Source organism: Oscillibacter sp. MSJ-31, assembly GCF_018918025.1.
Classification (GTDB): domain Bacteria; phylum Bacillota; class Clostridia; order Oscillospirales; family Oscillospiraceae; genus Hominicoprocola.
Window position 1 is genome coordinate 1 of record NZ_JAHLPT010000011.1, and the last position, 55,908, is coordinate 55,908.

53 protein-coding genes and 1 riboswitch (1 of these 54 only partly in view) are annotated in these 55,908 nt (G+C 60.7%); of the genes, 20 read left to right on the plus strand and 33 right to left on the minus strand.

Annotated elements, in window-relative coordinates; all coding sequences use genetic code 11:
• Window positions 1-133: 133 nt before the first annotated feature.
• The 3 genes from asnS to KQI17_RS08540 are packed head-to-tail and all read right to left on the minus strand — an operon-like array spanning window position 134 to window position 3,228.
• The gene (gene asnS, locus KQI17_RS08530; RefSeq protein WP_216495758.1) at window positions 134-1,531 is read right to left on the minus strand and encodes an asparagine--tRNA ligase; all 1,398 of its coding nucleotides are present in this window, start codon (window positions 1,529-1,531) and stop codon (window positions 134-136) included.
• 31 nt (window positions 1,532-1,562) lie between these two features.
• Window positions 1,563-1,952, minus strand: coding sequence for a cytidine deaminase (locus KQI17_RS08535; RefSeq protein ID WP_216495759.1), 390 nt, complete (start codon window positions 1,950-1,952; stop codon window positions 1,563-1,565).
• Window positions 1,953-1,962: 10 nt separating this feature from the next.
• Window positions 1,963-3,228: a polysaccharide deacetylase family protein gene (locus KQI17_RS08540; protein WP_216495760.1), complete on the minus strand. Its 1,266-nt coding sequence runs from the start codon at window positions 3,226-3,228 to the stop codon at window positions 1,963-1,965.
• A 495-nt stretch (window positions 3,229-3,723) separates the two neighbouring features.
• Here KQI17_RS08540 and KQI17_RS08545 point away from each other — a divergent pair, with 495 nt between their 5' ends.
• Together KQI17_RS08545 and KQI17_RS08550 are read left to right on the plus strand one after the other, a co-directional pair.
• Complete coding sequence (locus KQI17_RS08545; protein ID WP_216495761.1) at window positions 3,724-6,681, plus strand: S-layer homology domain-containing protein; 2,958 nt, start codon at window positions 3,724-3,726, stop codon at window positions 6,679-6,681.
• A 69-nt stretch (window positions 6,682-6,750) separates the two neighbouring features.
• Complete coding sequence (locus KQI17_RS08550; RefSeq protein ID WP_216495762.1) at window positions 6,751-6,915, plus strand: hypothetical protein; 165 nt, start codon at window positions 6,751-6,753, stop codon at window positions 6,913-6,915.
• Between the two features lie 63 nt (window positions 6,916-6,978).
• On the opposite strand, the gene KQI17_RS08555 is transcribed toward KQI17_RS08550, so the two are convergent.
• From KQI17_RS08555 to KQI17_RS08560, 3 genes are all read right to left on the minus strand, one after another.
• Window positions 6,979-7,362 (minus strand): hypothetical protein, encoded by a 384-nt coding sequence (locus KQI17_RS08555; protein WP_216495763.1) that lies wholly within the window; start codon window positions 7,360-7,362, stop codon window positions 6,979-6,981.
• A gap of 535 nt (window positions 7,363-7,897) precedes the next feature.
• Window positions 7,898-8,011 (minus strand): sodium pump decarboxylase gamma subunit, encoded by a 114-nt coding sequence (locus KQI17_RS13890; protein WP_371821980.1) that lies wholly within the window; start codon window positions 8,009-8,011, stop codon window positions 7,898-7,900.
• Between the two features lie 13 nt (window positions 8,012-8,024).
• A complete protein-coding gene (locus KQI17_RS08560) occupies window positions 8,025-9,164 on the minus strand; it encodes a sodium ion-translocating decarboxylase subunit beta (protein ID WP_216495764.1) in 1,140 nt (379 codons plus the stop codon).
• 314 nt (window positions 9,165-9,478) lie between these two features.
• Here KQI17_RS08560 and KQI17_RS08565 point away from each other — a divergent pair, with 314 nt between their 5' ends.
• Window positions 9,479-9,901: a hypothetical protein gene (locus KQI17_RS08565; RefSeq protein WP_216495765.1), complete on the plus strand. Its 423-nt coding sequence runs from the start codon at window positions 9,479-9,481 to the stop codon at window positions 9,899-9,901.
• A 296-nt stretch (window positions 9,902-10,197) separates the two neighbouring features.
• Window positions 10,198-10,398 (plus strand): hypothetical protein, encoded by a 201-nt coding sequence (locus KQI17_RS08570; RefSeq protein ID WP_216495766.1) that lies wholly within the window; start codon window positions 10,198-10,200, stop codon window positions 10,396-10,398.
• Window positions 10,399-10,873: 475 nt separating this feature from the next.
• Here KQI17_RS08570 and purB read toward each other — a convergent pair whose 3' ends face one another.
• The 9 genes from purB to KQI17_RS08615 form a co-directional block, all read right to left on the minus strand.
• Window positions 10,874-12,292, minus strand: coding sequence for an adenylosuccinate lyase (gene purB, locus KQI17_RS08575; RefSeq protein ID WP_216495767.1), 1,419 nt, complete (start codon window positions 12,290-12,292; stop codon window positions 10,874-10,876).
• A gap of 96 nt (window positions 12,293-12,388) precedes the next feature.
• Window positions 12,389-13,663 carry an adenylosuccinate synthase gene (locus KQI17_RS08580; RefSeq protein ID WP_216495768.1) on the minus strand — a complete coding sequence of 425 codons (1,275 nt, stop codon included), beginning with the start codon at window positions 13,661-13,663 and terminating at the stop codon, window positions 12,389-12,391.
• Window positions 13,664-13,951: 288 nt separating this feature from the next.
• Entirely contained in the window at window positions 13,952-14,386 is a 435-nt protein-coding gene (locus tag KQI17_RS08585) for a hypothetical protein (RefSeq protein ID WP_022018563.1), read from the minus strand.
• Window positions 14,387-14,408: 22 nt separating this feature from the next.
• Window positions 14,409-16,235, minus strand: coding sequence for a V-type ATP synthase subunit I (locus KQI17_RS08590; RefSeq protein WP_216495769.1), 1,827 nt, complete (start codon window positions 16,233-16,235; stop codon window positions 14,409-14,411).
• Window positions 16,232-16,846 (minus strand): V-type ATP synthase subunit D, encoded by a 615-nt coding sequence (locus tag KQI17_RS08595; protein WP_216495770.1) that lies wholly within the window; start codon window positions 16,844-16,846, stop codon window positions 16,232-16,234. Before KQI17_RS08595 ends, KQI17_RS08590 begins: the two co-directional genes overlap by 4 nt.
• 10 nt (window positions 16,847-16,856) lie before the next feature.
• Window positions 16,857-18,152 carry a V-type ATP synthase subunit B gene (locus tag KQI17_RS08600; protein ID WP_216495771.1) on the minus strand — a complete coding sequence of 432 codons (1,296 nt, stop codon included), beginning with the start codon at window positions 18,150-18,152 and terminating at the stop codon, window positions 16,857-16,859.
• A gap of 13 nt (window positions 18,153-18,165) precedes the next feature.
• On the minus strand, window positions 18,166-19,896 hold the full coding sequence (locus tag KQI17_RS08605; RefSeq protein ID WP_216495772.1) for a V-type ATP synthase subunit A: 1,731 nt from the start codon (window positions 19,894-19,896) through the stop codon (window positions 18,166-18,168).
• Between the two features lie 18 nt (window positions 19,897-19,914).
• Window positions 19,915-20,436: a hypothetical protein gene (locus KQI17_RS08610; RefSeq protein WP_216495773.1), complete on the minus strand. Its 522-nt coding sequence runs from the start codon at window positions 20,434-20,436 to the stop codon at window positions 19,915-19,917.
• 12 nt (window positions 20,437-20,448) lie between these two features.
• Complete coding sequence (locus KQI17_RS08615; protein ID WP_216495774.1) at window positions 20,449-21,009, minus strand: hypothetical protein; 561 nt, start codon at window positions 21,007-21,009, stop codon at window positions 20,449-20,451.
• A gap of 249 nt (window positions 21,010-21,258) precedes the next feature.
• On the opposite strand from KQI17_RS08615, the gene KQI17_RS08620 reads away from it, so the two are divergent.
• Entirely contained in the window at window positions 21,259-22,887 is a 1,629-nt protein-coding gene (locus tag KQI17_RS08620; RefSeq protein WP_216495775.1) for a gamma-glutamyltransferase family protein, read from the plus strand.
• Between the two features lie 96 nt (window positions 22,888-22,983).
• Here the strand turns inward: KQI17_RS08620 and KQI17_RS08625 are convergent, their stop codons facing one another.
• The 4 genes from KQI17_RS08625 to KQI17_RS08640 are packed head-to-tail and all read right to left on the minus strand — an operon-like array spanning window position 22,984 to window position 27,237.
• Complete coding sequence (locus KQI17_RS08625) at window positions 22,984-24,384, minus strand: M20/M25/M40 family metallo-hydrolase (protein WP_216495776.1); 1,401 nt, start codon at window positions 24,382-24,384, stop codon at window positions 22,984-22,986.
• Window positions 24,381-25,133, minus strand: a complete 753-nt coding sequence (locus KQI17_RS08630; RefSeq protein ID WP_253285745.1) for an amino acid ABC transporter ATP-binding protein — start codon at window positions 25,131-25,133, stop codon at window positions 24,381-24,383. The genes KQI17_RS08625 and KQI17_RS08630 overlap by 4 nt, the downstream gene beginning before the upstream one ends.
• 12 nt (window positions 25,134-25,145) lie before the next feature.
• The gene (locus KQI17_RS08635) at window positions 25,146-26,330 is read right to left on the minus strand and encodes an amino acid ABC transporter permease (protein WP_216495777.1); all 1,185 of its coding nucleotides are present in this window, start codon (window positions 26,328-26,330) and stop codon (window positions 25,146-25,148) included.
• Window positions 26,331-26,364: 34 nt separating this feature from the next.
• Complete coding sequence (locus tag KQI17_RS08640) at window positions 26,365-27,237, minus strand: transporter substrate-binding domain-containing protein (protein ID WP_216495778.1); 873 nt, start codon at window positions 27,235-27,237, stop codon at window positions 26,365-26,367.
• A gap of 161 nt (window positions 27,238-27,398) precedes the next feature.
• Window positions 27,399-27,570, minus strand: a riboswitch (Lysine riboswitch).
• Between the two features lie 521 nt (window positions 27,571-28,091).
• Between KQI17_RS08640 and KQI17_RS08645 the strand changes: the two genes are divergently transcribed.
• Complete coding sequence (locus KQI17_RS08645; RefSeq protein WP_216495779.1) at window positions 28,092-32,324, plus strand: S-layer homology domain-containing protein; 4,233 nt, start codon at window positions 28,092-28,094, stop codon at window positions 32,322-32,324.
• Between the two features lie 125 nt (window positions 32,325-32,449).
• Here KQI17_RS08645 and KQI17_RS08650 read toward each other — a convergent pair whose 3' ends face one another.
• The 5 genes from KQI17_RS08650 to KQI17_RS08670 all read right to left on the minus strand — a co-directional run bounded on the left by KQI17_RS08650 (window position 32,450) and on the right by KQI17_RS08670 (window position 37,635).
• Window positions 32,450-32,590 (minus strand): hypothetical protein, encoded by a 141-nt coding sequence (locus KQI17_RS08650; protein WP_253285746.1) that lies wholly within the window; start codon window positions 32,588-32,590, stop codon window positions 32,450-32,452.
• A 145-nt stretch (window positions 32,591-32,735) separates the two neighbouring features.
• Complete coding sequence (locus KQI17_RS08655; protein WP_216495781.1) at window positions 32,736-34,727, minus strand: SpoIIE family protein phosphatase; 1,992 nt, start codon at window positions 34,725-34,727, stop codon at window positions 32,736-32,738.
• A complete protein-coding gene (locus KQI17_RS08660; protein WP_216495782.1) occupies window positions 34,724-35,551 on the minus strand; it encodes a formyltransferase family protein in 828 nt (275 codons plus the stop codon). The genes KQI17_RS08655 and KQI17_RS08660 overlap by 4 nt, the downstream gene beginning before the upstream one ends.
• A gap of 19 nt (window positions 35,552-35,570) precedes the next feature.
• Window positions 35,571-37,346 (minus strand): MATE family efflux transporter, encoded by a 1,776-nt coding sequence (locus KQI17_RS08665; protein ID WP_253285747.1) that lies wholly within the window; start codon window positions 37,344-37,346, stop codon window positions 35,571-35,573.
• Window positions 37,339-37,635: an STAS domain-containing protein gene (locus KQI17_RS08670; protein WP_216495783.1), complete on the minus strand. Its 297-nt coding sequence runs from the start codon at window positions 37,633-37,635 to the stop codon at window positions 37,339-37,341. The genes KQI17_RS08665 and KQI17_RS08670 overlap by 8 nt, the downstream gene beginning before the upstream one ends.
• Window positions 37,636-37,887: 252 nt before the next feature.
• Here KQI17_RS08670 and KQI17_RS08675 point away from each other — a divergent pair, with 252 nt between their 5' ends.
• A complete protein-coding gene (locus tag KQI17_RS08675) occupies window positions 37,888-38,709 on the plus strand; it encodes a polysaccharide deacetylase family protein (RefSeq protein ID WP_216495784.1) in 822 nt (273 codons plus the stop codon).
• Between the two features lie 266 nt (window positions 38,710-38,975).
• Here KQI17_RS08675 and KQI17_RS08680 read toward each other — a convergent pair whose 3' ends face one another.
• Window positions 38,976-39,248 (minus strand): hypothetical protein, encoded by a 273-nt coding sequence (locus KQI17_RS08680; protein WP_216495785.1) that lies wholly within the window; start codon window positions 39,246-39,248, stop codon window positions 38,976-38,978.
• Between the two features lie 221 nt (window positions 39,249-39,469).
• Between KQI17_RS08680 and KQI17_RS08685 the strand changes: the two genes are divergently transcribed.
• The 4 genes from KQI17_RS08685 (at window position 39,470) to KQI17_RS08700 (ending at window position 42,102) form a co-directional block, all read left to right on the plus strand.
• Window positions 39,470-39,706 (plus strand): hypothetical protein, encoded by a 237-nt coding sequence (locus tag KQI17_RS08685; RefSeq protein ID WP_371821981.1) that lies wholly within the window; start codon window positions 39,470-39,472, stop codon window positions 39,704-39,706.
• A 245-nt stretch (window positions 39,707-39,951) separates the two neighbouring features.
• Window positions 39,952-40,377 (plus strand): RNHCP domain-containing protein, encoded by a 426-nt coding sequence (locus KQI17_RS08690; RefSeq protein WP_216495787.1) that lies wholly within the window; start codon window positions 39,952-39,954, stop codon window positions 40,375-40,377.
• Between the two features lie 161 nt (window positions 40,378-40,538).
• Window positions 40,539-40,757, plus strand: coding sequence for a hypothetical protein (locus KQI17_RS08695; protein WP_216495788.1), 219 nt, complete (start codon window positions 40,539-40,541; stop codon window positions 40,755-40,757).
• A 178-nt stretch (window positions 40,758-40,935) separates the two neighbouring features.
• Window positions 40,936-42,102, plus strand: coding sequence for a pyridoxal phosphate-dependent aminotransferase (locus KQI17_RS08700; protein WP_216495789.1), 1,167 nt, complete (start codon window positions 40,936-40,938; stop codon window positions 42,100-42,102).
• A gap of 64 nt (window positions 42,103-42,166) precedes the next feature.
• Here the strand turns inward: KQI17_RS08700 and KQI17_RS08705 are convergent, their stop codons facing one another.
• The 5 genes from KQI17_RS08705 to KQI17_RS08725 all read right to left on the minus strand — a co-directional run bounded on the left by KQI17_RS08705 (window position 42,167) and on the right by KQI17_RS08725 (window position 47,545).
• Complete coding sequence (locus KQI17_RS08705; RefSeq protein ID WP_216495790.1) at window positions 42,167-43,525, minus strand: PFL family protein; 1,359 nt, start codon at window positions 43,523-43,525, stop codon at window positions 42,167-42,169.
• Window positions 43,526-43,540: 15 nt separating this feature from the next.
• On the minus strand, window positions 43,541-43,813 hold the full coding sequence (locus KQI17_RS08710) for an ACT domain-containing protein (RefSeq protein WP_216495791.1): 273 nt from the start codon (window positions 43,811-43,813) through the stop codon (window positions 43,541-43,543).
• 115 nt (window positions 43,814-43,928) lie between these two features.
• Window positions 43,929-44,993 (minus strand): branched-chain amino acid aminotransferase, encoded by a 1,065-nt coding sequence (locus KQI17_RS08715; RefSeq protein WP_216495792.1) that lies wholly within the window; start codon window positions 44,991-44,993, stop codon window positions 43,929-43,931.
• 24 nt (window positions 44,994-45,017) lie between these two features.
• Window positions 45,018-45,968 (minus strand): L-lactate dehydrogenase, encoded by a 951-nt coding sequence (locus tag KQI17_RS08720; protein ID WP_216495793.1) that lies wholly within the window; start codon window positions 45,966-45,968, stop codon window positions 45,018-45,020.
• Between the two features lie 38 nt (window positions 45,969-46,006).
• Complete coding sequence (locus KQI17_RS08725) at window positions 46,007-47,545, minus strand: L-lactate permease (protein ID WP_216495794.1); 1,539 nt, start codon at window positions 47,543-47,545, stop codon at window positions 46,007-46,009.
• A gap of 194 nt (window positions 47,546-47,739) precedes the next feature.
• Between KQI17_RS08725 and KQI17_RS08730 the strand changes: the two genes are divergently transcribed.
• Window positions 47,740-48,048 carry a hypothetical protein gene (locus tag KQI17_RS08730; RefSeq protein ID WP_216495795.1) on the plus strand — a complete coding sequence of 103 codons (309 nt, stop codon included), beginning with the start codon at window positions 47,740-47,742 and terminating at the stop codon, window positions 48,046-48,048.
• Window positions 48,049-48,057: 9 nt separating this feature from the next.
• Here KQI17_RS08730 and KQI17_RS08735 read toward each other — a convergent pair whose 3' ends face one another.
• Window positions 48,058-48,645, minus strand: a complete 588-nt coding sequence (locus KQI17_RS08735; protein WP_216495796.1) for a hypothetical protein — start codon at window positions 48,643-48,645, stop codon at window positions 48,058-48,060.
• A 240-nt stretch (window positions 48,646-48,885) separates the two neighbouring features.
• On the opposite strand from KQI17_RS08735, the gene argS reads away from it, so the two are divergent.
• On the plus strand, window positions 48,886-50,628 hold the full coding sequence (argS, locus tag KQI17_RS08740; protein WP_216495797.1) for an arginine--tRNA ligase: 1,743 nt from the start codon (window positions 48,886-48,888) through the stop codon (window positions 50,626-50,628).
• Window positions 50,629-50,691: 63 nt separating this feature from the next.
• Here the strand turns inward: argS and KQI17_RS08745 are convergent, their stop codons facing one another.
• Window positions 50,692-51,210 carry a spore maturation protein gene (locus KQI17_RS08745; protein WP_022018357.1) on the minus strand — a complete coding sequence of 173 codons (519 nt, stop codon included), beginning with the start codon at window positions 51,208-51,210 and terminating at the stop codon, window positions 50,692-50,694.
• A gap of 4 nt (window positions 51,211-51,214) precedes the next feature.
• Window positions 51,215-51,793 (minus strand): spore maturation protein A, encoded by a 579-nt coding sequence (locus tag KQI17_RS08750; protein ID WP_216495798.1) that lies wholly within the window; start codon window positions 51,791-51,793, stop codon window positions 51,215-51,217.
• A 448-nt stretch (window positions 51,794-52,241) separates the two neighbouring features.
• Here KQI17_RS08750 and rpsJ point away from each other — a divergent pair, with 448 nt between their 5' ends.
• The 7 genes from rpsJ to rplV form a co-directional block, all read left to right on the plus strand.
• Window positions 52,242-52,550 (plus strand): 30S ribosomal protein S10, encoded by a 309-nt coding sequence (gene rpsJ / locus KQI17_RS08755; protein WP_216495799.1) that lies wholly within the window; start codon window positions 52,242-52,244, stop codon window positions 52,548-52,550.
• Window positions 52,551-52,832: 282 nt separating this feature from the next.
• Complete coding sequence (gene rplC, locus KQI17_RS08760) at window positions 52,833-53,552, plus strand: 50S ribosomal protein L3 (RefSeq protein ID WP_216495800.1); 720 nt, start codon at window positions 52,833-52,835, stop codon at window positions 53,550-53,552.
• A 19-nt stretch (window positions 53,553-53,571) separates the two neighbouring features.
• A complete protein-coding gene (gene rplD / locus KQI17_RS08765; protein WP_216495801.1) occupies window positions 53,572-54,195 on the plus strand; it encodes a 50S ribosomal protein L4 in 624 nt (207 codons plus the stop codon).
• On the plus strand, window positions 54,195-54,491 hold the full coding sequence (gene rplW / locus KQI17_RS08770; protein WP_216495802.1) for a 50S ribosomal protein L23: 297 nt from the start codon (window positions 54,195-54,197) through the stop codon (window positions 54,489-54,491). The genes rplD and rplW overlap by 1 nt, the downstream gene beginning before the upstream one ends.
• 15 nt (window positions 54,492-54,506) lie before the next feature.
• The gene (rplB, locus tag KQI17_RS08775; protein ID WP_216495803.1) at window positions 54,507-55,343 is read left to right on the plus strand and encodes a 50S ribosomal protein L2; all 837 of its coding nucleotides are present in this window, start codon (window positions 54,507-54,509) and stop codon (window positions 55,341-55,343) included.
• Between the two features lie 15 nt (window positions 55,344-55,358).
• Window positions 55,359-55,622: a 30S ribosomal protein S19 gene (gene rpsS, locus KQI17_RS08780; RefSeq protein WP_022019218.1), complete on the plus strand. Its 264-nt coding sequence runs from the start codon at window positions 55,359-55,361 to the stop codon at window positions 55,620-55,622.
• A 17-nt stretch (window positions 55,623-55,639) separates the two neighbouring features.
• A protein-coding gene (gene rplV / locus KQI17_RS08785; RefSeq protein WP_022019217.1) for a 50S ribosomal protein L22 crosses the window boundary here: on the plus strand, window positions 55,640-55,908 show its 5' portion. 67 nt of this gene lie beyond the right edge of the window; 269 of the gene's 336 nt are visible here — the first part of the coding sequence; its start codon is at window positions 55,640-55,642; its stop codon lies beyond the right edge, outside the window.

The following is a 55,908-nucleotide window of genomic DNA, read 5'->3' on the forward strand; positions in this document are numbered from 1 at the left end:
GCGGCAAGTAACAATCCTGCGCAGCTGGCAGACCGTACTTACGCGTTTGACGCGTGCGCGAGGAACATAGGGCTTTGCCCGCATAAGCAAAACCACCCGCTTGGCGGGTGGATGCTTATTCATATTCCGGTTCTTAGAACTCCGCGTTGCCGACGGTACGGGGATGCAGCTCCACGTCGCGGATGTTGCCCACGCCCGTGAGGTACATCACCATGCGCTCGAAGCCGAGTCCGAAGCCCGCGTGGCGGCAGGAGCCGTAGCGGCGCAGGTCGCAGTACCACCAGTAGTCGGCGGGATTCATGCCAAGCTCCTTGATGCGGCTCTCGAGCACGTCGAGACGCTCCTCGCGCTGGCTGCCGCCGATGATCTCACCGATGCCGGGCACAAGGCAGTCCGCAGCGGCGACGGTTTTGCCGTCGTCGTTCAGGCGCATATAGAACGCCTTGATCTCCTTGGGATAATCGGTGACGAACACGGGACGCTTGAAGATCTGCTCGGTGAGGAAGCGCTCGTGCTCGGTCTGGAGGTCGGTGCCCCAGTCGACCTTGTAGTCGAACCGGTCGTTGTGCTGTTTGAGCAGCTCGACGGCGTCGGTGTAGGTGATGCGGCCGAAGTCGCTGGCGGCGACGTGCTGCAATCTCTCGATGAGGCCCTTATCGACAAAGCTGTTGAAGAACGCAAGGTCGTCGGGGCAGCGCTCCATGACAGCGGTGATGATATATTTCACCATCGCCTCCATGACCTCAAGGTCGCCGTCGAGGTCGCAGAACGCCATCTCCGGCTCGATCATCCAGAATTCGGCGGCGTGGCGCGCGGTGTTGGAATTCTCGGCGCGGAAGGTGGGGCCGAAGGTGTAGACGTTGCCGAAGGCCATGGCGAAGTTCTCGGCGTTGAGCTGGCCGGAGACGGTCAGGCTGGTCTTCTTGCCGAAGAAATCCTGAGAATAATCGACCTTGCCGTCCTCGGTCTTGGGGACGTTTTCAAGATCGAGCGTCGTGACCTGGAACATCTCGCCCGCGCCCTCGCAGTCGGAGCCGGTGATGATGGGGGTGTTGACGTAGGTGAAGCCGCGGCTCTGGAAGAACTCATGCACCGCGAAAGCCGCAGCGGAGCGCACGCGGAAGGTCGCGTTGAAAAGGTTCGTGCGCGGGCGGAGATGCTGGATGGTGCGCAGGAACTCGACGCTGTGGCGCTTCTTCTGCAGGGGATAGTCCGGCGTGGACGGGCCCTCGACCGCGATCTCAGTCGCCTTAAGCTCAAGCGGCTGCTTGGCCTCGGGCGTGAGCACGACCTCGCCGATGACGATGAGCGCCGCGCCGACGTTCTGGGCGGCGATCTCCTTATAGTTGGCGAGAATGTTCGCGTCCATGACGACCTGCAGGTTGCGAAAGCAGGAGCCGTCGTTGAGCTCGATGAAGCCGAAGGTCTTGAGGTCGCGGATGGTCTTGGCCCAGCCGCCGACGGTCACGGTCATGCCGCCGTAGCGCTCGGCGTCAGCGTAGATCGCTGCGATTTTCGTAATGTCTACCATGTTGATCACCTGTTATATCAAAGATTTTTTCTTAGAGAAACGTGCTGTCAAAGCCGCAGGGCATCAGCTCGCGGAGCGTCATCCGCTTTGCCTCGCGTGCGCGGTTGAGACAGATGACCTCCATATCGGGGGAAAACTCATAAAGGAACTGGCGGCACGCGCCGCAGGGATAGCAGAAATCCTTGCTGTTGCCGGCGATGACGATGCGGCGGAATTTGGAATGCCCCTCGCTGATCGCCTTGACGGCGGCGGTGCGCTCGGCGCAGATGGTGAGGCCAAAGCTCGAATTTTCGATGTTGCAGCCGGTATATACCGTGCCGTCCTCGCATTCCAGCGCCGCGCCGACGGGGAAGTGAGAATAGGGGATATACGCGCGGTCGAGCATTTCGATCGCCTTTCGCATCAGCTCATGTTCGCTCATTCGTTCCTCCTTACCAGTCCACGCCGAGGTCGGGACGGACCGAAAGATCGATGATGTCCTCGGCATTGTAGAATTGCAGATAGCGGCTGCGGGAGTGGCGCAGCGTCGTGCCGTCCGGATGCAGACGGTCGCAGATGACGGCGGAGATGTCCGGCTTGATGTAGCTGAACGAATTGACGCCGACGCTCGCGAAGATGCGGAAGCCCTGACTCTGGAGATAGTGGAAGCGTTCACCGGTCTTGTGCCAGTCGTCGCCGTCGGGACGCCCGCCGTGCGGGTAGAAGAGCACATTGGTAGGTCCGACCAGACTGCCGACCTCGTCCGCCCAGCGCTCGGTGTCGTTGATGACGGTCTGCAGCGGCTTGTCCGCCAGACGGATGTGACCCCAGGTGTGACTGCCGAAGGTCCAGCCGGTCTCCTTGAGCCGCGCGATCACGGGCTTGACCGCTTCGATCTCCGCCGCGCGGTTGGCCTCGAACGCTGCGCGCTCGGGGCTGTCCTTGGCGATGTCGCGGTCATCCTGCGTGCGGTAGCCGAGGATGCCATAGTAGCCGGTCAGTGAGAAAATGGCTTTCGCGCCGTTGAGCGAGAAGTCGGGGTGCTCGTAAACGAACTCGTCGAGCATCGTGGTGGCGTCGCCCTCCTTGGTCAGGAAGGTCTCCTTCGTGTAGGGATCGGTGCACTCGGCCCAGATCTCACCGTCCTCGCCGACCACGAGCTTGCTCGTGAAGCCCTGCTCGAGCATATAGGGGTAGTAGTTCACATCGTCAAAGCTGATGATGAGCGGCTTTTTGCCCTCGGGCAGCTTGAGTGTGTTGCGCACCATGTGCGTGCCGCTCTCGTCCGTGACCTCGCTCCACACGTCCTCGATGGCGACAAGAATGTAGCCCTTTTCATACACGGACTGTAAGATCTTCGCGTACTCGTCCGCGGTCACCATCCAGTCATCGAGACCGTAGCGTTCGCTCTGGCTCGCGCCACAGTCGTGAAATGCCCACTGGGGATAGGCGATGACGGGATGGAAGAAAAGGTGCTCCACGATCTGGTCGGGGCCCCAGGACTGTGTGAGCTGGTCCTCGCTCCAATAGGTCCTGACCGCCTCGTAGGGATCAACGTAGGGCTCCGGCTCGGGCGTCACATCGGGCGTTTCGCCGCCCTGCTCCGATGGATTTTCGGGGACCTCCGGAGCGTCGCCGCCCGGGTCCTTTTTGCCGCAGCCGGGCAGCAGCGTCAAGATCAGCATTGCCGTAAGCAGCAACGCAAGCATTCGTTTCATGGCGTTTCCTCCTCGAGAGATACTGTAAATTGCAGTATACCACGCCCGCGACAAAAAGGCTATAGAAATCTGAAAAGTTTCATGGCTTCTTCAAAAACTGCATTTTTCTCCGTTTTGCACAAACGGTTTTTGAACAAAACAAGGATGTCTACCCGATGTCTACCCGCCGAAACGCCTGGGGCGCAAGGGCTTGCGGGTTTTCCGAGAGGGTCGCCGTCTACCCTTCCGTCTACCCATTTTTTCACGCCGCTCCCTGAAACGCCTGCTATTTCTGCGAAAATTTTTGAAATTTCCGAAAATGTATGGGGGTACGATATCGCCTATTTTAATCGTTTTTGCAACATTTTCTCCGTTTTGCACAAAGGCAGGATTTTGACGGACGCCCTCCTCAACGAGCCGACGTGCATAAACAAAAGAAAATCGCGCCGAAACGCGGAAAAATATACGATGCCGCAGAACCGGAAACGGAAATTTCAGAAAGGAGAGTAACACTATATGAAAAAGTTACTCGCTCTGGTGCTGGCGCTGGTCATGACCATGTCCCTCGTCACCATCAGCAACGCAGCTTTCAAGGATGCCGACAAGATCGAGCACACCGAGGCTGTTGAAGTGATGAGCGCCCTCGGCGTCATCAATGGTATGCCCGACGGCAGCTTCGCTCCCGCCGGCAACGTCACCCGTGCGGAGATGGCGAAGATGATCACCATCATCATGCTCGGCGACATCGACGCGGCTGCCTTCAAGGGCACCGCCACCGACCTGACCGACATCAACGGTCACTGGGCGGAAGGCTTCATCAAGTATTGCTACAGCCAGGGCGTCATCGCCGGTCGTGGCGACGGCACCTTCGCTCCCAACGCGAACGTCACCGCCGTTGAGGCTGCCAAGATGCTGCTCGTCGCCATCGGCTACAATGCCGACGTTCAGGGCTACGTTGGCTCTCAGTGGTCCATCAACATCATCCGCGATGCTCAGCTGAGCAAGTTCTTCGACAAGCTCTCTGTCACCTCTAACAAGGTCCTCACCCGTGACGAGGCTGCTCAGATGATCTGGAACGCTGTTCAGGCTCAGATGATCGAGAAGACCTCCTCCGTCGGCCGTAACGACGGCAGCATCCGCGACAGCTATGCTCCTTATGGCGATGCGGGCCACAACCTGCTGCGTGAGACCTTCGGCGCTGCGAAGAAGTACGGTTACCTCGATGGCGGCATCTCCTATGATTCCGTCAAGAAGAACTACACCTATCATGTCAACAACGACGGCTCCACTTTCGGCAGCCTCATCAACACTACTAATGACGACGGCATTACCGACAATACCGTCCTGACCACCAGCAAGGACTACTCCTCCCTGTATGGCCAGAAGGTCGCTGTTGTCTACAAGGACAGCAAGACCGTTTACGGCATCTACTCCGATGCTAAGGTTCTCGCCACCGGCACCATCGGCAAGGTCACCGATACCGACGGCACCGCTATTGCTGCCGGCGATACCGACACGACTGTGAAGTTCGGCGATACCAAGGTCAAGCTGAACAGCGCTGCCAATGTCATCGACTACTTCACTTTCAATGCGACCTCTTCCGCTGCCGAGCTGGACGACCTGATCGCTGGCGCTACCAATGCGAACAAGTTCAGCGAGCTTGCTGCCATCGACAACAATGACGACGGCAAGGCTGACCTGATCGTTTACTATCCCGCTACCGCTGCCAAGGTCACCTACGTTGGTACCTCCAGCATCACTGCCGGCAGCAACTATGCTTATGACAAGGACGAGAAGACCTACTCCGCCGACAGCGGCACGACCAACTATGTCTTCCCCGCCGGCATTGCCAAGAACGACTACGTCCTGATCCCGGGTTACGGTGTTTCCGGTGCTACCCGCGAGATGAGCAAGATCGAGATCGTTGAGGGCAAGGTCACTGCGGAGAAGTCCACCTCCGCGCAGATCGGCGGTACTTGGTACACCAAGCTCGCTCAGACTCTGAGCCTTGGCGATACCTACCAGATCGCCGTCGTCAACGGCTATGCTGTTGGCTCTAAGGTCGTCAGCGCTTCCTCCAAGGATGTTGCTATGGTCATCGCCGAAGAGGCTGCCACCGCTCTGAGCGGCATCAAGGCCAAGGTCATGTTCCCCGATGGCAAGACCGAGATCATCACCATCAGCAAGATCAACGGCACCGATGTTGCTAATAGCGATACCCTTGCTACCACCGCAAGTCTGACTGACCTGGACAACTCCGCTGACAGCGACCGTCTGATCACCTACAAGAAGCTGGCCGACGGCACCTATGATGTCACGAAGGCTTCCGGTTCCAACAAGGCCGGCTATGATGTCTATGTGAACAACACCGACGGCAACTACACCAAGGCTGTCTCTTCTTCCAACACCCCCGCCTATCTGGACAGCAAGCTGATCGCCGATGACGCTATCATCTTCGTCCAGTACAACCATGGAACTTACGCCAACGCAAAGTACACCGTCATTACCGGTGCCGCGCTCAAGACCTACACCGACACCACTACGGTCAACGTTGAGAGCCTGAGCAGCACCACCAACGGCGTTGACACGATCAAGGTCGCGTTCATGTCCACCGCCGCTACCAACTTTGGTACTTCCAGCAGCTACGGCTATGTCCTTACCGCTCCTTATGCCACCAAGGACAGCGACGATGTCACCGTTTACGCTTATGACATCTGGACCACCAACGGCAAGCTCAGCGTTCAGGATACCAAGAACACAGTTTCCGGTGTCCATGCTCTGACCAAGGGCGACCTGATCACTTACGTTCAGAACACCGATGGCACTGTCACCAGCACCAAGCTGGCCGAGGATACCGACTATCAGTTCACCGCTGTTACCGCTTACAGCGAGGGCGACAAGCTCATCGCTCTGGCGAGCGACGAGGGCGCTGATTACACCAGCGGTCTGACCGCTATCAAGGATAAGACCGAGATCCTCTATGTCGACACCAAGAACCACACCGGTTCCGAGGGCGGCGCGATCGAGCTGGCTCAGGCCACTCCCAACGGCGGTTACTATCTGAACAGCATGGCGATCTATGATAGCGAGCTGAAGCTTCTCGTCGTTGACACGAGCAACGAGCTCAACGGTGCCCAGACTGCCACCGGCTACGCCGTTGCCGGTTTGGCTTCCACTACCTACAACACCGGTGCTACTGCCGTGATCGCCGTTGATAAGATCAAGGCTGTTGCCGGCGAGACCGTCACCTTCACGCTGACTCTGGGCGGTACCTCCAATGCCGCCACCACCAAGGCATTCACCGTGACCGGCGCTACCCTGACCAACGCTACTCTGACCGGTACCGGCGTTGCGGGTGTGACCAGTGTTGTGATTTCCGGCACGAACACTGTTACCATCACTCCCACCGCTGCTGCCACCACCGGCACCTACACCTTCACCGGTGTTGTGACCGGCGCTGTTAGCATCGCCTAATCCCACAAGAAATGCGCGCCCTTCGGGGCGCGCATTTCCCCCTATATTTTTCAGAAAGGAGACCGCACCATGTCTGAACCGAAAGCCCCCTACTACTACAACAAAAACAGCGACACCTACCATTGGGAGACCTCCTGCTCGAAAAACGACTACAGCGCGAGCGACCCGAACTGGGTAAAGACCAGCAGTGTTCCGACGGGCAAGGAACAGTGCAACGAATGCAAATCGAAGTGATCGCCGCAGGACAAAAGGGGAAGGCTCCTTTCGAAGCCTTCCCCTTTTTGTGTCCGCATCCGATCACTTGAATGCGATGTAGTTGTAAACGGTGTTTTTTTGGTTGACGTATTCCGCCTTGAGTGTAAAGCCGTTTGACGCGACCTCGGCGCAGCCGCTCAGCGGCATCCCGACGCCGAACACGCCGCCGAAGGGTGAGCCGCTGTTGTTGGTGTAGCCGGTGTAGGTGGTGAGGACCACTGCCTTCGGCTGAAAGCCGAGGTCGATCGTGCGCGGATAAGAGCCGGTGCCGGTGTACCTTCCCGTGACATAGCCGACCGCCGCGATGGCGTCGGCGTTGGCCTTGAGCGCGGCGTCGAGGGCCGCGGTCATGTCGTTGAAATCGGACATTTGGATGCGGTCGGTTTTCTCCCACTTGGGGAGCTGATAGTTGGTGGTTTTTGTCATGCTTCCTCCTGTTTTTTACGCCCTGCGATCAGGGCGAGGTTTGTTTTCAAGCCGCCCTGCCGGGGGCGGCCGATGGTGTATGATTCAGTTTTTCGTGTAAAATTCCGAGGTTTCCGCCGGTTTTATGATTTTTTCTTACGGCGAAAATATCTCGAATCACCTGTAGGAGTGATTCGCCGGTTTGGTGTCCGTCCGCGTGCAACGAAAGCGAAAAAATTTCCGGCTTGACATTTTCGCCCGCCGGATTATAATGAAGATAGAAAGGGACGCTGCGACAAGCGGTCGACCCAGTTCAGGTTTTTGCTAAAGAATCTTTAGAAAACCGTCACTTGGCAGAGTGGCGGTTTTCGCGTTTCTTTATCATAATCGTTACCGTAAAGGATCCGATATGTAAAGTGATCCGCATGGTCTCACCCCCTTTCGGGTGGTGTGGCCGACCGCCTGCCGTCTGTGCAGCGTCCCTCAAAACGATTGTACCATACCGCACAAAAAAGTCAAGCCCTCCCGACCGGGAGGGCTTGCTGCGTTTACGCAGTTACTTGCTGAACTTGGTGAAGAGCATGACGATCAGCGTGATGAGCGCCATGACGGCGAAGATGCCGAGCATCCCCTGCCACAGGATCGTGAGGGCGGCTTCGAGAGCAGTCATATTCTCTTCCTCCTTACTTCAAGAGCTGCGGCACGAGGTTGAGGATCATGCCGCCCGCGAGGACACTTGCGATCTGCCCGGCGACGTTCGCACCCACCGCGTGCATCAGAAGATGGTTCTGCGGATCGGCCTCAAGCCCCATCTTCTGGATGACGCGCGCGGACATCGGGAACGCCGAAATGCCTGCCGCGCCGACCATCGGGTTGACCTTCTTCCTGCTGAACAGGTTGAGGAGCTTCGCGAACATCACGCCCGCGATGGAGTCGAACACAAAGGCGACAAGACCGAGCAGCATGATTTTCAGCGTGTCGGGATTGACAAACTGCTCGGCGCGCATGGAGAACGAGATCGTGATGCCGAGCAGCAGCGTGATGAGGTTCGCCAGCGTGTTCTGCGCCGTTTCGGAGAGACGGTCAAGGCAGCCGCACTCGCGCAGCAGGTTGCCGAACATCAGGAAGCCGACGAGCGAGACGGACATCGGCGCAATGAAGCCCGCGATGATGGTCACAAGGATCGGGAAGCAGATGCGCAGCGTGCGCGAAACGTTCTTGGGGTTGTAGGGCATCCGGATGCGGCGCTCTTTTTTCGTCGTCACGAGCTTGATGGCGAAGGGCTGGATGATCGGCACGAGCGCCATGTAAGAGTACGCCGCGACGGCGATGGGGCCGACGTAGCTCGAGTGCAGCACCTGCGAGACGAGGATGGAGGTCGGGCCGTCCGCCGCGCCGATGATGCCGATGGAAGCGGCGTCCGCGAGGTCGAAGCCGAGCAGGACGGCAGCGACCATGGTGAAGAAGATGCCAAACTGCGCCGCCGCGCCGAAGAGCAGCATCTTGGGATTTGAGAGCAGCGGGCCGAAGTCGATCATCGCGCCGATGCCGATGAACAGCAGCAGCGGCAGCGCTTCGCTGGCCTCGATGGTGGTCTCGAAGAGCCATTGGATAATGCCCTGGCTCTCGCCGATGCCCTCGACCATCTGGTTGAGGACGCCGGAGCTCGGCAGGTTGACGAGGATGGCGCCGAAGCCCATCGGCAGCAGCAGCGCCGGCTCATAGTCCTTTTGGATGGCGAGGTAGATGAGCGCGAAGCCCACGAGGTACATCACGCCCTGCTGCCACGTCACGGCTCGAAAGCCGTCAAGCAGAAAGCTCATAAATGCAACACACTCCTGTATCATAGAATTGTTTTGGGAAAAGAAAAAGACTCTTACCGTCGGACGGCTGCAAAGACGTCTTCGGTAAAAGTCTCGCCATTTCATGAGCGGACCGGGGGCGCAGCCCCGTGATGACGACCCGCCCGACGCCGCAGCGGCGTTGGCTACTCCCTTATTCCTTTCGGTATCATAGCATACGAAGCGTCCTGTGTCAAACCAATTATTGCCGTTTCGTAAACTTTTTTGCACCCTCTTTACTATTTAGGCGAAATCATATAGAATAAAAGCAATTTTGATAGAAAGTGTGATGGACCTTGCAGAATTTCATTTATAAGCTTCGCTGCGCGATGGCGCGCTTCATGTACGGTCGAAACGGCGTCGACCAGCTCTGCTGGGCCTTGTTTATCGCTGAGTTGGTGCTCAGCCTGCTGCCCGCCTTGGTGCCGGGGCAGGCATTTGCCGCCTTCATCCACTATACCACGCTCTTTTTGTGCGTATATCTGCTGTTCCGTATGTTCTCGCGCAACCTCGAAAAGCGCCGTGCGGAAAACGCAAAATTCATGCAGTGGTGGGGGCCGAAGCAGAGCGCCCTGCGCGGAGCGAAGGCCCGCCGCGCCGACAAGGAACACAAGTATGTGAAGTGCTCCTGCGGCACCTATTGCCGTGTGCCGCGCAGCGTCGGAACGGTCGAATTGACCTGTCCGAAGTGCGGAAAAAAGCGGATCGTGAAAACCTGAAAATGAGTCCTTTTGAAAAAAGCGCCGAAGGGCGCTTTTTTTGTACACTTTGACGATCCGTTTTGTTCAAAACCGCCCATGTCTACCCGATGTCTACCCGCCGAAACGCCTGGGGTGCAAGGGCTTGCGGGTTTTCCGAGAGGGTCGCCGTCTACCCTTCCGTCTACCCATTTTTTCACACCGATTCTTGAAACGCCTTCCATTGCTGCGAAAATTTTTGAAATTTCCCAAAATGTATGGGGGTACGATATTGATACTCTATCAGCGAGGAAAAAACTGAGATAGGAGTATGCGCTATGAAATACGTAGTAAAAATGGACTATTGCACGATGGCTTTCACTTCTGGTACTTGCTCGCTTCAAGCTCTTTCTAATTGCTTGGCTGGTGATACTGATTTGCATTGGGTGCAGATTTATAATTCGGAAGAGAGTCCATATCATTCTCCTCTCGGCCTTTTGTTTCAAGCCGCCCTGCCGGGGGCGGCCGATGGTGTATGATTCAGTTTTTCGTGTAAAATTCCGAGGTTTCCGCCGGTTTTATGATCTTTTCTTACGGCGAAAATATCTCGAATCACCTGTAGGAGTGATTCGCCGGTTTGGTGTCCACTTATGTGCAACGAGGGCAAAAAATTTCCGGCTTGACATTTTCGCCCGCCGGATTATAATGAAGATAGAAAGGGACGCTGCTGTATCGGCAGTTAGCCCTCACACGTCAAATAGTAGAACTATGTTGACCGCTTGGGTTGCAGCCAGGCGGTCAACACGCTTTTGGGGCTATGTAGATCATGACCGCAAGAATCACGATGAAGCATATCGCGAAACGCAGGGCTCGCGCCCGGCGCCCGTTTCCCATCTGCATCACCCCCTTTCGCAAGGGAGTGGCTAACCGCCGCAATACAACAGCGTCCTTGAGACGATTGTACCATACCGCGCAAAAAAGTCAAGCCCTCCCGACCGGGAGGGCTTGCTGCGTTTACAGGCTGATCGCGCCGTCGGCGCTTTGCGCGTCCGCGAGCAGGGACGCGCACTCGGATAGAAAGCGCTCGACCTGCTGCGCGCAGCGGCCGGTGTAGAGTGCGGGGTCCATGACGGTGTCGAGCTCCGCACGGGTCATGCCGAAGGCGGGATCGGCGGCGAGACGATCGAGCAGGTCGCAGCGTTCGCCCTCCTTCATGCGCGCGGTCGCGGCCATGGAATGCTGCCGGATGCGCTCATGCAGCTCCTGCCGGTCGCCGCCGCGCTTGACGGCTTCCATCATGATGTTCTCGGTGGCGAGGAAAGGTAGGTATTCGCGGATGGTGCGGTCGACGATCTTCTCGTTGACGTGCAGACCGTTGGTGACATTCTGGCACAGGCGCAGCACGGCGTCCGCGCAGAGGAAGCCCTCGGGCAGGGCGATGCGGCGGTTGGCGGAGTCGTCGAGCGTGCGCTCGAGCCACTGGACGCTCGCGGTCATGGGGGCGTTGGCGGCGTCGGCCATCAGATAGCGGCTGAGCGAGCAGATGCGCTCACAGCGCATGGGGTTGCGCTTGTAGGCCATGGCGGACGAGCCGATCTGGTTTTTCTCGAACGGCTCCTCGATCTGCCGGTCGTGCTGAAGCAGACGGATGTCGTTCGCCATGCGGTAGGCGCTCTGCGCGAGGGAGGAGAGGACGTTCAAGATGCGGCTGTCGGTCTTGCGCGGGTAGGTCTGGCCGCAGACGGAGAAGCAGCGGTCGAAGCCGAACTCTGCGGCGATGCGGCGGTTCATCTCGTCGATCTTCGCGCCGTCGCCGTCAAAGAGGTCCATGAAGCTGGCTTCGGTGCCGGTCGTGCCGCGGCAGCCGAGGAATTTCAGCGTGGCGAGAATGTGGTCGAGCTCCTCAAGATCGCTGAGAAAATCCTGCATCCAGAGCGCTGCGCGCTTGCCGACGGTCACAGGCTGTGCGGGCTGATAGTGCGTGTAGCCGAGGGTGGGCACGGCGGCGTATTCGCGAGCAAACGCGGCGAGATTTGCCAGCACGCCGAGCAGCTCGCCGCGCAGATAGCGCAGGCCGTCGCGGTAGAGAATGAGATCGGCGTTGTCGGTGACGTAGCAGCTCGTCGCGCCGAGGTGGATGATGCCGGCGGCGGACGGTGCGGCCTTGCCATAGGCGTAGACGTGCGCCATCACATCGTGGCGCACCTCGCGCTCGCGCTGCTCGGCCACGGCGTAGTCAATGTCGGTGATGTGCGCTTCCAGCTCCGCGACCTGCCCGGCGGTGATGGGCAGCCCCAGCTCGTGCTCCGCGCGGGCAAGCGCGGTCCACAGCCGCCGCCATGTCTGAAAGCGCATATCGGCGGAGAACAGGTGCAGCATATACGGCGACGCATAGCGCGACGACAGGGGAGATTCGTAAACGTCTTTGCTCATGGCTCGTTCCTCTTTTCTGATTTGCTTTATTGTACCGAAAAATCCGCAGCTTGTCCACCCGAAAGAAAATGGAACGGCGCTGCCGTTCCATTTTTCTTATCGGAGAATGAGGCTTTCTCTTTCCGCGCCGACGGAGACATAGCCGATGGGACAGCCGATGGCCTTTTCCACATATTCGACGTAGCTGCGCGCGGCCTCGGGCAGATCCTCCCAGCGGCGGGCGCCGGAGATGTCGCACTGCCAGCCGGGCATATACTCCATGACGGGCTTGGCGCGGTCAAGAAGGACGGGGAAGGGGAAATCGTCGGTCTGCACGCCGTCGATCTCATAGTGGGCGCACAGAGGGATCTTGTCCATGTAGCTGAGCACGTCGAGCTTCGTGAGGGCGATGCTCGTCGCACCCTGCATCTCCACGCCGTAGCGCGTCGCCACGAGGTCGATGGGGCCGACGCGGCGGGGACGGCCGGTCTTTGCGCCGAACTCCGCACCGGCCTCGCGCAGCTTTGCCGCTTCATCGCCGAACCACTCGCAGGTGAAGGGCCCCTCGCCCACGCAGGAGGAGTAAGCCTTGACCACGCCCACGACCTCGTCGAGCTTTGCGGTGGGCAGACCTGAGCCGACCGGCGCATAGGCGGCGATGGCGTTGGAGGAGGTGGTGTAGGGATAGATGCCGTAGTCCAGATCGCGCAGCGCGCCGAGCTGGGCCTCGAAGAGGATGCGCTTGCCGTTTGCCTGCGCCTCGCGCAGAAGTGCCGTGGTGTTGGCGACAAAGGGCCTGATCTTCGCGCCGAAGTCGTCGATCCACGCCGCCAGCTCGTCCATGGTATAGCCCTTTGCACCGTAGACATGGGTGAGCGTGAGGTTCTTCCACTCGAGCAGGTCGGCCAGATGCGCCTTGAGGTGCTCGGGGTGGAGCAGCTCGCCGGCGAGCACGGTCTTTTTTTGATACTTGTCGGAATAGAACGGCGCGATGCCCTGCTTGGTGGAGCCGTACTTCTTGTCCTTGAGGCGCGCTTCCTCCAGCGCGTCGAGCTCGCGGTGCCACGGCAGCAGCAGGGAGGCGCGCTCGCTGACCTTCAGGTTCTCCGGCGTGATCGTCACGCCTGCGGCGCGCAGGGTCTCGATCTCGTTATACAGGTTCTCGCAGTCGAGCGCCACGCCGTTGCCGAGAATGTTCACCACGCCCTCGCGGAAGATGCCGCTGGGCAGCAGGTGCAGGGCGAACTTGCCCTTATCGTTCACGACGGTGTGGCCCGCGTTGCCGCCGCCCTGATAGCGCACGACCACGTTGAAATGGTCGGTGAGGTAGTCGACCATGCGGCCCTTGCCCTCGTCGCCCCAGTTGATGCCTACGATCGCACAATTCGCCATGATAATAGCCTCCTGAATATTTCCTCCGTACTATGAGAGATACGGTTTGCGTCAAAACGCCAGCCTCAGCATTATACGGGATACAACGGCATAAGAAAAGAATCAATTTAATATACTTATCATTCGCTCAGCTAATGATGAAATGAAGGGAGGAGGACATTGCAGATCTCGACAAAAAAGCCTGCGCCTTTGGCGGAAAATGAGGGTATCGTGAAGAAAATGCTGCAAGAAGGGAGCTGGACATCCTCCGGCTCCCTTGCTGTGCCGCTATGAAATTTCTCCTTGCGCTTACTGTAACAGCAGGAGGCTGAAGACGAGCGTGAAGAGCGCGACCGTTTCGATGATGCCGATGACGATGAAGAAGTTCGCCGTGCCCTTGCCGGTCTCGCCGAGCGCGTCGGCGCTCGCCGCGGCGACCTTGCCCTGGAAGAACGCGGACAGGCCGATGGCGAGACCCGCGAAGATGCCCGTAAACATGGCGAGCGCGGGATCGGCGCCGGAGGCCACGGCGCTGCGGATGAAGTTCATCAGCAGGAAGCCGTAGATGGTCTGCGTCAGGGGCGCGCCGGAGAAGGCGACCATGATGAAGGGAGCGGGCTTGCCGTTCGCGTAGCACTTCTTCCACGCGCCGACGCTTGCCTGCGCCGCGAAGCCCGCGCCGAACGCGCTGCCCATGGCGGACAGGCCCAGCGCACACGCCATACCAATAAATTCAATGCTCATAATACGTTTCTCCTCTTTTTGATTATTTTCTGATCTTATCCAGTTTTTTGAACGGTGCGTAGGCGGTGCCGGTCCACTCCATGCCAAGCTGACCGGAGAATTCCAGCAGATTCAATCGCACGCCATGGACCACCACGGACAGCAGGCCCATCACGATGTTCAGCCCGTGACCGACGAGCATGATGAGGATGCCGACGACGACCAGCGGCCCCTTGAAGCCGAGCGCCATGTTGTTAAAGCTCTGCGCGATAGCGAGCGACGCCATGCCGACGGCAAACAGTCGGATGTAGCTCATAATGTTGCCGAAGGCGCTGATGGTGTTGAGGAACACTGTGAAGGCGTTGCCAAGGCCCGCCTTGAGACCCTGCGCGAAGGTCTTGTCCGGCGACATACCGCCGAAGCACACGACCAGCACGAAGCCGAGAAGGACCACCGCGGCAATGGGCGTGAGGTTCACCTGCTCGCCGATGACGAGGTAGAGCACCACGAAGTACAGCGCGCAGATCGCGCACAGCCAGCCGAGGTCGGCGACCCAGCTGAGGTCCTTCTCCCGCGTCTTGCGGCGGATGTTCATCACACACGCCAGCGAGAGCTGGACGGTGCCGAGGATGAAGCAGAATTTCATGACGCTGTTCTGCTGCTGGGTGGTGGTGACGTTGAAATACTCGGGGTAGTTCGCAAAGGTCGGAACGACCAGCGAGCGGAGCAGCGGCACGTCCATCGCGCCCTCAAGCCCGAACCAGGTGCCGGTCATCGCGCCCCAGACGATGGTGGCGATGGAGAGCACCCACAAAAGCTGCACGGCATCGGAGGGCTTCTTGCTCTTCACCGTCAGGGCTGCGGCGGTCAGCAGGAACAGGCAGCCGTAGCCCGCGTCGCCGATGATCATGGCGAAAAAGAGCGTGAAGAAGCCGAGGAACCAGAACGAAATATCGTACTCGCGGTAGCCCGGCACGGTGCCGAGAATGTCGAACACCGGCGCGATGAGCCGCGTGACCCTGGTGTACTTGATCTTGGTCGGCACCTTGTCGTCGTCTGCCGCCGGATCGTCCATCGCCCACGCCCAACGCTCCTTCGCGGCGGCGGCCTTGAAGCGCTCCGCCTCGTTGACGGGGAGGTAGCCGGTCAGCCACACGAGTCCGTCCCCGCTCTCCGAGGTATTGCGCACGGAGGAGTAGTCCGCGTCGTTCTGCGTTTTGAGCAGCTGCTCACGGAAGCTGGGCAGGTGCTTTGCCGCGGCCTTGAGCTGCGCGCCGCACTCAGAAAGACCGCGCTCACAGTCGGCGATCTCCTGCCGGTATTCGTCAAGGCTCTTTTCCGGCGGGATGAACTCGCCGGCGGCACAGGAGGCGGGCAGCGCACCGAGGATGGCGACGGTCTGCTGCTTCCCGACCGGCGCGAGCCGCAGGAAGCGCACTTCCTTGTCCGCCTCGAGCGAGGCGAGGAGCTTTTTGTCCACGCGGCAGAAGTGCAGCTCGAAGCCCTGCGCCTTTAATTCCTTGATCTCGGCGGGGGAGAAGCTGCCCCAGCCGGCGAGCGTGTCGCACGCGCTGACCGCGGCGGCGCGCTCGGCTTCCAATGCCTTTTTGCGCTCCAGACATGCGTTGAGCTTGTCGAAGAGCACTTTAAATTGATCGTCGTCGAGCGTTTCCGCTTCGACCTCGCTCCCCCCCTGCTCCTCGAGCACGGTGATGAGCCGCGAGAGCGCGGCGAAGCGCTCCAGATAGGTCTGGTCGGCATCCGCCTTTTCCGCGAAATGGACGATGCCGAGCGCGCGCAGCGCGTCGAGCAGCTCCGTTTTCTGCGTCTGCGCGGCGACGATGTGAACGACCTTCATTTTCTCGATCATCGCGCCGCCTCCTGTAGCTTTTTCTTGGCGATCTTGCCGCGCACGACCGCGGAGGTCTGCTGGTCGCCGAGGTAGATGCCGATGACGCGGATGTTTTCCCTCGCCTCGGGGATCTTGACCTTTTCAAACAGGTTCACGCGCTGCGCGGTGGAGCGCAGCTCCCGCTCGAGCAGCTCGACCTGCGTGCGCAGCGTCTTGACCAGCGCGTCCAGCCGCGCGATCTCGCGCAGCGTGACCACGGCGGTGTCCACCCAGAGCGGATAGTCCGCGACGTCGTAGGAGATCTCCTCGAAGGTCAGCTCCTCAAAGACCGGCACGATCACGCCGGCGATGTTGTGGTCGCGGCAGACGACGTCCTTCGGACGGATGAGCGAATCGAGCCGCATCCCCTCGGGGAAGCTGCCGTTTTCGGCGAATACCGCGATCCAGCCGTCCAGACCGTCGACGATCTTCAGCCGCTCGGCTTCGACCTTCTCAAGCTGCGCCGTCACCTGCATCACGACCGATTGGAGCTGCTGCTTTTTCAGCTGCAGCGTCGGCAGATAGCGTTGAAACTGCTTGAGCCGATCCTTCTGGACCTTCAGTTCATTTTTTGTTAGTTTGACAGCCATACGCGCTCCCTCAGTTCAAGGCGTCCTTTTTCGGCCATCTTTCCTGCAGGAGGCTCGTCTTCAGACCCGTTTCGTTCGGCTCGAAGCACTCGGCGAGGATCTCCCAGCCAAGGTCCAGCGCCTCCTCCAGAGGGATGTTCACGCTCAGGTCCATCAGCTTCGTTTCAAAGAGGTGGCCGTACTTGAGCAGCTTCTCGTCCCATTCGGACATCATGAAGCCCATGGACTTCTTCTCAAGGCTTTCCTTGTAGGCGCTGTAGAGACGGATCATGCCGTCCATCAGGGCGCGGTGGTCGCTGCGCGTCGTGCCGTTGACGTTCTGCTTAAGACGCGAGAGCGAGCCGAACGGCTCGATGTGGCCGTTCTTGAGGTAATACTGGCCCTCGGTGATATAGCCCGTGTTGTCCGGCACGGGGTGGGTGACGTCATCGCCGGGCATCGTGGTGACGCCGAGGATGGTGATGGAGCCCGCGCCCTCAAAGTCGACCGCCTTCTCATAGCGCGAGGCAAGGCAGCTGTAGAGGTCGCCTGGGTAGCCGCGGTTGGACGGCACCTGCTCCATCGTGATCGCCATTTCCTTCTGCGCGTCGGCGAAGTTGGTCATGTCGGTCAGCAGCACGAGCACGCGCTTGCCGGCAAGGGCGAACTGCTCCGCCACGGCGAGCGACAGGTCGGGCACGAGCGTACATTCCACCGTCGGGTCGGACGCCGTGTGGACGAACATGACCGTGCGGCCCATCGCGCCGCTCTTTTCGAGCGTGTCGCGGAAGAAAAGATAGTCGTCGTATTTCAGGCCCATGCCGCCGAGGACGATGACGTCGACCTCCGCCTGCATGGCGATGCGGGCGAGCAGCTGGTTGTAGGGCTCGCCGGAGACGGAGAAGATGGGCAGCTTCTGGCTCTCGACGAGGGTGTTGAACACGTCGATCATCGGGATGCCGGTGCGGATCATGCGCTTGGGCACGATGCGCTTGGCGGGGTTGACGGAGGGCCCGCCGATGGGGATCATATTTTCGGTCAGCGCGGGGCCGTTGTCGCGCGGCACGCCCGCGCCGTCGAACACGCGCCCGAGCAGGTCGTCGGAAAACGAGACCATCATGGGCCGCCCGAGGAAGCGCACGGTGTCGGTCGTGCTGACGCCCTGCGTGCCGGCAAAGACCTGCAGGGAGACGAGGTCGCCGCTGAGCTTGATGACGCTCGCGTAGCTCTCGCCGACGAGGGCAAGGTCGCCGCTGCGCACGCCCGAGGCGCGCACGGTCACGACGTTGCCGACGATGGATTCGATCTTGGTATAAACCTTCTGCATTCTGAAACCCTCCTTAACCCGTTACCTTGCTCCGGTAGAGGTCCGTGAGCTTCGTTTCCTGCGCCGCAAATTCCGGCGTACCGTAGACCGTGCCGTGCCAGTCGAGGAATTCCTGACGCACCTGATTGAAGAAGGCGCGGATCTCCTTTTTGTCGCTGAGCGCGTAATCGCGCGTGAGCACATCGTAGAGCACATTGAACTCATGCGCCTGACGCTCCGGCTCGCAGGCCGCGTCGATGGGATCGAAGGAGTTCTGCTGCAGATACACGGCATCGAGCAGCTCGCCCTTCTGGTAGAGAATGTAATCCTCGGCCGAGGTGCCCTCTTCGCCGATGACCTTCATCATCTGATTGATCTCGCTGCTGCGGCGGAGGATGCCGCGGGCCTCCTCCACGCGCGCCATGTCCACCACGCCCTGATACTTTGACCACGAGTCGATGGGGTGGATGGAGGGATACTTGCGCGCGTCGGAGCGCTCGCGGGAGAGGCCGTGGAACGCGCCGACGACCTTGAGCGTCGCCTGCGTGACCGGCTCTTCAAAGTTGCCGCCCGCAGGGGAGACCGTGCCGCCGATGGTGACGGAGGCGATTTTGCCGTTTCTTAGCCGGACCTTGCCCGCACGCTCATAGAATGCGGCGATGACGGATTCGAGGTAGGCAGGGAAGGCTTCCTCGCCGGGGATCTCCTCCAGACGGCCGCTCATCTCGCGCATGGCCTGCGCCCAGCGGCTCGTGGAGTCCGCCAGCAGCAGGACGTTGAGTCCCATCTGGCGGTAATATTCGGCCATCGTCACTGCCGTGTACACGGACGCTTCACGCGCCGCGACCGGCATGGACGAGGTGTTGCAGATGATGATGGTACGCTCCATCAGCGAGCGGCCCGTGCGCGGGTCGGTCAGCTCGGGGAACTCCTTGAGCACCTCCACGACCTCGCCGGCGCGCTCGCCGCAGGCGGCGACGATGACGATGTCGACGTCAGCGTTCTTCGCCTCCATGTGCTGCAGCACGGTCTTGCCCGCGCCGAAGGGACCGGGCACGCAGAAGGTGCCGCCCTTGGCGACCGGCAGGAAGGTGTCGATGCAGCGGATCTTGGTCACCAGCGTCTCGTCGGGACGCAGACGCTCCTCATAGCAGCGGATGGGCTGCTTGACCGGCCAGGAAAAGACCATGCTCAGCGCCTTCTCCTCGCCCGCACCATTTTCCAGCACCGCAACGGTGGAGCGGACGTGATAGACGCCCTTTTCCTTCACGCTCTTTACGCGCCAGCCCTCGTCCTTGAGGTCGAAGGGCGTCATGATGAGGTGCGTGAACTGCCCCTCCGGTACGCTGCCGACCGCGTCGCCCGCGAGCACGGCGTCGCCGGGCTTGACGCAGGGGGTGAACTCCCATTCCTTATCGGGGATGGGGTCAAGGTATACGCCGCGCTCGAGGAAGAAGCCGCATTGCTCGGCAAGCTTCGGCAGAGGGTTCTGCAAGCCGTCGTACACCTGCGTCAGAAGGCCGGGGCCGAGCTCGACGCTCAGCAGCTCGCCGGTCAGCTCGACCTCGTCGCCGACCTGAATGCCATTGGTCATTTCATAGATCTGCATACTCACGGCGTCGCCGCTGATGCGGATGACCTCGCCCTTGAGGCGGTCATTGCCGATCTTGACGAAGCCGACTTCGTTTTTCCGAACGGAGCCCGAGAATCTTGCCGAGACAAGGTTGCCGTTGACTCCGGTCACATAGCCTGTCACTTTCTCCATTTCGTTTCTCCCGTTTTCTTATAGGCTGAATATCTGCTGACGGACCTGTCCGAGCAGGGTGTCGAAGGCGGCCTTGCCCTCGTCATGGCGGAAGACGCGCTGCCGTTCGAGCAGCTGCAGCTTCAGCGCGTAGCCGTAGAGCGCGCAGTCGTCGAAGCTGTGCAGTCCCACCAGCTCATCCAGCCGGTCAAATTCCAGCGCGAGCAGCAGCCGCTCGCCCTCGAGCGGGTCCTTTGCGTTCACCGCCGCGGTGACGGTCTGCGTCACGGTGGCGTCGCGCTCGTTCGGCGCGGCACAGCTCTCGCCGCGCTTCACACGCCGCTGATAGGTCAGCTCACCCTGCAGCACGCGGTAGAAGGCCGCCCACCGGCTCACGAAGCCGCCGTCCTCCGAGCGCACCGTCAGCTCCTCGAGCGAGCGGTAGACCCTGTCGCTCACCGCGCCCCGGCATTGGTCGAGAAACGCGGCGTAATCCAGCGGCGGGGCGTCGCCCGCGCGGAGCATCGGCAGGCTCGAGATCAAGTAGTAATAGGAAGCCAAGAGCGTCCCTCCTTAAATGCGCAGCTCGCGGAAGAAGGGGGCGAGCTGCTCCGCCAGCTCCTCGTCGGAGCAGTCGATGTAGCCCGAGCCGTCCTTGGCGCACAGGCGGAAGCCCGTGTGGACCTTTTTGGAGAGCCGCAGCTCCAGCCCCGCCTTGAGCTCGCCGGCGAGCTCGCTTTTGAGCGCGTCCGTGACGGAGGCGACCTCCGCGGCGTAGGCGGAGGCGTCCTCGCCCTGCAGCGCGGCGGTGATGAGCGACGCGAGCATCTTATCGTCAAGCGCCTTGCGCGTGTCCTGCGCGAGCAGCTTCGTCAGCTCCGCGCCGATCTCCTGCCGGAAGGCGAGCACCGCGTCGCGCTTCGCCTGCTCCGCGCTGAGCTGAGCGCTGGCCTTGAACACGCCGATCTCCGCCTGCGCGTCCGCACGCAGCTTGTCCGCCTCGCTCCTCGCGTCGGCGACGATCTTTTCCGCCTGCGCCTTGGCGTCGGCAAGGATCTGCGCGGCCTCGCGGTTCGCGCTCTCGATGCCGTCCTTTTTGATGGAGGATACCAGATCCTGAATTTGAAGCTCCATAAAATCTGCCTTTCTGTGTTTATGTGAGTAAAATTTCGTAATCAAACTAAAATATAGCGCACAATGCCGAAGAAATCAAGAAATCGTAAAAAAATTAAATGATTCATTTTTTCAATAGTGCCTAAAAACCGGGTAATGATGCGAAAAATATTATAACCGTCCGCGCGGGAGCCTAACCGCCGCCTTGCTCTTCCCGTGTCGGTGTGCTATACTGGACCTGATATAAAAGAGAGAAGGAGAATGCTTCCCATGCCTGCCTTTGATCCGCTGACCTACCGTTACGCCTCGCGGCGCAATGTCGTCTACGCCAAAAATGCCGTCGCCTGCACGTCTGTGCCGCTCGGCGCGCAGATCGGACTGGACGTGATGAAATCCGGCGGCAGCGCCGTGGACGCCGCCGTGGCGATGGCTGCCGCCATGCCGCTTTTGGAGCCGACCGGCAACGGCCTCGGCTCGGACTGCTTTGCGCTCGTGTGGATCGAGCGGGACAAACGGCTCTACGGCCTCAACGCCAGCGGTGTCGCGCCGATGGCGCTGAGCGCGGAGAAGGTTCGCGCGATGGGCTATACAAAGATGCCGAAGGCCGGATGGCTGCCGACGATGGTGCCCGGAGCGCCCGCGGGCTGGGCGGAGCTGAACCGCCGCTTCGGCACGAAGCCGCTCGCTGAGCTGTTCGCGCCCGCCATTTCCTATGCCGAGGAGGGCTATCCCGTGCCGGTGAACGTCGCGCGGCAGTGGGAGCGCGACAGCCGCCGCATTGCCAAGGCGATGGCGGAGAACGCCGCACCGCACGAATACTGGTGGCAGAGCTTTATGAAGCCGGACGGTACGCCCTACCGCGCGGGCGAGCTGTTCCGCTTTCCGGACTATGCCGCGACGCTGCGCTCTCTCGCCGCGACGGACTGCGAGAGCTATTACCGCGGCGCGCTGATGGAGCGGATCGTCGCGTTCTCCCGCGCGACCGGCGGGTACTTCTGCGAGGACGACTTCCGCAATTACCACCCCGAATGGGTCGAGCCCATCACGCAGGACTACCGCGGCTATACGGTCTGCGAGATCCCGCCGAACGGCCACGGCATTACGGTGCTCATGGCGCTTGGCATCCTGAACGGCATGACCATGCCGGAAAATCGCGAGAGCGCCGAGTACTATCACAAGGTGATGGAGGCCATCAAGCTTGCCTTTGCCGACACGAGGACCTACGTCGCCGACCCGCGCTATATGAAAACTAAGGTCAGCGAGCTGCTGGATCCCGCCTATCTCGCCGCCCGCCGCGCGCTCATCACCGACCGCGCGCTGGAGCCGAGGGCGGGCGACCCGCACTGCGGCGGCACCATCTATCTCTGCACCGCTGACCGCGAGGGCAACATGGTCTCGTTCATCCAGAGCAATTATACCACCTTCGGCGCGGGTGTCGCCGTGCCGGGGACGGGCATCTCGCTCCAAAACCGCGGCGTGAACTTCTCGCTCGACCCCGCAAGCGACAACTGCCTTGCCGGAGGCAAGAGGTCCTACCACACCATCATTCCCGGCTTCCTGCTCAAGGACGGCGCCGCCGTCGGTCCGTTCGGCGTGATGGGCGCGTTCATGCAGCCGCAGGGTCAGGCCGAGGTCCTCGTCAACACGCTCGATTATCACATGAACCCGCAGGAGGCGCTTGATGCGCCGCGCATTCAATGGATCGGCGGCAGGAGGCTCGAACTGGAGTGTGAGGCGGGCGAGGCCATTGCCGACGAACTGCGCGCGATGGGCCACGAGATCACGGTCGTGGACGACCGCATTTCGATGGGCCGCGGTCAGATCATCTGGCGCGGAGAGGACGGCGTTTACACGGCGGGCACCGAGCCGCGCTGCGACGGCGCGGTCGCCGCGTGGTAAAGAAAGCTGCTGAAAAGGAAAGAGCCGCGTTCCCGGTGCAGGGAACGCGGCTCTTTTTGCGTGCTTGCGGCTTAGCGTGCGGGCTGCGGTCGTGTCTCAGAGATTGGCGTGCTCCATCAGGTCGATGAGCACGCGGATGCCCTGCAGGTAGGCGCGGACCAGAATGCGCTCGTTCGTCCCGTGGACGCCGGAGGCGGCCTCCTCGGGCTCCGCCATGAAGGGCGAGCAGCGCAGGCAGGTGTCGCAGATCTGCTCGTATTGGTGCGCGTCGGTCGCGCCGACGGTCATGGACGGAACGAACACCACGTCGGGGTAGTAGCGCTGCATACTGTCCACCACCGTGCGGTAGCCGTAGCCATTGCGCCGGGCCGTGGCAGAGGGATCGTTGGCCTGCTGGTAGCGCAGCTCCACAGTCGGGTCCTGCACCGCCGCACGGCAGTGCGCCATCACGCTCTCGACCGTGTCGCCGTCGGCAAGACGGAAATTGATGACCGCCTGCATATCCTGCGGCATCACGTTGCAGGCCCTGCTGCTGCCCTGAATAACGGTGGGAGCGATGGTCGTGGTGACAAAGGGAAAGAGCGCGGAGGACTGATAGCAGTAGGCCGCAATGGCGTCCGCGTTCGCGCGGACGTCCCGCGTCAGCGTTCTGAGCGGCTCGGCGGTGATGTAGGGCGCGAGCGTTTCAAACGCGCCCATCATGGCGGGATTGAGCCGCACGGGGAACGGGCTGCGGACGATGTCCGCGATGGCACAGGCGAGATGGGCGAGCGAGGTGCCGCCGTAGGGGCGGCTCGAGTGTCCGCCGATGGAGCGGACCGTCAGCTCCAGATCGGCGTAGCCCTTCTCCATCAGATCGACCTGCGCGATGGAAAGGTCGGGCGCGCCGAAGGCCGCGCCGGATTCGATCTTGCCGCCGCCCTCATCTAAAACGAATTCCAGCGTTACGCCCTGCGCCTTGAGGTGGTCGGAGATCGCCAGCGCGCCGGTGTTGAGCGTCTCCTCATCGTCGCCGAAGGCGAGGTAGGCGGTGCGCCGAAAGGAACTGCCGTGGGCCAGCAGATACTCCGCGGCCTCCAGCACGCCGAAAACCTGATTTTTGATGTCGAGCGTGCCGCGGCCCCAAATGAAGCCGTCCGCCACTGCGCCGGAGAAGGCGGGATAGGTCCAGTCCTGCTCCGTGCCCTCGACCACCGGCACCACGTCCTGATGGGACATATACAGGCAGGGACGCAGCGTTTCGTCGCTGCCGGGGATGGTGATGAGCACGGCGTGGTGGCCGAGCCGCTCAAAGACGCCCGCGCGCATGATGTGGGGATAGCTCGCCTTCATGTGCGCGTGGAGCGCGTCGAACGTACTGTAATCGGTCAGGCTGTGGTCGGCATAGTTGATGGTTCTGCATTGGATTGCCTGCGAAAGACGCGCGACCGCACCCTCGGCGTCTAAGTCGGGATAATTGCCCTCGAGGGCAAAGAAATCGGTGATCTTCTTCGTCATGCCATTTTGTCCTCCAGATAGCGGCTGAGAAATTCGCGGGTACGGCTCTCCTTCGGGTTTCCGAAGACCTCACGCGGCGAGCCCTGCTCTAAAATGACGCCCCGGTCCATGAATACCACGCGGTCGCTGACCTCCTTGGCAAAGGCCATCTCGTGCGTCACGACGACCATGGTCATGCCCTCCTGCGCAAGGCGCTTCATCACATCGAGCACCTCGCCCACGATCTCGGGGTCGAGGGCGCTCGTCGGCTCGTCGAAGAGCATGATCTCAGGCTCCATGCACAGCGCCCGCGCGATGGCAACGCGCTGCTTCTGCCCGCCGGAGAGGCGGCGGGAGTCGGCGTGGATGAAATCCTCCAGCCCGACGGCCTTGAGGTGGCGGATGGCCGTCTCCTCGGCCTGCGCCCTGGGAATGTGCCGCACCGTCATGGGCGCGAGCGTGCAGTTGTCCAGCACGGACTTGTTGTTGAAAAGGTTGAAGCCCTGAAACACCATGCCGATCTTCTGCCGCAGGGCGTTGAGGTCGACCTTGAGGTCCATGAGATCCTGTCCGTCGAACCAAATGTGACCGGAGTCGGCTTCCTCCAGCAGATTGATGCAGCGCAACAGCGTGGACTTGCCGGAGCCGGACGCGCCGATGATGCACACGACCTCGCCGCGGTCGATCTCCAAGTTGATGCCCTTGAGCACGTGGAGGTCGCCGAAGGACTTTTCGAGCTGTTCGATTTTGATGATGGGATCGTTCGTCATAGCGTCCTCCTGTCAGTTTGAGCTGGGAAGTCCCAGATCGACGGTTTGATTGCCCTGACGCCGCTTCGTGTTGTCCGGCGCGGTCATCCTTCCCGTGATGGCCTTGAGCAGGAGCGAGGAAAGATACGTCAGGAACAGGTAAACGGTGGCGGCGATGAGGTAGCACTCGGTGCCCTTATAATAAATGCCGGCGACCGAGCGGGTCATGAACATCAGGTCGGATACGCCCAGCACGCACAGCACGGAGGAATCCTTGATGTTGATGATGAACTCATTGCCGATGGCGGGCAGCGAATTTTTGATGGCCTGCGGGAAAACGACTCTGCGCATGGCCTGCCAGTGCGTCATGCCGAGCGAACGCGCGGCCTCCATCTGCCCCGCGTCGACGGCGAGGATGCCGCCGCGCAGCACCTCGGCAAGGTACGCGGTCGAGTTGAGCGAGACCGTGACAAGACCGGAGATGAAGAGCGACCAGACGCGGTTGATCTCCGTGACGCTCATGCCGGTGCGCTTGAAGAGATTGAAGATCGCGTAGTAGAAGATGAGGGACTGCACCATCATCGGCGTGCCGCGGATGACGAAGATGTAGAAGCGGGCGAATTTGTTCGCGACGATTTTGATAAGCTTCACAAAGTCGTTGTTGCGCTTGTCGGGTTCCTGAATGCGGAGAAAGACCATGAGAAGCGCCAGCACGAACGCGATCGCCGTGCCGGCCAGCGCGAGCTGAACGGTCGTCCACACGCCGGTGACGAAGAGCGAGCGCTGGTTGTAGGCCATGTAGACCATGGAGGAGAGCGTGCCGGTGGGGTTGCTCTCGGCGTGGACGGCGGCGTGGACGACGTAGGCGAGCTTGAGCACGAAGCGGTCAAGCGCGAGCAGCGCGGCAGCCGCGGCGTCCAGATAGGAGAGATAGCGGCTCAGCCGCACGAGGGCCGGGCGCTTGAGAATGGTCTCGCCGTAGCTGCTCCAGTGCGTCCATTTCACGAGCAGCGCCAGCGTGCTGACGACCAAAAAGAAATAGCAGACCGCGGCGAGCGCCGTACCGGGCACGGAGCCGGCGGGCAGAAAGCTGTACGGACTGGGCGCGGAATACCACAGGCTCAGGCCGACGAGGGCGATGACGCTGCCGCCCAGATAAACATAACGGTGGTCCCGTGCGATGAAGCTCTGACCACGGGACGTGGGGGTTCCTCTCATGGTGCTTCCTCCTTATGCGGCGTGGAGCCGCCGGTTACTTCGGCTGGTTGGCGACGGCGGTGTTCCACATCTCGGTGCGCGCGTCGCTGTCGATGGTGGCAAGGATCTCGTTGATCTGCGCGAGCAGCTCGGTGTCGGACTTGCGCAGGCCTACGCAGGAGCCCTTGGCGGGCAGCGTGAAGCCGTTGCCCTCGCTGAAGGTGATGAGACGGAAATCGGGATTCGAGGCGAGGTAGCCCGGGGCGCTCTCCTCGTTGATGACGATGGCGTCGCAGGTGCCCTGCTGCAGGCGGGAGATCATGTCGGGCACGCTGCCGACGGGGCTGAGGTGCTCGACGCCCTCGATCTGGTCGATGACGTCGTCGAGCGCGGTGCCCTGCTGGCCGAGCACGGCGGCGCCGGAGAAGTCCTGAATGGAGGTCGCGTTCTCATACGGCGAGCCGGCGAGCACCATCATGCTGTAGATCGTCTCCTTGTACGGGTCGGAGAAGTTGATGGACTCGCGGCGCTCGGCGGTGTCCATCATGCCGGCGATGATGGCGTCGATCTGGCCCTGATTGAGCGCGTCGATCAAGCCGTCCCAGCTGAGCTTGACGATGACCAGCTCCTTGCCGAGCTGATCGGCGAGAATGCGCGCGATCTGCACGTCGTAGCCCTCGGCGTAAGCGCCGGCGACGTTTTCCACGGGAACGTTGGTGTCGGTCGCGGCGCTCTCCTGCCAGTTGCTCGGCGCGTAGGCACATTCCATGCCGACACGGAGCTGGCTGCTTTCAGTCGCGGGTGGATCGGCTTCTTCGGCGGGGGTGTTCGTGTCCTGCGCGGGGGGCGTCGTGCCCGCGCCGCAGGCGGTGAGGGCGAGCAGCATGAGGGCTGCGAGCAGGGTAGCGATGGTTCTTCTGAGGTTCATGGTGTTGCTTCCTTTCTGAATGGAAATTGGCTCCGTGGGGGGAGTCGGCCCTTCGTTGTCCGCGCCAACGAGTTCGGAAACAGAAAAAGCCGTAAATGCTCATGTGGAGCATTTACGGCAAATGATCTGCAATACCGGCAAAACCGAAACCGGCCTGCCGACTCTTCGATAGCGCTCCACAAATTGTGACAGTCCGGCGGATCTTCTCCGACGAGCCAGCAGAAAACGGCACAGGAACCGTTCCTCACTTCGGCGGCTTCCCCTTTCCCTTTGTCCCGGATCTCTGCTCCGTACGGACTCGGTACTCTTGTCGGCCGCGCCTCTATCTCGCTCAACTGAATTGAGCCTATTCAATTGTTGACGTGAAGATACTACGGCGGCGCGCGAATGTCAAGCCCCCGCGGAACAGTTCTCAAATTCTTGACAATCTTGCACCGAAAATCCTCTCGACCTTGTAGAATTTTACCATTCGCACGGTTATTTATGCGCGGCAAAAGCGCACGGAAAGGCACGAGACGACCGTTTAACGGAATATTTATGCTCTCTGCCGCTCTGCGCCCTCCGTTTTAGGACGCTTTAACATAGCGCAAAGCGGACGCTTTGCCAAGTAAATACGGCGGCGACGCGAAGCGGCAAGGCGGGTTTGACGAAATGCATGGAATTGCAAAAAGTGTCGCGCGAAATTTGTCATTTCCTTACAGGAAAAATGTTGATTTTTTTACACGGGCGTGCTATGATATCGCCGTAAAGTGCAAAAAGGGGCCATGGCCCCTTTTCTGTTCCCGACCGGGAACAGATGTGCTGTGCTCGCCCGCGGGAAGCCGCGGAAAATATACATTGTAGGAGGACCTTTTATGAAACGTAAATTGCTATCCGTTTTACTGTGCCTCGCGATGGCGCTGTCGCTCTTACCGACGGCAGCCCTGGCGGAGGGGACAGGGGCGACAGCGGACTTCGTCACCCTCGAACTGACCTACGGCTCTAATGTTACCGCAGAGCAAGTCGCCGCAGCTAAGGCAATGTACGAGGGCAAGAAGTATGAGACCTGCAAGGCCGCGAACGAGGCTTACATGGCACTGTACGGCGTAGGTAAGAATAGCGATGGCGTTTTGGACGTCGTGAATAACAATGCTCCGCTACGTAGCTATGTAAACAACACGGCACCCGTGACTGAGGTTAAATTTTATATCCACGGTACTCTGGCGGGCTTTACCTCTCTTCTGTCTGCCGGCAATCAAATTGATTGCACTGTTGGCGGCAACCATCAAATTGCCCGCACCAGCATCAGTATTATCGGCGTGGATGGCTCCGGCAGCAAGGCTAAGCTGACGGACGGCAATGTGCAGGCTTATGTGGCCGGCGGTTATGACAATATGTACACTAACTCTGGCAAGCTGACCATCGACAATATTGAATTTAGGACCACAAATAGCACTACCGTTGCCGCTTCCGCTGCAAACGCAACAAGCGGCAGTACCAAGATGGCTACCGGCGAAATGGAGATCAAGAACTGCAAGTTCAATGGCCGTCTGTATGTCTACGACAATTTTGAGAACACTGGGATGACTTACAACATCCACGACAATGTGTTCGACGGCAGCAACTACTCCGGCGACAGCAACGCCTATCCCATCTTCGCGCAGTGCAGGGGCGGCAATGAGCTAATTATCAAGAACAACAACATCAGCGGCTTTGCCCGCGGCATCAACATTGACCATGCCAATATCAAGGCGACGATTGATGACAACACCATTTCCATTACGGATGCTGGACGCGCCTGTATCCAGCTCAGCAGCTTGACCACCGCTGATATCAAGGGCAACACGCTGAACCTCACCGGCGGCAACGCGATCACGCTGCACGAAAAGCTGCTGACTATGTCTACCGCCCCCGAGGTCAGCATTGAGAACAACACCATCACTGGCACCGGCTACCTCATCTACGACGATGCGGCGGCCAACAACAAGAGCTTTACCTCCGATAAGCTGAAACTCACCTATAGCTCTAATACGGTTCCCAGCACCGTTGATACCACCAAGGGCGTGAAGGGCAGCAAGGAGACTGCCCTGACCGGCTATGTTGCGGCTGTGGCACAGGGCAAGTATAATTCCGGTCAGGCCGCGCAGGTCGGCACGGAATACTATGAAACCCTCACCGAGGCTTTTGCGGCGCTGAATGAAACCAACCACACTCTGACGCTCATTGACGGCAGCGCGTGGGATGCCGCCACCCCCGTCTACTGGGCTGCCGGTACGCAGAGCGGCTATGTTGCCAAACTGACCGATGCTCTTACTGCGGCGTATAAGGCCAACGCGGGCGACATCACCATTGTCTGCCGTCCCGGCGCGGACGTCGGCGAAATGACTCACGGTCATGTTGCGGATAACCTGACCATCTACGGCAACAACGCCTACCTCTCCGACGGCGAGTGCGACCTCGAGGTGGATGAGTACAAATTCAGCCGTACCACTGGTGAGAAGGATGAAACGAATGGTGAATATCTTACCAAGGACATCACCATCACCGCCTACGAACTGGACAACCTCGGCGTTTGGGGTACACGCCACACCGACAAAAAGGTTACAATCAATCTGACCGATTGCGACGGCAAGGCGATCACAGGCAAGACCAATGTCCAGCGCGTCTATATCAGCGGCACAAGCGGTGTAAACAACATCACCCTGAAGGACTGTGACTTTATTACGAACAACACCTCCGTCTATTCCAACGCAGACGGCGCAGTGGTGATCGATGGCTGTTCCTTCACCGGCTCCGCGGCTCCGGCCAATTTCAATCATAAGGCGAACGGTGAGCAAACGGTCACGGTAAAGAACAGTACCTTCACAAATTGCGGCGATGCCGGCGAGTGGAAGCAGTTCGCCGCGCCCATCCGCTTTGTCAACAGCGGCAGCGGCACGATGAGCACTGAAGTCACGGGCACCAGCATCACCGGCACCGTCGGCAATAACGGCGACATTCTGCTGGGCGACGGCCGCACAGGTGAAACCTCTAACGACGTTACCCTGACGGTCAAGGACACCGCCGCCAACGTTCAGGCCCAGAAGCCGGGGTACTATGACAACAGCGGCAGCACCGCACAGGACAAGGTCAGTAAGACCAAGGTGGCAGAGACTGAGCAAAAAACGATCGAGCTTAAGAGCAGCGACGACTTCAAGCTGGTCGAGGTCGCCGGTACCAAGTATTCCGACGTCACACGGGCCATCACCGCGGCGCAAAACGGCGGCAAGGTCGTTACGCTGCTGACTGCGGACGATGTGCTGGTTCAGGCGATCCTGGACGGTCAGTACGGTTCCATCGACGGCCTGACCATCGAGCTGCCCACCGGCAACTACGGTCAGCTTGAGCTTGGCCGCGCCACAAAATATCCGGGCAGCAACACGGAGTATCATACCTTCAAGGGCGATTATGCTGCCCCGACGGAAACCAAGAAATATACTACGGTGGAAGAACTCAAGACAACGCTGGCAGATACGAATACATATCATGGAAACCTTATGTATATCCGCAGCCTGAACAATATTACGCTCAAGGCGGCTACAGGTGCAAATGTGAATATCGCTGGCGTTTCTATGAAATCGGCTCATATATACGGGACTGAAAGCAAAACTGTTCACGACTATGTCCTGAACAATGATATTGTGGATACCAACAAATCATTCTGGCTCGTCCATCATGTGAATGACATCAAGTTTGAAGGCCTGAATTTCACGGGCAATGTGAATATCGCCTCGTCCTTGGCAGACGCTTTGATTGATGGTGTCACCTTTGATAATTGCTCTTTCACTACCAACGGAACGGAAAGCGACAAGGGTCAGGCCCTTCGCTACTACAACGAGAACAACAACGGCAAGGTCAGCGACCTGAAGGTCATCAACTGCACGTTCAACAACTGCTATCAGGGCGTTTACACAGGGCATATCAAAAATGTCACGGTGACGGACAGCAGCTTTACGAACACCGGCCACAATGCGATTGCAATTCAGAATAATTCTGATAAAGGCACGTGCAACCACGGCAATGTTGTGATCACCAGAAATACATTCGCCAACATCGGCGACCGCATCATCCGCTTCAACACGGTCGGCGCAGATACGCAAATCACCATCACCAACAATACTGCGACCAACAGCGGCGATAGAGCGGGTGAGGTCATCAAGGCGAACTCCCTTGCCGATGGGATCACCTATACCGTCCGTGGAAACAACTGGGGCAGCGGCACCAAGGTCGCCAATGACCAGCTCAAAGACACCGCAGCCCCCAGTTACTCCGGCAGCAGCTCTGACCCGACCTACTCCGTCTCCACGCCGAGCAAGACCGAGAACGGCAGCGTGACCGTCAGCCCGAAGAGCGCCAGCAAGGGCGACACCGTGACCGTGACCGTCAAGCCCGACAGCGGCTACGTCCTCGAGACCCTGACCGTCACCGACAAGAACGGCAACGAGCTGACGCTCAAGGACAAGGGCAACGGCAAGTACACCTTCACCATGCCCTCCGGCAAGGTCGAGGTCAAGGCGACCTTCATGGAGGACAACTCCATGCTGAACTTCTTCTACGACGTGCCCAACGACGCGTACTTCTATGAGGCTGTCAAGTGGGCGGTCAAGAACGGCATCACCACCGGCGTGGGCGATAATCTGTTCGCTCCCGAGCAGCCCTGCACCCGCGCGCAGATCGTGACCTTCCTGTGGCGCGCCGCCGGCTCTCCCGAGCCGAAGGGCACCGCGGCTGGTATGACCGACGTGGTCTCCGGCAGCTACTATGAGAAGGCCGTGGCGTGGGCCATCGAAAACGGCATCACCACCGGCACGACGACCAGCACGTTCTCTCCCGACGCGACCTGCACCCGTGCGCAGGCGGTGACCTTCCTCGCCCGCGCCCTGAACGCGAAGGCGGCGAGCGCGGCGGAGTTCTCCGACGTCCCGACCGACAGCTACTTTGCGGACGCGGTCGCCTGGGCGGCGGCCAACGGCGTGACCGAGGGCATCGGCGGCGGCCTGTTCGGCTCCGACAACGACTGCACCCGCGGCCAGATCGTCACGTTCCTTTACAGAGCATACAACAAGTAACGGGAACACGCTCCCTCAGACAAAACAAAGAGAAGAGGCCCATCTGCCAAAGCAGATGGGCCTCTTTCGTATATCGTGCCGGCTCAGCTTCTGCTGAGCTGCGCGGCGAATTCGTGGGCGCGCCTTCATGGGACTTCTTCCGACTTGATGAAAAGCACGGTCCTGTTTTCCATGGAGATCCTGCCGACCGCATAGCCGTATGCTGTCAGCTCCTTTTTACAGCTCAGAAAGGAGCGGTCGAGCGGCACGCCGGCAAGTTCTTCCACCGCATCAAAAGACAGGGCCAGCCGCGGTTGACCCCTTTCGCGTATGGATTCCCGCAGCGCGTCGTGTTTGCGCATTGTGTTTCCTCGGTCAAAATCCTTCCGGAAATGCTCCGCTGCGGGACGGGGGGCGACCCGGTACGATCGTTCAAAGGCTCTTCACGAGCGTCAGGATGTTCGACCCGTCCGCGTATTCATAGGTCACCTCGTCCATGAGCTTCTTCACCATGAAGATGCCGAGACCGCCGACCTCCCGCTCCTCCGCCGACTGCGTTGTATCCGGATCGGGCTTTTCAGTGGGGTCATAGGGCCGTCCGTTGTCGGAAAAGCGAAGCGTCGCCTTGCTGTCCTTCAGTGAGCAGCCCAGCACGACGCCGGTCGCGCCGCTGTAGCGGGCGATGTTGGAGAAGATCTCGTCCACCGCCACATTGACCTGAGCGATCACCTTCATGGAGGCTCCTGCCTCGGCGAGAATGCCCTCAAAAAAGTCGGTGGCCTGCGGCAGCTGCTCCAGCGTCGGCGCGAGACGGATCTTTTTCATGCCCGACGACTTCATCTCGATGCAGAGCATGGTGATATCGTCGAACTGGTCCGCGCCGCCCGCGAACTCGTCCACATCGCGGTGCAGGGCCTCCAGCAGATGGCGGCACGAGCCGCCCTCGGCGGCGTTCAGCGCACGGAGCATCCGGTCAGTCCCGTAGAGCGTGTTGGAAGCATTTGTCGCCTCCGGCACGCCGTCCGTGTAGACCACCAGACGGTCTCCCGCGTTCAGCTCCAGCTCGTATTCCCGGTATCGGGCGCCCTCCATGCCGGCCAGCACGAAGCCGTGCTTATCCTTGAACAGCTCGAAGGAGCCGCCGCGGCGCATGATGGCCGGATACTCGTGGCCCGCGTTGGCGCACTTCATTTTTCCCGTGGAGATCTCGAGAATGCCCAGCCAAACGGTGACGAACATCTCCGCTTCGTTGTTTTCGCAGAGCTGATCGTTCACCTTTTCCAGCACGGCCTTCGGGGACAGACCGCTCTGCGCGGCGGATTTCAGCAGCGTTTTGGAGATCATCATAAACAGCGCCGCGGGGACGCCCTTGCCGGACACGTCCGCCATGACCAGCGCCAGATGGTCGTCGTCCACCAGGAAGAAGTCGTAGAAGTCGCCGCCGACCTCCTTCGCCGGCGTCATGGAGGCGTAAATGTCGAACTCGTGGCGCTCGGGGAAGGCGGGGAAGATGCAGGGCAGCATGGACGCCTGAATGTGGCGCGCCACGTCCAGCTCCGCGCCGATGCGCTCCTTTTCCGCGGTGACGCGGCTGAGGTTTTGAATATATTCATTCAGCTCCGACACCATGTACTGGAACGAATGGGCAAGCTCCTCCAGCTCGTCGCCGGTGTTAACCTCCACCCGAAAGTCGGACAAGGCCGCCATCTTGCTCTCCACCAGCCCGATGGCGGCGTGGTGCAGAGTCCTCAGCGGACGGATCAGAATGCGCCGCACATAGTAGTAGTACGCGAAAATGGAAAGCAGCAGAACAGCCAGCACCACGCACAGCGTCAGGCCGAGAAACTGCCGGATCTGCTGGTCGATCATGTCCATCGAGATGTCTACGCTGGCCAGCGCCACCGGTGTGCCGGCTTTGTTGAGAATGGCGACGTAGGCCGACGCCAGATAGCCGTACTCCTCGTTGTTGGTGATGAGGATGGTCTGTTCCGCGTCGACGGCAAAGGCCCCGTGCATCAGCTCGTTGCCACCGCCGTAGTAGGCGTCGGTGTCGCCGAGGTCGCAGACGCCGTCCTCGCCGGGAACGCCCGCGTCCCAGATGTAGTACATGACCTCATCCTCCGGCACGACCACATAGAAGTATTTCAGCCCCAGCTTCTCCCTGACGTCCTGCAGGTAGCGGTGGATCTCCTCATAATAGGCGTCCTTCTCGCCGGTCCGGTAGTATTGCTCCACACGGTCTCCGTCGATGAGATCCGCCGCCACGGAGGCCTGACCGAACGCGAGAGAGGCGTATTGCTCCTCCATCCGCGCCCGGTACAGTTGGGCAATCGAGGGGGCCAGGATCGCCGCGAGGACGGCGGCCATCGCCACCAGTCCCAGCAGCAGCTTGGGCTGTAACCGTATGCTCCTTGCTCGTTTCATGTCCGCACCTCCATCGGATGGATATGAAGCCGCAAATGACCGTCTCTTACGCGGTAGAGCGCCCGCGTGGGGGACAGACGCTGCACCCTGCAGGGCAGGGAGACTGTGCCGGTCTCCACCGCGGTCACATAGAACCACGCGCCGCCCAGCTCCACCTGGGTCATGGAATTGTATTTTCGGAAGATCGCCAGGGCCTCCGCCCGGCTCATTTCGGAATGCAGCGTCAGCAGCTCGGATGCGGGACGCTTCCAGTAGGGCTGCTTTTCCGCCTGCGGCCGGCCGGCCGCCCAGCGGTCGTCAAGGTGCTCGAGGAGCTCCTCGACCGTCGCGCGCGCCCATGCCGCGCTTTGCAGGTAGACGTCGATGCTGTCCGTGTCCGCGGTTATGTCAATGGTATGCTGCGCCAGAACGTCGCCGCCGTCCAATCGCTGCGCCACCTTGTGCATCGTCACGCCGGTGCATAACAGCTCCCGCTCCATGGCTCCCTCGATGGGGTAATAGCTGCGCCCCTGCGGGAGCAGCGAGCTGTGGGTGTTGATGCCGCGGAACGCGGGGAAGTCCTCCGGCAGCGTCAGGATGCGGTCATACTCCGCGATGAAAAACAGCTCGCAGCCCTCCTCCGTGAAGTACCGCCGGATCTCCTCCGGCGAGATGGCCTCGTAGTGGACGGGGATGCCGAGCTCCCCCGCCCGCTTTACGATGGCATATTCCGTGAAATAGTCCTCGTCGTTGTGATAGGTATACAGTGCCAGCACATGATGCTTTTCCACAAAATATTCAAAGCACGATAGGAACACGTCGCTGCCGAAATAAACGACCTTCATCGCTTTTCCCTCTTTGTCCTCAGATCTTGATGATCAGTGTGTTGAAGCCCTGATAGCGCCGGTAGAAAAATTCCTTCGCCCGCTTTTTGATGACCAGCACGCCCATGCCGTCCATGTCGAAATCCTCGTCCCGGCTGGCGCGGGAAGTATCTAACGCAAAGGGATTGAAGGTCGTGGCGTCGTCCCGCAGGTGCAGCTCCAGCACGCCGCTCTCGTCCATGATGGCCGTCAGCTGGAGGTAGCCGTCCGTCCGCCCCTGAAAGCCGTGCTTCAAGATGGCCATGCCGAGCTCCTCCACGGTCATGGTCGAAAACATCTGCTGCTTCATGTCCGCGCCCCAGACTTCGCAGAAGGCCTCCAGCTCGCGGCACACGTCCATCACATCCTCCGCGTTGCTGAGGATCGTCCGCTGGAAGATGCGCTCCTCCGGCAGCTCCGCTTTCTTATAGCGGCCGCCGAGGCCCAGCAGCAGGAACACCGCCAGCGAGCCGGCCTCCGTCAGCAGGAACAGCAGCCAGAAGCGCTGCAACCCCAAGGCATAGCACACGAACGTCAGCGGGATGAGCAGCACCGCGCCGCGCAGCGTCTCCAGCAGGAACGACGGCTTCTCATTCTCGCAGGCCTGATAGTAATTGCACAGCAGGATATTGATGCCGGCGAACAGCGCCCCCGCGCCGTAGAGCCGCAGCGCGGTACACGCCAGCGCCTCCGACGCCGAACCGGCGATGCCGAACAGCAGGCACATTCCCGCGGGCCACAGCTCCACAAGGGCGATCAGCGCACCGCCCACCGTCAGTCCCGCCGTGAAGCCGAGACGCACCGTGTTCCGCATTCCCTGCCGGTTGTGCTCGCCCTGATAGGTGGAGAGGATGGGCTGCATGGCGCGCCCCGTCCCCTCAAACAGGTACAGGATCAGGTAGGAGGTATTCTGAATGACGTCGAACACCGCCACCGCCGTTTCGCCGCCCAGACGGATCAGCAGATTGTTGCACACGAGGAAGAAGATCATCTGGTACAGGTACTGCACCGAGGTGGCCATACCCGCCTTCAGCGCGGAAAGGGCGGGGGTGAGCCAGCGCCCGCACGGCAGCGCGAAGCGCAGCGTGTGCTTCTGACCGAAAAAGCCCGGCAGATAGATGGCGATGGTGATGATCTGTCCCAGCGCGGTGGACAGCGCCGCGCCCCGCGTGCCCATGTCCAGCGCCAGCACCAGCGTGATGTTCAGCGCGATGTCGCAAAGGTTGCCTATGACCGAGCCGGCGCCGGCGCGGCGCTGACTCCCGTCGTTGCGCAGATAGTAGTTGAACACGTTGGACAGGTAGAACAGCGGCGTAGCCGCGACGAGGACCTGCAGATAGTCCCTTGTGGCGGCATACAGCGCGCCGTCCGTGCTCCGCGTGCCCAGCAGCGCCAGCAGCGGGTCCATGAACACGCTGCCCAGCACGGCGGTCGTGACGCTGAAAAGCAGCGCCAGCGCGAGCACACCGTGAAAGCTGTCCGCGGCCTCCTGCGTTTTGCCCTGACTCAGCAGACGGGAATAGCGAACGGAGCCGCCCAGTCCGAGGCCGTGGGCAAACATGCAGTTGATCATGTAGACCGGCAGGATCAGACCGATGGCGGCAAGTCCCACGGCGCCCAGCCGCTGCCCCACCACCACGGCGTCTGCCATGTCGCTCAGCGCCCAGCCGAGCGACGAGAGCATGGCAGGGACCCACAGCCCACGGAACATCCGAGCGGTAAAGCGGTCCGCCGTCCGATGTGCGGCGGGGCTCATCGTCCGCATGGTGTTATTCAATGGTCAGAATGTCGGAGAAGCCGGTCACCTCAAAGATCTCCATCACCGACTCGCTCACATGGGTGAGCACCATTTTGCCCTGACGGTTCATCAGCTTCTGCGCGGACAGCAGTACGCGCAGTCCCGCCGAGGAGATGTACTCGACCTGCCCGAAGTCCAGACGCAGCTCGGTGACGCCGTCAAGGTCGGCCTTCAGCTCCGTTTCCAGTTGAGGGGCGGTGGTGGTGTCGATACGGCCCTCAATGGCCATTGACAGCGCGGAAGCCTTCTTTTCTTTTCTGATCTCCATGCTTTTTCTCCTCCGAAAATGATCGAATTTTCAGGATGCGGCAGAGGGCTGCATTCTTCCTTATCTATGATAGCTGTATCCATTGTAACACAAGCGCGGCTTTTTCTCAACGAAAAAAGTAAATTCTGCCGAAAATCGGTGCACGAACGGCGGACGGCGGGACGGTCCCGTGACGCGCACGGGGCTCCGCCCGGTATGAAAAAGAAAAGCGCCGCATACCCTCTACCAAAACAAAATGGGGAGGATATGCGGATGTTTTTGCGGTTTGCCTTGAGGGAAAAGCGTGGGAAGCGGGAGGCGGCGAAGCCGCGCTTTCTTGTTCTGCGGCGCAGGACGCTGACCGCCGGTGCGGCGCTGCTGGCGGCGCTCGCCATCTTCGGCGCGGTGAACGCGCCCGCCGCCGTGCGGGCGTCGGCCGCGACGCGTCAGCTGCCCATCTACTGCGTCGAGCGCGATCAGAAGGTGTGCAGCATCTCGTTCGACGCCGCCTGGGGTGCGGACAACACGCAGAAGATTCTCGATGTGCTCGCGGACTACGGTGTGAAGTGTACCTTCTTCGTCGTCGGCAACTGGGCGGACCAGTACCCCGAGCAGGCTAAGGCCATCGTCGAGAGCGGCAACGAGCTGATGAACCATTCCAACGCGCACGACCACTACAATTCCCTGACCGCCGACCGGATCATCGCGGACGTAAACACCTGCAACGATAAGATCGAGGCGCTCACCGGCGTCCGCCCGACGCTCATCCGGTGTCCGTTCGGCGAGTACGACGACCATGTCATTTCCGCCATCCGCTCCATCGGCATGGAGCCCATCCAATGGGATGTGGATTCGCTCGACTGGAAGGGCATCTCCGCCGGTGAGATCACCAAGCGTGTGACGGGGAAGGTGACGAACGGCTCCATCGTGCTCTTCCACAACGCGGGCGAGCACACGCCAGAGGCGCTGCCGGATATCCTCGACTACCTGCTTGGCGAGGGCTATGAGATCGTGCCGATCTCCAAGATCCTGCTGACGAACGAAGAGACGTACATCGACCATACCGGACGGCAGTGCCGGAGCGCAGAAACATGAGATGCCAGCTGCACCGACCAGATCACGGGCGCGAGCGTCAAGCGTCCGGACATTACAGGTATCGAGATTATGTGTGGGAGTTCGAAGACCGCGTGCGCACCCTATAAGAGAACCGAAAAAGGCCGCTGCAGGAATGTTCTGCGGCGGCCTTTTTTCGCGCTGAGAACTGGCGGCTGTCAAGGCTCGGACCTTTCACCGCACCGGAGCCCCGCGGAATTTTCGAAGCCTCCGGTGCGCTCGGTGAGCTGCGCGGGGCGGCGGCTTCCTTACGCCGTGGGCGGCTCGTAGGTCACATCGTATTCGCTCCATTGGATGCGGATGGAGCAGCGCGCGCCGCCAGCGGAGAGAAACGAGTTGATCTCACACATCGACCAGAGCTTGGTCGCGGGGTCCTGCTGGCGGATGCGCATATTGTGCGTCTCCTGCGAGTTCGTGTAGACGGTGCCGTCGAGCGCGACGCTGGCCGAGACGGTGGCGCTGTTCATGGTCTGCGTCTCGATGGTGCTGCCGTCGTAGATGGTCGTGCGGCGGATGTCCACCAGGACCGGTGCAGCGGCATCCTTCGGCGCGATGCTGATACGCAGCGCGCTGGCAGAGGAGCGCTGGTAGGCCAGCGCCAGATCCTTCAGAGGAATGTTCAGTGTGCTGTTTGCCGCGGAGAGATCGACATGATATTCGGTGAACGGCGCGAAGAGGTTGGGCGTCGTCAGCTCCTGCTCGCCGGACTGGAAGTGCAGTTTATAGCTGCGCGGCGTATAAGATCGCCGGTCAGCTCGTGGCCTACTGCATCGAGCACACCGCCGTGCTCGAGGAGCTGCCGCTCGCGCTGCTCCGGCAGTACAGCGAGCGGTTCGGCGAGGACGTTTACGCCGCCATCGCGCTCACCAGCTGCGTGACGGGCCGCACCTCGCTCGGCGGCACCTGCGTCGCGTCGGTCGAGGCGCAGATCGCCTCCGTCCGCGACTTCCTTGCCGGACAGACAGAGGATGAAGCGTGAACCATCCGCGCAGGCTGCAAAGCAGGCAGAGAACGGTTGACAACACAGAGGATCGGGCTATAATAGCAAATAAACGTTAGTCAGCGGGCGGCAGCCCGCTCTCTAAATTAAAATTTGAAGGAGAGCTTTTTGAAACACATCATCCTATCACCGGAGCGTGTGGCCTGACCGGGAGGTTCGGCAAATCCAACACACGCCGCTCCTCCCGAGAAATTTCGCGTGATCTTTCTTCAGGAGGAAACACCATGAACCGCGAAAACAAATGCAAGACCTTTGAAAAAGGCTACTACAAGACGCACGCCTGCAAGGATACCTTCACCTGCAAGGTCTGCGGCCGGCTCTGCACGCCGCAGAATGCTGGCAGCGACCACCGCAACCACTGTCCGAACTGCCTTTCCAGCCTGCACGTCGACATCGAGCCCGGCGACCGGGCGTCCGACTGCGGCGGCATCATGGAGCCGGTGGCTGTTTGGGTGCGCAGAGGCGGCGAATGGGCCATCATCCACCGCTGCAAGCGCTGTGGGACGCTCAGCTCCAACCGCGTGGCGGCGGACGACAACCCGATGAAGCTCATGAGCATTGCCATGAAGCCGCTGTGCGAGCCGCCGTTCCCGCTCGACCGCATCGAGGAGATGACTGCTCTCATGGGCGGTGACGGGCGGCTCCGCTGAGGCGGGAGCCAACGAAGGCCAAAACGCAGAGCAGTACCGAAACGGTGCCGCTCTGCGTTTCCTTTTTTGAAGAATTTTTGAATAATTGATAAAAATGGTTGACGGCCGGACGGTGGAGGACTATAATGACGCCCTGAAACAGAGAAAAAGGAGATCATGGCATGATCACATTGTTTATCATCGGAATGGTCGTTCTGACCGTAAAGCTCGTGGCATTGACGTTCAGCGTCACATGGGGACTGACCAAGACGATCCTGTTCGGCGTCGGCCTTCCGGTCATCCTGGCTGCGCTGTTCATCGCGGGGCTGACGGCCTTCGCCGTCCCGCTGCTGATCCTTGCGCTGCTGGGCGTATTTCTGCTGCCGCTTTTCGGCATCTGAGGAAGCGGCTGCCGCGGAGTGCATGGGATGCGGCAGCGCGTTTGTCCTGATTTTGTACAAAAGGGCGATTGACTTTATCGAGTAGAAGTGTTAAAGTTTCGCTATTATAAAAAGTGCGCGGGCGGGAAGGACGCAGGCTCTGCCGACACGGACAAATGAGAAAGGGAGCAGTAATACCATGCAGGAACTGAGCAGAAGAAACGAGCATTTTACCGACTCCGTCATCCGACGGATGACGCGCATCAGCATCGACTGCGGCGCGATCAATCTGGCGCAGGGCTTTCCCGACTTTGACCCGCCCAAGGCGATGACCGACCGACTGGAGGAGGTCAGCCGGCTCGGTCCGCACCAGTATCCCATCACGATGGGCGCGCCGAACTTCCGTCAGGCGCTCTCGCGTAAGTGTGAGCGCTTCATGGGCATGAAATACGATCCCGAGACCGAGATGGTCGTGACCATCGGCTCAACCGAGGCAATGGTGGACACCATTTTTGCCCTCACGAATCCGGGCGACAAGATCGTGATGTTCTCTCCCTACTTTGAGAATTACCGCGCCCAGACCATCATGGCGGGCTGCGAGCCGGTGTTCGTGCCGCTCGTGCCGCCGGCGTTCGGCTTCGATCCGGAGGTGCTGGAGGACGCCTTCCGTCAGCATCCCAAGGCAATTTTGATCTGCAATCCCTCGAACCCGAGCGGCAAGGTCTTTACCTATGACGAGCTCAAGCTCATCGCAGACCTCTGCATCCGATATGACGTTTACGCCATCATGGACGAGGTCTACGAGCACATCGTCTATGAGGGCCACAAGCACACCTACATGAGCACGCTCCCTGGGATGCGTGAGCGCACGGTCTGCTGCTCGAGCCTGTCCAAGACCTATTCCGTCACCGGCTGGCGTCTGGGCTACGCGCTTGCGCCGCAGAACATCATGGACCGCATCAAGCAGTATCACGACTTCAACACCGTCGGCGCGCCCTCGCCGCTGATGGAGGCCGCTGTCGTCGGGCTGGATATGCCCATGAGCTACTACGAGGAGTTCGGCGCGCACTACGCGCACATGAAGGCGCTCTTTACCGGCGGCATGAAGGAACTCGGCATTCCCTTTACCGACCCGCAGGGCACCTACTTCGTGCTGGCGGACATTTCCCCGTTCCTGAAGAAGGGCCAGTCCGATGTGGACTTCTGCGTGGAAATGGCGCAGAAGATCGGCGTGGGCGCCGTGCCGGGAAGCTCGTTCTTCGACGAGGACGTGAACCACATTATTCGTCTGCATTTTGCCAAGAAGGATGAAACGCTCAACACCGCGCTCGAGCGCCTGAGCCATTTGAAGGACCTTGCGCGCTGATACATGAAAGTGAAAACGGACGCTGCGAAAAAAGCAGCGTCCGTTTTTTGACGGGATGGGGGCTTCAGTTTTTCAGGCTGTGCAGCGGCGCGGGGATACGCCCGCCGCGGGCGATGAAGTCCGCGCTGGAATAGGGGTGTACGGCCTGCACCGGCGCGGAGCCGAGCAGCCCGCCGAACTCCACCGTGTCGCCGACCTTGCAGCCGGGCGCGGGAATGATGCGTACGGCGGTGGTCTTGGTGTTGACCATGCCGATGGCGGCCTCGTCCGCGATGATGGCGGCGATGGTCTCGGCGCTCGTGTCGCCGGGGACGGCGATCATGTCGAGCCCGACCGAGCACACGCAGGTCATGGCCTCGAGCTTATCGAGCGTCAGCGCACCGGAGGAGGCCGCGGCGATCATGCCTTCATCCTCGCTGACGGGAATAAACGCGCCGGAAAGTCCTCCGACGGAGCTGGATGCCATCACGCCGCCCTTTTTCACCGCGTCGTTCAACAGCGCGAGCGCGGCGGTGGTGCCGTGCGTGCCGCAGATCTCGAGGCCCATTTCCTCCAGAATACGGGCCACGCTGTCGCCGACGGCGGGCGTGGGCGCGAGGGAGAGATCGACGATGCCGAACGGCGTATTGAGCCGGCGGCTGGCCTCCTGCGCGACGAGCTGACCCATGCGCGTGATGCGGAAGGCAGTCTTTTTCACCGTCTCGGCGACCACATCAAAGGGCTGGCCCTTTACACTTTGCAGGGCATGGTATACCACGCCGGGGCCGGAAACGCCGACGTTGATGACGCGCTCCGGCTCGCCGACGCCGTGGAACGCGCCGGCCATAAAGGGGTTGTCCTCCACAGCGTTGCAGAACACCACGAGCTTCGCGCAGCCGAAGCCTCCGCAGTCGGCGGTGCGCTCCGCCGCAGCCTTAACGGTGCGGCCCAAGAGCGCCACCGCATCCATGTTGATGCCGGCCTTGGTCGAGCCGACGTTGACGGACGAGCACACAAGGTCGGTGACGGCCAGCGCCTCGGGAATGGCGGCGATGAGCCGGCGGTCGGCGTCGGTCATGCCCTTTTGCACGAGCGCGGAAAAGCCGCCGATGAAATTGACGCCCACGGCCTTGGCGGCGCGGTCGAGCGCGACGGCAAAGGGAACGTAGTCCTCCGTCTCCGAGGCGGCGGCCACGAGCGCGATGGGCGTGACGGAGATGCGCTTGTTGACGATGGGGATGCCGAACTCGCGCTCAATGTCCTCGCCGGTTTTAACGAGCCCTTCGGCATAGCGCGTGATCTTGTCGTAGATCTTCTCACACGCCGCCTTGGCGTCGCGGTCGGCGCAGGAGAGCAGGGAAATGCCCATGGTGATGGTGCGGATGTCGAGGTGCTGGCGGTCGATCATCTGCACGGTGGACAGCACGTCGTTTTTATCGAGCATGGCGCGGACCTCCTCTCAGATGCGGTGCATGGCGTTGAAGATGTCCTCCCGCTGGATGCGCACGGCAAGGCCGCGCTCGGTGCCATAAGCGTCCAGCTTGTCGGCGATCTCCGGGAAGGATACCGTGCACGCGGAAATGTCCACCAGCAGGACCATGGTGAAGTAGCCCTGTTCGAGGATGGTCTGGCTGATGTCGAGAATGTTGATGTTGTACTCCGAGAGCAGGGCGCAGACGGAGGCGATGATGCCGACGCGGTCCCGGCCGAGAACGGTGACGATGGCTTTCATGCTGGATTCTCCTTCATTTATAATCATGTATCCCATATTATAGCAGGAAACACGCAAAGAGTAAATATTCCGAATACCGGCTTTTGCCGGTATTCGGAATATTTTTTCCATGGCTTCAGCACACCGGACAGGTCCAGCCGAAGGGATCGGGCTTCGTGCCCCACTGGATGCCGGTCAGCTCGTCGTAGAGCTTCTGCGACAGCTCGCCGATCCGGTTATGGTTGATCTCATAGCATTTGTCGCCCCAGCCGAGCGCGCCGATGGGGGAGATGACGGCGGCGGTGCCGATGCACCACGCCTCCTCGAGCGCGCCGGTCTTGGCGGCCTCGAACAGCTCGTCCACGCTCAGCAGCCGCTCCTCGACGGGAACATCCCAGCTCTTCAAAAGCTCGATGGCGGATTTGCGCGTGACGCCGCGCAGGATGGAGCCGGTCAGCGCGGGAGTGACGACGGCGCCGTTGATCTTGAACATGACGTTCATGCCGCCGCCCTCCTCGACGTACTTACGCTCCACGCCGTCGAGCCACAGCACCTGCGAGTAGCCCTTGGCCTCGGCGCGCTCGCCGGCGCGGTTGGCCGCGCCGTAGTTGCCGCCGCACTTGGCCTCGCCCGTGCCGCCGCGCACCGCGCGCACATCCTCGGTCTCGACCATGATGGGCACAGGCTTGAGCCCGTCGGAGAAGTAGCTGCCGGAGGGGGAGAGGATGATGACGAACGACGCCTCATGCACACCGTGCAGGGCCAGCGTCGGGTCGGTGGAATACAGGAACGGGCGGATGTAGAGCGATGTGCCGGGGTCGTTCGGCACCCATCGCTGATCGACGCGGACGATCTCCTTGATGGCCTGCAGCGCGTCGTCGGGATCGAGCTGCGGCAGACCCAGACGCTCGCAGGAGCGGTTCAGGCGGGCGACGTTCTCCCACGGACGGAAAAGCTGTACGCCGCCGTCGGGACGGCGGTAGGCCTTCAGCCCCTCAAAGACCTCGGTGCCGTAGTGCAGGACGCTGGCGGCGGGGGAGAGCGAGATGGGACCGTAGGGCACGATGCGCGCGTCGTGCCAGCCCTTGCCGGTGCTGTAGTCCATGAGGAACATATGGTCGGTAAAGACGGAGCCGAAGCCGAGCTGATCGGACGGCGGCAGCGTGCCGGGATGAGTATTTTCGGTAAAAGCGAGGTTCATAACGTTAACTCCTTTCGCGTTGTCTCAGATCTCTTTGAGATGCTCCATATTGTGGCGAATGCCCTCGCAGCAGGCGTGGAAGGTCGCCCTTTCCTCGCCCGTGAGCGGCAGCTCCACGACCTCCTCCACGCCGTTCGCGCCGATGACGCACGGCACGCCGGCAAAGAGGCCCGCTTCGCCGTATTCGCCGGTCAGCTCCGCGCTCGCGGGCAGAATGACCTTTTCATCGTGCAGCACGGCGTAGGCCATGCGGGCGGCGGTGGTGGCGATGCCGTATTCCGTGCAGAACTTGCCGGAGAACGTGACCCAGCCGCCGCCGATGGACTCCTTCTGCAGCGCGTCGCGGTCGAAGCGGAAGCGCTCGTCGCGCGCGGCCCAGGTGTCGAGCGGCATCCCGCGGAAGCTCACGCAGGACCAGGGGGCAAACTGCTGGTTGCCGTGCTCGCCCATCATGTAGCAGGTGATGGATTTGTGGTCAATGCCGGTCTGGCGCGCGAGCGCGCTGAGCAGACGCGAGGTGTCGAGCCCCGTGCCGGTGCCGAACACGCGGCCCTTGGGAAGACCGACGTGCAGCGCGAGCTCGCGGGTGACGATGTCGCAGGGATTGGTGATGTTGATGAGCACGCCGTCAAAGCCGCTCGCCTTGAGCTTCTCGGCGTAGCCGCGCACGGCGGGAATGGTAAAGTCCATCTCGGTCACGCGGTCATGCGTGCCGCGCAGCAGCTCGATCTTGCCGACGCTGTTGACGATGACGTCGCACGCGCCGAGGTCGGCGAAGCCGCCGGCGCGGACGGTGACGCGGTGGGGCAGATACGCGACGGCGTCGCGCAGGTCCTGCACTTCGCTTGCGAGCTTCTGCTCGTTCTGGTCGACGAGCACCAGCTCGTCCGCGATGCCCTGGACCGCCAGCGCATAGGCAACGTGTGCGCCGACATGACCGAGACCGATGACGCCTAAAACTCTTTTCTGAACCATAATAGAAACCTTCCTTTCTATAAATAAAACAGCATTTCTTACATCCCGTAGTTGGGGAAGAGTACGCAGGTATAGAGCATGGCAAGCACCATGTAGAGCGCGAGTACGATGGCGAACGCGCGGAGCGTGTGCTTCATGACCTCGTTCTCGCGGCCGATCGCGTCCACGGTCGCGCAGGCGGCGACGGTGTTGTTCGGGCAGATGAGGTTGCCGAGGGAAGCGCCCGCGTTCTGACCGGCAAAGATGGTGATGGGGTTCATGCCGAGCGAGGCGGCGGCGTCAATGTGCATCTGGGCGAACATGATGTTCGAGCCGAGGCCAGTGCCGGTGATGAACGCGCCGCTCGAGCCGATGAGCACGGCTGCCGCCGGGTAGAAGCGTCCGACCACCGCCGCGATATCGGAGGCGAGGAGGTTCATCATGCCAGTCGTGGGGGACTGCATGATGTAGGAGACGATGAGAAGGCTGCCCATCGTGATGAGCACGGGGAGAACGTTGCCGACGGTCCTGGAGCAGACCGCGCGGTACTGCTTCGCGCTCACGCCGAGCGTTGCCGCGCCGAGCATACCGCACACGAGGATGACGACGTCCACCCAGAAGATGTAGCCGAACGTACACATGACGGCGAAGCCGTTGGGCACGACCGCCGGGAAGCCGTAGCGCACGAGCGGGAGCAGCACGAGCATATAGATGTAAGGCGACATGGCGCGGAACGCGCTGTATTTGCGCTGCTGCGCGGCGGCGTGGTGGCGGAATTCCTCCGGCGTCCTGACGCCGACGAGCTTGACGTAGGCGAGCGAGAGAAGCATGGAGATGAGGCCCGTGCCCATCGAGGTGACCTCCGCGCCGACGAAGTTGGAGAGGAAGAACATCACCGCGCAGGTGGAGACGCCGGCGAAGCAGAGATAGGGGACCGCGCCCTTGAAGCCCTTTTTGCCGAAGACCATGCCGACCATGATGAACGGAATGATGAGCACGCCGAACATGTGGAAGCGGCCGACCATCGCCGCGTTGAGCGAAACGGTGGAGAGTCCCGCGTCCACGAGCGCCGCGCCGCCGTTGATGGTCGTCAGACCCGCGCCGCCCCAGGAGGCGGGCGTCGCGTCGCCGAGCAGGGCGACGGCGATGGAGGTGACGGGATCAAAGCCGAGGGCTACGAGGAAGGGCGCCGCGATGGCGGCGGGAGCGCCCGCGCCGGCCGCGCCCTCGAGAAAGATGGGGAGCATCATGCCGATGACGATGAGCTGCACGCGGCGGTCATCGCTGATGCGGGCAATGGTGGACTTGACGTCGTCAATGGCGCCGGTCTCGCGCAGCAGGTTCAGAATGGTGAACGCGCCGAAGACCATGAGCACGATCTTGAGACCCTCTTTGATGCCCTTCCAGACCAGGGGATCGAGGGCCTTGACGTTGTCGGCAAAGCTGGCGCCGGTGACGTTGAAGTAGGTGAAGGCCAGAATCAGCGTCCAGACAAGGGCGATGGGGGAGACCCTTTTGGCGGACTGCTTGAAGCCTAAAATGCCGACGAGGACAACAAGAATGGGGCTGAGCGCCATGACGAAATTTACGAAGTCCATGGGAGTTTTCTCGCTTTCTGTGAAATGATATTCTATTTCCGCTCCTTCGCCGGCCGAACGAAAAAGTGAAAAACAGGGGGAAGAAAGAAGAGGCCCCGCCGGACCGGCGGAGCCTCTTGGGAAGGAAACGTTCTCTTTGTTATCTCCTGCGGAGGTCAAGAGAAGAAACCGTTGGATGCGCCGTGATCCGGGATATGAAGCTGTTTTCCGTTCCCAAAAGGCAAATAAGAATGGACGCCAGCAGCAGGCTGACGTCCAGAATAATGGCGATGTTGGTCGTAGCAGGGCAGGCGAAAGCAACACAGTCGGACTGTGCGGAGGCAGACATACAGGCATTAGCAAAATTGATAGCTGCCATCATTGCTTTCTCCTTTCCTGAAGATGGGAGAAGTGTAGCACACATTTTTATACAGCGCAAGAGGGTTTTTATCGGTTTGCCGCAAGATCGTCTGAAGCGACAAAATTTTGTGCGTTTGCGTTTTCCCTATTGGATAAATAGGTAAGCGGGGGGGTCAAAGCTCGGACGACATGAAGCCGCCGTGCAGCCAGTTGGACAGCTCTGCGGGCGTACCCGGCGCGCCGACGGTGGCGAACTCCGTGCGCCCCGGGACCATTTTGGAGTTGTCGTTGCTCTCCGCCCACTGCACGCGCTGGAGAATGTGCTCCGTGCAGCGCGAAAGGTCGCCGTCCGGCGTGGGCTTGTATTGCAGCAGAATGGTCACATAGCGGTTGTCGGAGGTCCAGCGGCCGAAGTTGGTCGTCGGCTTGCGCCATTTCCAAAGGCATTCGTTTCCGCTCTCCTTACGCAGCTTCAGATAGCCGCCCGCAATGTCCTGCGTGCAGCGCATCAGCCAGATGACGTGGTAGCCCGCGCGCTGAAAATGCGCGCAGACGTCAAAAAAGCCCTGCTGCATCAAAAGCCCGTCCTGCAGCATCATCACGAAGTGGTTGATCTGCACATAGGCGGTCATCGTCTTTCCGTCCACCGTGACGGGGACGTTGCGGCACTCCGGCGGCACGAGGTCCTGCCATTGCTTCCGCCAGTCCTCGGTGGAGGACTGGACGAGAGGGGCGCTTTTCCGTTTTCCAAAGAATAGCATGGCGTGCTCCTTTTCGGCGTCTTTATTCTATGCACCCTTAATTATATAAGAGCGGCGCTGTCCGTGCAAGCGCTATTTCGTGTCCGCCTGCACAGAAATGCGCCGGCTTTTGCGGCGGAAATTGCAAAAACGGCTTGTTTTCCACACACAGCTGTAGTATAATACACGTTACGATTCTGCACTTTTTGCGGCGCGGCAGCGCGCCGCCGCATCAACTACGAAAGAGCGAGGGAAAAAGCTATGAATATGATCCAGAGCGCAAAGGACCAGATCGCCGCCCTGACGCGCAGCGCTTACCGCGCCGCCGTGCAGGAGGGTCTGCTGCCCGATGGCGTGGAGACCGTCCCTGCGGTCGAGATCCCCAAGGATACCGCCAACGGCGACTACACCACCACCTTCTGCCTGGCCGCCTCCAAGGCCATGCGCAAGAACCCGCGCGAGGTCGCGAATATCCTCACCCAGCACATGAAGCTCGACGGCACCTACTTTACTTCTGTTGAGATCGCCGGCCCCGGCTTCCTGAACTTCCGTCTCGGCGAAAAGTGGTACGCCGACGTCGTTGAGGACGTGGAGCGCGAGGCGGACGCCTACGGCCGCGGCGAGGGCCTCAAGGGCAAGAAGTACATGGTCGAGTTCGTCTCCGCCAACCCCACCGGCCCCATGCACATGGGCAACGCCCGCGGCGGCGTGCTCGGCGACACGCTCGCGAGCGTGCTCGACTGGTCCGGCGCGAACGTGTGGCGTGAGTTCTATGTCAACGACTTCGGCAACCAGATCGAAAAGTTCGCCAAGAGCATCGAGGCTCGCTACTTCCAGCTCATCAAGGGCGAGGACGCCGTCGAGTTCCCCGAGGACGGCTACCACGGCGACGACATCAAGGAGCTTGCGCAGGCGTTCTACGCCGAGCACGGCGAGAGCTATCTGGACAAGACCGAGGCGGAGCGCCACGCCGATATGGCGCGCTTCGGCCTCGACCGCAACATCCCCAAGATGAAGAGCGACCTTGAGCGCTACGGCATCAAGTTCGATGAGTGGTTCTTCGAGTCCTCCCTGCACGAGTCCGGCTTTGTCGCCGACACGGCGAAAAAGCTCACCGACCTCGGCTGGACCTATGAAAAGGACAGCGCGCTCTGGGTCAAGACCGCGGAGATCATGCGCGACCAGTACCGCAAGCAGGGCAAGAAGGACGAGGATATCGACAAGCTCGGCCTGAAGGACGACGTGCTGCGCCGCGCCAACGGCTTCTACACCTACCTCGCCGGCGACATCGCCTACCACCGCAACAAGTTCGAGGTCCGCGGCTTCGATAAGGTCATCAACATCTGGGGCGCCGACCACCACGGCCATGTCGCCCGCCTCAAGGGCGCGATCGACGCGCTGGGTCTCGACGGCACGAATCGTCTGGATATCGTGCTCATGCAGCTCGTCAAGCTCGTGCGCGACGGCGAGGTGGTGCGTATGTCCAAGCGCACCGGCAAGACCATCTCGCTCTCCGACCTGCTTGACGAGATCCCGGTCGACGCCTGCCGCTACTTCTTCAACGCCAAGCCCGATACGCAGATGGACTTCGACCTCGGCCTCGCCGTGCGCGAGGACAGCGAGAACCCCGTCTACTATATCCAGTACGCCTACGCGCGTATCTGCAGCCTGCTCAAGACGGTGGCGGACGAGGGCCGCAGCGTTCCCGCCACGGACAAGGCCGACCTGTCCCTGCTCTCCGGCGAGCAGGAGCGCGCGCTCATCAAGGAGCTTGCCAACTTCAGCGAGGAGATCCGCATGGCCGCCCGCGACTACGACCCGAGCTATATCAACCGCTACCTCATGCGGCTCGCCGGCGCGTTCCACCGCTTCTACAACGCCTGCCGCATCAAGGGCGAGGCGGACGACGTGGCGAACGCCCGTCTGCTGCTCGCTGCTGCGACCCGTCAGGTGCTCGCCAACGGCCTGACGATCCTCGGCCTGAGCAAGCCCGAGAAGATGTAAGCACACATTATATACAAATATATAATAAGGAAGAGGACAGCCGGTCGGCTGCCCTCTTTTCCTTTACCCCATCAGCACCCGCACCGCGGCGGCGGAGGTGAGAAACATCACCGCGTCCGCGCAGAGCGAGGCGGGGATGGTGTAGCGTGTTTTGACGATGCCGACCGAGCCGAAGTAGACGGCGATGGTGTAGAAGGTGGTCTCGCTTGACCCCAGCATGACCGCCGCCACGCGCCCGATGTAGCTGTCGGGGCCGTAGGTCGCCATCAGCTCGCTGCCGACCGCCAACGCGCCGCTGCCGGAGATGGGGCGGATAAAAAGGAGCGGCGCGACCTCCGGCGGAATGCCGACCCTTTCGAGCGCCGGCGCGAGCAGCGCGCCCAGATACTCCATCGCGCCCGACGCGCGGAACATATACACCGCCGTCAGCAGCGCGATGAGCGAGGGGAGGATATGCACCAGTACGTTCAGCCCCTCCTCCGCGCCGCGGGTCAGCGCGGTGTAAACGTCTACCCGTTTCCCCAGTGCGTAGCAGGCGGTGAAGCACAGCAGAACCGGCACGACCAGCTCGGAAAGCGACATTCCTTCACCCCCTCGTGATCCGCGCGAGCAGCTTTGCCGCGGCAAGCCCCGCGAGGACAGAGAGCAGGGAGGCGGTCCAGACGGCGGGCAGGATATCGAACGGATCGGCGCTGCCGAGCGCGCTGCGCACGCCGGCCACGGTCGTTGGCAGCAGCTGAATGGACGCGGAGTTGAGCACAACGAGCAGGCAGAGCTCATGCGACGCCGTACCGCCGCAGCCCTGCGCCATGCGCCGCGCGGCGCGGATGCCCAGCGGCGTCGCCGCGTTGCCGAGCCCGAGCAGGTTGGCGGAAAGGTTGGCGGAGATGGCGGCGAGCGTTTCCTCGTCGCGGCTGGCTTCCGGCAGCAGCCGCCGCAGCAGCGGACGGAACAGCCGCGCGAGCGCGGCGGAGAGTCCGCATTGGTCCATGACCTCCATCACGCCGGTCCAAAGGCACATGATGCCCGCCATCGCTACGCACAGCTCCACCGCGGCGCTCGCGCCCTCCAGCGCGGCGTTCCCCAGTTCACCGACGCTTCCAGTCAGTATGCCGAACGCCAGCGAGACCGCCACCATTCCGGTCCAGAGCCATGCCATCGCCATAAAAATTCCCCCTCCCGAAGCCGGTTTCGGCCTATTCTATGCCCGTGCGGCAGGGAAGTATGCCCTTAGGGCGGAACAGCCAAAATTTCTTTCCGATTTTCTCAAAAAAATTCAAAAAGATGCTTGACATTACCGCTCATATCTTGTATGATAGGCAGGTCCGCGAGTGGGAGTATCCTGCCCAAACGCGTGCAAAACTGCGATGAACCGGGAGATTGCTCAGGGCTTCTGAGGTAACTTCCGGGGAGTATGTCCGAGAATCGGGCGGCTGAGATGAGTATCTGTACGTTGCGTAGATCGCTGCGCCATGTGTGGACCGGCCGTTTATTCGTGCCGGTTTTCTTATGAGCCGGAATGATACGCACGGATAAGCGTATAAGAAAAAATCTCACCGTACGGCTTCGACAACCAGTGAAAAAACCGTACAACAATGAAGGAGAAACCGAAAATGGCAAAAGAAATGATTCGCATTCGCCTCAAGGCCTATGACCATCAGGTCATCGACCAGAGCGCAGAGAAGATCGTCGAGACCGCCAAGCGCACCGGCGCGACCGTCTCCGGCCCCATCCCTCTGCCCACCAAGAAGGAGATCGTCACCATCCTGCGCGCTGTTCATAAGTATAAGGACTCCCGTGAGCAGTTCGAGCGCCGCACCCACAAGCGCCTGATCGACATCACCAACTCCACCCCCAAGACCGTTGAGGCTCTGATGGGCCTCGAGCTTCCCGCCGGTGTGGAGATCGAGATCAAGCTCTGATTTTTCCGCCGTGCTTCGTTCCGCCGCCTTGCCGTATACCCGATACTGCCTGCGGCGGTGCGCCTCGCCCGACGAAAAGATCACCCGCATGTTTGCGAACGCATGAGCGCGTGAAGCAAACTGTGAACCCCGTCAAAAAACAAAATATTTTGTTTTTTTGAAAATACTTTGTTGCTCTACCCAATCGTTCATCGACTTGCGTGAGATGAACGGGGTCATGTCGGCAGAGCAATGCGGCGCCGCCGCAACTAAGCCGACCAATAACCTATAGGAGGATCATACATGAAAGCAATCATCGGCAAAAAAGTTGGCATGTCTCAGATCTTCGACGAAAACGGCCACGTGATCCCGGTCACCGTGATCGAAGCGGGCCCCTGTGTCGTCACCCAGAAGAAGACCGCCGAGAAGGATGGTTATGAGGCAGTCCAGCTGGGCTATGAGGACGTTGCTGAAAAGAAGCTGTCCAAGCCCGAAGTCGGCCATCTCAACAAGGCCGGCGTTTCCCCCAAGAAGTACCTGCGCGAGTTCGCCCTCGACAACGGCAGCGAGCTGGAGCTCGGCGCCGTCATCAAGGCGGATATGTTCCAGGTCGGCGATTTCGTTGACGTGACCGGCACCAGCAAGGGCCACGGCTACGAGGGTGTTGTCAAGCGCTGCGGCTATGCCATCCAGCGCAAGAGCCACGGCGGCGGCCCCGTCCACCGTCACGTTGGTTCCCGCGGCTCGGGCACCGATCCCAGCCGTATCTTCAAGGGCACCGGCGGCCCCGGTCAGATGGGCGGCGACACCGTCACCATCCAGAACCTTGAGGTCGTCAAGGTCGATCCCGAGCTCAATATGCTCGTCGTCCGCGGCGCGATCCCCGGCCCCAAGTACAGCCTTGTTACCGTGAAGAACACCGTCAAGACCCACAAGGTCAAGCAGGCGGGCGCGGGCATCAGCAGCAACCCGCAGAAGGCTTCCGGCCGCAACCCGCAGAAGGCTTCCGCCAGAACGAAATAAGGAAAGGAGTGCTTAAAGAATGTCTACGATTAAAGTTGTCAGCATGACCGGCGCTGAAGTCGGTACCGTGGAGCTGAACGACGCGATCTTCGGCGTTGAGCCGAACATGAGCGTTGTCCACGAAGTCGTGAAGAATCACCTGGCCAACTGCCGTCAGGGCACCCAGAGCGCTCTGACCCGTGCTGAGGTTTCCGGCGGCGGCCGCAAGCCGTGGCGCCAGAAGGGCACCGGCCGCGCCCGTCAGGGCAGCACCCGCTCCCCGCAGTGGACGCACGGCGGCATCGCGTTTGCCCCCAAGCCCCGCACCTACAGCTACGTGCTCAACAAGAAGGTCAAGCGTCTGGCTCTCAAGTCCGTCCTGTCCTCCAAGGCTAAGGATGGCGAGATCGTCGTTGTCGACAAGATCGCGATGGACGAGATCAAGACCAAGAGCTTCAAGAACTTCCTGACCGCCGTCAACGCGGAAGGCAAGTCCGTCGTCGTGACTCCCGAGGTCAACGACAACGTCGTCAAGAGCGCCCGCAACATTCCGGGCGTCGTCACCAGCCCTGCAAAGCTCATCAACGTCTATGACCTGCTCAACGCCAAGACCCTGGTCATCGACAAGGATGCCCTCGCAGTGATCGAGGAGGTGTTCGCATAATGGCTAACGTTTACGATATCGTCATTCGTCCGATCATTACCGAACGCTCCATGGCCTCCGTCGCAGACAAGAAGTATGTCTTTGAGGTCGCCAAGGATGCCGGCAAGATCGAGATCAAGAACGCGGTCGAGCAGATCTTCGGCGTCAAGGTCGCCAAGGTCAACACGATCAACGTTTCCGGCAAGGCCAAGCGCATGGGCGCGGGCCGTCCCGGTACCACCCGCAGCTGGAAGAAGGCTTACGTCCAGCTGACGGCAGATTCCAAGACCATCGAAATGTTCGAGGGCATGGTGTAAGGAGGAGAATGAACAATGGCTATCAAGACTTATAAGCCCACTACCCCCTCCCGCCGTCACATGACCGTGTCCGCCTTCGAGGGGATCGACAAGAAGGCCAAGCCCGAGCGCAAGCTGACCGAGGTTCTCAAGAAGAACGCGGGCCGCAACAGCTATGGCCGCATCACCGTCCGCCATCACGGCGGCGGCAATAAGCAGAAGTACCGCATCATCGACTTCAAGCGTGACAAGACCGATATGTTCGCGACTGTCCTGCGCCTGGAGTACGACCCCAACCGCAGCGCCTACATCGCTCTCGTCGAGTACGAGGACGGCGAGCGCCGCTATGTGATCGCTCCCGTCGGCCTCGCCGCCGGTGACAAGATCATTTCCTCCGCTTCCGCCGACATCAAGCCGGGCAACTGCCTGCCCATCGCCAACATCCCCGTCGGTACGGTCATCCACAACATCGAGATGCACCCCGGCAAGGGCGCCCAGCTCGTCCGCTCCGCCGGCGCTGCCGCGCAGCTGATGGCGAAGGAGAACGGCGACGCTCAGATCCGTATGCCCTCCGGTGAGGTGCGCATCGTCCGCACCAACTGCACCGCCTGCATCGGCCAGGTCGGCAATCTCGACCACGAGAACGTTCAGATCGGTAAGGCCGGCCGCAAGCGTCACATGGGTTGGCGTCCGACCGTCCGCGGCTCCGTCATGAACCCCTGCGACCACCCCCACGGCGGCGGCGAGGGCAAGGCGCCCGTTGGCCGTCCCGGCCCTGTCACTCCTTGGGGCAAGCCCGCGATGGGTTACAAGACCCGCTCCAAGAAGAACCCGACGAACAAGTTCATCGTCAAGCGTCGTAATGAGAAGTAAGGAGGCAAAGGAACAATGAGCAGAAGCATTAAAAAAGGCCCGTTTGTTGCCCCTGAGCTCATCAAGCGAGTCGAAGAAATGAACAAGACCGGCGAGAAGAAGGTCCTCAAGACCTGGAGCCGCAGCTCCACGATCTTCCCCTCCTTCGTCGGTCACACCATCGCGGTCTATGACGGCCGCAAGCACGTTCCCGTTTATGTCCAGGAAGATATGGTCGGTCACAAGCTCGGCGAGTTTGCTCCCACCCGTACCTTCCGCGGCCATGCCAAGAAAGCGTAAGAAGGAGGATGCAGAATATGGAAGCTAAAGCTTATCTGAGATATGTCCGCATCTCTCCGCGCAAGGTCCAGATCGTCTGCGATCTGATCCGCGGCAAGGATGTCGGCACGGCCATGGCGATTCTGATGCAGACCCCCAAGGCTGCGTCCGAACCCCTCATCAAGCTGCTCAAGAGCGCTGTCGCCAACGCTGAGAACAACTTCAGCATGGATACCGGCAAGCTCTACGTCAGCGAAGTCTACGCCACCGGCGGCCCGATCCTCAAGCGTATGATCCCCGCCAGCAA

Excerpts from the sequence above, each read along its gene's own strand:
- asnS (WP_216495758.1), bottom strand. The coding sequence starts at position 1,531 with ATGGTAGACATTACGAAAATCGCAGCGATCTACGCTGACGCCGAGCGC.
- KQI17_RS08535 (WP_216495759.1), bottom strand. The coding sequence starts at position 1,952 with ATGAGCGAACATGAGCTGATGCGAAAGGCGATCGAAATGCTCGACCGC.
- KQI17_RS08540 (WP_216495760.1), bottom strand. The coding sequence starts at position 3,228 with ATGAAACGAATGCTTGCGTTGCTGCTTACGGCAATGCTGATCTTGACG.
- KQI17_RS08545 (WP_216495761.1), top strand. The coding sequence starts at position 3,724 with ATGAAAAAGTTACTCGCTCTGGTGCTGGCGCTGGTCATGACCATGTCC.
- KQI17_RS08550 (WP_216495762.1), top strand. The coding sequence starts at position 6,751 with ATGTCTGAACCGAAAGCCCCCTACTACTACAACAAAAACAGCGACACC.
- KQI17_RS08555 (WP_216495763.1), bottom strand. The coding sequence starts at position 7,362 with ATGACAAAAACCACCAACTATCAGCTCCCCAAGTGGGAGAAAACCGAC.
- KQI17_RS13890 (WP_371821980.1), bottom strand. The coding sequence starts at position 8,011 with ATGACTGCTCTCGAAGCCGCCCTCACGATCCTGTGGCAGGGGATGCTC.
- KQI17_RS08560 (WP_216495764.1), bottom strand. The coding sequence starts at position 9,164 with ATGAGCTTTCTGCTTGACGGCTTTCGAGCCGTGACGTGGCAGCAGGGC.
- KQI17_RS08570 (WP_216495766.1), top strand. The coding sequence starts at position 10,198 with ATGAAATACGTAGTAAAAATGGACTATTGCACGATGGCTTTCACTTCT.
- purB (WP_216495767.1), bottom strand. The coding sequence starts at position 12,292 with ATGAGCAAAGACGTTTACGAATCTCCCCTGTCGTCGCGCTATGCGTCG.
- KQI17_RS08580 (WP_216495768.1), bottom strand. The coding sequence starts at position 13,663 with ATGGCGAATTGTGCGATCGTAGGCATCAACTGGGGCGACGAGGGCAAG.
- KQI17_RS08585 (WP_022018563.1), bottom strand. The coding sequence starts at position 14,386 with ATGAGCATTGAATTTATTGGTATGGCGTGTGCGCTGGGCCTGTCCGCC.
- KQI17_RS08590 (WP_216495769.1), bottom strand. The coding sequence starts at position 16,235 with ATGATCGAGAAAATGAAGGTCGTTCACATCGTCGCCGCGCAGACGCAG.
- KQI17_RS08595 (WP_216495770.1), bottom strand. The coding sequence starts at position 16,846 with ATGGCTGTCAAACTAACAAAAAATGAACTGAAGGTCCAGAAGGATCGG.
- KQI17_RS08600 (WP_216495771.1), bottom strand. The coding sequence starts at position 18,152 with ATGCAGAAGGTTTATACCAAGATCGAATCCATCGTCGGCAACGTCGTG.
- KQI17_RS08605 (WP_216495772.1), bottom strand. The coding sequence starts at position 19,896 with ATGGAGAAAGTGACAGGCTATGTGACCGGAGTCAACGGCAACCTTGTC.
- KQI17_RS08615 (WP_216495774.1), bottom strand. The coding sequence starts at position 21,009 with ATGGAGCTTCAAATTCAGGATCTGGTATCCTCCATCAAAAAGGACGGC.
- KQI17_RS08620 (WP_216495775.1), top strand. The coding sequence starts at position 21,259 with ATGCCTGCCTTTGATCCGCTGACCTACCGTTACGCCTCGCGGCGCAAT.
- KQI17_RS08625 (WP_216495776.1), bottom strand. The coding sequence starts at position 24,384 with ATGACGAAGAAGATCACCGATTTCTTTGCCCTCGAGGGCAATTATCCC.
- KQI17_RS08630 (WP_253285745.1), bottom strand. The coding sequence starts at position 25,133 with ATGACGAACGATCCCATCATCAAAATCGAACAGCTCGAAAAGTCCTTC.
- KQI17_RS08635 (WP_216495777.1), bottom strand. The coding sequence starts at position 26,330 with ATGAGAGGAACCCCCACGTCCCGTGGTCAGAGCTTCATCGCACGGGAC.
- KQI17_RS08640 (WP_216495778.1), bottom strand. The coding sequence starts at position 27,237 with ATGAACCTCAGAAGAACCATCGCTACCCTGCTCGCAGCCCTCATGCTG.
- KQI17_RS08645 (WP_216495779.1), top strand. The coding sequence starts at position 28,092 with ATGAAACGTAAATTGCTATCCGTTTTACTGTGCCTCGCGATGGCGCTG.
- KQI17_RS08655 (WP_216495781.1), bottom strand. The coding sequence starts at position 34,727 with ATGAAACGAGCAAGGAGCATACGGTTACAGCCCAAGCTGCTGCTGGGA.
- KQI17_RS08660 (WP_216495782.1), bottom strand. The coding sequence starts at position 35,551 with ATGAAGGTCGTTTATTTCGGCAGCGACGTGTTCCTATCGTGCTTTGAA.
- KQI17_RS08670 (WP_216495783.1), bottom strand. The coding sequence starts at position 37,635 with ATGGAGATCAGAAAAGAAAAGAAGGCTTCCGCGCTGTCAATGGCCATT.
- KQI17_RS08675 (WP_216495784.1), top strand. The coding sequence starts at position 37,888 with ATGTTTTTGCGGTTTGCCTTGAGGGAAAAGCGTGGGAAGCGGGAGGCG.
- KQI17_RS08690 (WP_216495787.1), top strand. The coding sequence starts at position 39,952 with ATGAACCGCGAAAACAAATGCAAGACCTTTGAAAAAGGCTACTACAAG.
- KQI17_RS08695 (WP_216495788.1), top strand. The coding sequence starts at position 40,539 with ATGATCACATTGTTTATCATCGGAATGGTCGTTCTGACCGTAAAGCTC.
- KQI17_RS08700 (WP_216495789.1), top strand. The coding sequence starts at position 40,936 with ATGCAGGAACTGAGCAGAAGAAACGAGCATTTTACCGACTCCGTCATC.
- KQI17_RS08705 (WP_216495790.1), bottom strand. The coding sequence starts at position 43,525 with ATGCTCGATAAAAACGACGTGCTGTCCACCGTGCAGATGATCGACCGC.
- KQI17_RS08710 (WP_216495791.1), bottom strand. The coding sequence starts at position 43,813 with ATGAAAGCCATCGTCACCGTTCTCGGCCGGGACCGCGTCGGCATCATC.
- KQI17_RS08715 (WP_216495792.1), bottom strand. The coding sequence starts at position 44,993 with ATGAACCTCGCTTTTACCGAAAATACTCATCCCGGCACGCTGCCGCCG.
- KQI17_RS08720 (WP_216495793.1), bottom strand. The coding sequence starts at position 45,968 with ATGGTTCAGAAAAGAGTTTTAGGCGTCATCGGTCTCGGTCATGTCGGC.
- KQI17_RS08725 (WP_216495794.1), bottom strand. The coding sequence starts at position 47,545 with ATGGACTTCGTAAATTTCGTCATGGCGCTCAGCCCCATTCTTGTTGTC.
- KQI17_RS08730 (WP_216495795.1), top strand. The coding sequence starts at position 47,740 with ATGAAGCTGTTTTCCGTTCCCAAAAGGCAAATAAGAATGGACGCCAGC.
- KQI17_RS08735 (WP_216495796.1), bottom strand. The coding sequence starts at position 48,645 with ATGCTATTCTTTGGAAAACGGAAAAGCGCCCCTCTCGTCCAGTCCTCC.
- argS (WP_216495797.1), top strand. The coding sequence starts at position 48,886 with ATGAATATGATCCAGAGCGCAAAGGACCAGATCGCCGCCCTGACGCGC.
- KQI17_RS08745 (WP_022018357.1), bottom strand. The coding sequence starts at position 51,210 with ATGTCGCTTTCCGAGCTGGTCGTGCCGGTTCTGCTGTGCTTCACCGCC.
- KQI17_RS08750 (WP_216495798.1), bottom strand. The coding sequence starts at position 51,793 with ATGGCGATGGCATGGCTCTGGACCGGAATGGTGGCGGTCTCGCTGGCG.
- rpsJ (WP_216495799.1), top strand. The coding sequence starts at position 52,242 with ATGGCAAAAGAAATGATTCGCATTCGCCTCAAGGCCTATGACCATCAG.
- rplC (WP_216495800.1), top strand. The coding sequence starts at position 52,833 with ATGAAAGCAATCATCGGCAAAAAAGTTGGCATGTCTCAGATCTTCGAC.
- rplD (WP_216495801.1), top strand. The coding sequence starts at position 53,572 with ATGTCTACGATTAAAGTTGTCAGCATGACCGGCGCTGAAGTCGGTACC.
- rplW (WP_216495802.1), top strand. The coding sequence starts at position 54,195 with ATGGCTAACGTTTACGATATCGTCATTCGTCCGATCATTACCGAACGC.
- rplB (WP_216495803.1), top strand. The coding sequence starts at position 54,507 with ATGGCTATCAAGACTTATAAGCCCACTACCCCCTCCCGCCGTCACATG.
- rpsS (WP_022019218.1), top strand. The coding sequence starts at position 55,359 with ATGAGCAGAAGCATTAAAAAAGGCCCGTTTGTTGCCCCTGAGCTCATC.